We start from the raw sequence: 43,766 nt of genomic DNA, 5'->3' as shown, positions 1-43,766 counted from the left end.
ACCTGCCGCGCCCGGCTGGCCGGCGGCGTCTGGCCCTGGTTCGTGTTCTGGGGCTACCAGCTGTTCATCGTGCTGGCGGCGGTCGGCTACGTCGCCGGCATCACTCAGTCGAAGGAGTACGCCGAGCCTGAGTGGCTGGTCGACCTGTGGCTGACCATCGTCTGGGTCGCTTACCTGCTGGTCTTCCTGGGCACGCTTTGGAAGCGCAAGGAGCCGCATATCTATGTGGCGAACTGGTTCTACCTGGCCTTCATCGTCACCATCGCGCTGCTGCACATCGTCAACAACCTGGCGGTTCCGGTCAGCCCGCTGAACAGCCGCAGCTACTCGCTGTTCGCCGGAGTGCAGGACGCCCTGCTGCAGTGGTGGTACGGCCACAACGCGGTCGGCTTCTTCCTGACCGCCGGCTTCCTGGCGATGATGTACTACTTCGTGCCCAAGCGCGCGGAGCGGCCGGTCTATTCGTACCGCCTGTCCATCGTCCACTTCTGGTCGCTGATCTTCATCTACATCTGGGCGGGCCCGCACCACCTGCACTACACGGCGCTGCCGCAGTGGGCGCAGACGCTGGGCATGACCTTCTCGATCATGCTGTGGATGCCGTCCTGGGGCGGGATGATCAACGGCCTGATGACCCTCTCGGGGGCTTGGGACAAGCTGCGCACCGACCCGGTCATCCGCATGATGGCCGTCGCGATCGCCTTCTACGGCATGGCCACGTTCGAGGGCCCGCTGATGTCGATCCGCGAGGTCAACGCGCTCAGCCACTACACCGACTGGACCATCGGCCACGTCCACTCCGGCGCGCTCGGCTGGGTCGGCTTCATCACCTTCGGCGCCGTCTACTGCATGGTGCCGTGGCTGTGGAAGAAGGACGGCCTCTACTCGCTGAAGCTGGCCGAGTGGCACTTCTGGATCGCGACCCTGGGCATCCTTCTCTACATCTGCGCGATGTGGGTTTCCGGGATCATGGAAGGCCTCATGTGGCGCGAGTACACGCCGCAGGGCTTCCTCGCGAACTCCTTCGTCGAGACCGTCGCCGCCAAGCACATCGAGAACGTCATCCGCACCCTGGGCGGGGCCATGTTCCTCGCCGGCGCGGTGATCATGTCCTACAACCTGTGGCGTACGATCCGCATGCCCAGCTCTGCGCCCAGCGCCCAGAGCCTGAGCGGTCCCGCCCCCGCGCTCGTCGCGGCGCAGTAAGGCGAGGCCGACCATGTGGAAGCATCACACCAAGCTTGAGAAGCACTCCCTGCCGCTGGTCATCGCGATCCTGATCGTGGTGTCCATCGGGGGGATCGTCGAGATCGCGCCGCTGTTCTGGCTCGAAAGCACCGTCGAGGAGGTGGAGGGCGTGCGGCCTTACACCCCTCTCGAACTGGCCGGGCGCGACATCTACATCCGCGAGGGCTGCTACACCTGCCACTCGCAGATGGTCCGTCCGCTGCGCGACGAGGTCGAACGCTACGGCCACTACAGCCTTGCGGCCGAGAGCATGTACGACCACCCGTTCCAGTGGGGTTCCAAGCGGACGGGCCCCGACCTGGCGCGCGTCGGCGGCAAGTACTCCGACGGCTGGCACAAGGACCACCTGGTCGACCCGCGCTCGGTCGTGCCGGAATCCGTCATGCCGCCCTACGCCTTCCTCGCCGAGAAGGCCCTCGATTACCGCGACATCCAGGACAAGATCCGTGCGATGACCAAGGTCGGCGTGCCCTACACCCAGGACATGATCGACAGCGCCAAGGACGACCTGGAGACCCAGGCCGATCCGTTCGCCGCGGCCAGCAAGTTCCAGGCCCGCTACGGCGGCAAGGTCATTCAGCGCGACTTCGACGGCGAACCGGACCGGCTGTCCGAAATGGACGCCCTGATCGCCTACCTGCAGATGCTCGGGACGCTGGTCGACTTCAGCACCTACGAGGCCAAGGCCCCGGAGAACCGTCGATGAGCGACCTGACCTACGAGACGGTGGCGCGCTTCGCCCAGCAAGGCGGCCTGATCTATTTCGGGCTGATCTTCGCCTGCGGCGTCGTCTACGCGCTCTGGCCGCGCAACCGCGAGGCGTTCAAGCGCCTCGCCAGCCTTCCCCTGCAAGATCATGAGGCCCCCGATGTCCAAGCGTGAACCCGACGAGGTCACGGGCGTCGAAACCACGGGACACGAGTGGGACGGCATCCGTGAGCTGGACAACCCGCTGCCGCGCTGGTGGCTCTACATGTTCTGGGCCGGGATCGTCGTGGCGGCCGTTTACTGGGTGCTGATGCCGGCTTGGCCGGGCGTGCGCAGCTACACCCAGGGCGTGCTCGGCCAATCCGACCGCGCCGACGTGGTGGTCGCCCTGAACGACCTGAAGACCCTTCGCGGGGCGCAGGCTGCGCGGCTGAAGACCGCCAGCCTGGAGGAGATCGAGCGTGATCCGGAGCTGCAGGCCTACGCCCAGGCGGTCGGCCAGTCGGTGTTCGGGGACAACTGCGCCACCTGCCACGGGACCGGCGGGGTCGGGGCCAAGGGCTACGCCAACCTGCGCGACGACGTCTGGCTGTGGGGCGGTTCGCTGGAGGACATCCACCACACGATCGAGGTGGGCATCCGTTCCGACCATCCGCAGACGCGCTTCTCGCAGATGCCGGCCTTTGGCCGCGATCAGATGCTGAGCGCCGCCGAGGTGTCGGACCTGACTGAGTACGTGGTCGCGCTGTCGGGCCGGCCGGCGAACGCCGCCGCCGTGCGCCGTGCAGCGCCCGTCTATCAGACGCAGTGCGTCGCCTGTCACGGGCCGACCGGGACGGGCGACCAGAAGCAGGGCGCGCCGAACCTGACCGACCAGGAGTGGCTCTACGGCTCCACGCGCGCCGACATCCACGCCCAGATCTGGAACGGCCGCGGCGGCGTCATGCCGAGCTGGAAGGCCCGCTTCGACCCGGAGACCCTGAAGGCGCTCGCCGTCTACATCCACGCCAACGCCGGAGGCCAGTAGGGCCATGACCGTCGTCATAGACAGGACCCGAGCTTCCGCCCCCAAGCACGAAGCGGGTCCCGTCTCGGCCGCCGCTCGGGCCCGCAAGAGCGCGGATCCGGGCGGCGGTCTCTACAAGCCGCGCGCGCCGATCTATCCGAAGCTGGTCCACGGCCGCTGGCGCGCGATCAAGTGGGCGGTGATGATCGTCACCCTGGCGATCTACTACATCACCCCCTGGATCCGTTGGGACCGGCCGGGCGTGCTGCCCGATCAGGCGGTGCTGGTCGATTTCGCCGGGCGCCGGTTCTACTTCTTCGACATCCAGCTCTGGCCGCAGGAGGTGCACTTCATCACCGGGCTGCTGGTGCTGTCGGCGTTGGCGCTGTTCCTGGTGACGGCGCTGTTCGGCCGGCTGTGGTGCGGCTACGCCTGTCCGCAGACCGTCTGGACCGACCTGTTCATCTATGTCGAGCGGCTGTTCGAGGGCGATCGCAACGCCCGCATGCGCCTGGACGCCGCGCCGTGGTCGCTCGACAAGGCCTGGCGCAAGATCGGCAAGCACGCGGTCTGGCTGGGCATCGCCTTCGCCACCGGCGGCGCGTGGATCTTCTACTTCCATGACGCGCCGAGCCTGCTGCACGACTTCTGGATCGGGCAGGGGCCGGTCACCGGCTACGTGTTCTGCGTCCTGCTGACGTTCACAACCTATGTCTTCGCCGGGACCATGCGCGAGCAGGTCTGCATCTACATGTGCCCCTGGCCGCGCATCCAGGGCGCGATGCTCGACGCTAATTCGCTGCAGGTGACTTATCGCTACGACCGCGGCGAGCCGCGCGGCGCGCACAAGAAGAGCGCCGGCTGGGAAGGCCGCGGCGACTGCGTCGACTGCCACCAGTGCGTCACCGCCTGTCCGATGGGCATCGACATCCGCGACGGCGCGCAGCTCGAGTGCATCAACTGCGGCCTGTGCATCGACGCCTGCGACGAGATCATGCTCAAGGTCGAACGTCCGATCGGCCTGATCGCCTATGACACCGACGCGGCCGTCGAGGCTCGCGCGGCCGGCAAGCCGGCGGTCTATCGCCTGATCCGCTCGCGCACGGTGTTCTACGCCGTGGCCCTGGTGGTCGTCGGCGGATTGATGGCCTGGGGGCTGATGACCCGGCCGACCCTGGACGTCCACGTGCTGCATGACCGTAACCCGGTGTTCGTGCGGCTGCACGACGGCGCGGTGCGCAACGGCTACACGATCAAGATCGCCAACCGGACCTTCCAGGCCCAGACCTACGCCGTCGCCTTCGACGGGGCCAAGGGCGCGATCCTGAAGACCCCGGGCGACCGCGCCAGCCAGGACGTGCTCAAGGTCGAGGTTCCGGCCAACGAGGTGCGCGCCGTGCGCGTGTTCGTGACCCTGCCGCCGGACGCCATCACCGCCGCCAACATGTCCGCCGCCTTTGTCGTCACCGCTCCGGCCGCCGAGGAGCGCACCGAGACCACCTTCCTGTCAGGAGCTGCGAACGCGCCATGACCGCCCGCGCCGTAAAGAAGCCGTTCCGTATCACCGGTTGGCATGTGTTGTTTTCAGTGGTCGCCTTCTTCGGGGTGGTGATCGCAGTCGACAGCCTGTTCCTGGTGCTGGCCTATCGATCGCACCCGGGCCAGGTGTCGGTGACGCCCTACGAGGACGGCCTGGCCTACAACCGCGCCGTCGCCCAGCGCCGCACTCAGGCGGCGATAGGCTGGAGCGCCACCGCCGCGCCGGACGCCGGCGGAGTCGTCGTCGAGATCGCGGACGCAAAGGGCGAGCCGGTCTCCGGCCTGCAGCTCACCGGCCTCCTGCGCCGGCCGGCGACCGAGACCGGCGAGCTGCCGCTGACGTTCGAAGAGGCGGCGCCTGGCCGTTACCGCGCTCCCGCCAAGCCCGCCGCGGGAGCCTGGGATGTCCACGTTCAGAGCCAAGGGCAGGTCTTTCAAGCGGAGCGCCGACTGACATGGCCATGACCGCCGATCGCCAGGACTTCTCCGCGTTTCTACGCCCGGCCGAAGGCGGCGGCCGCTCGCTGGAGCTGTTGGTCAAGGGCGCCCGCTGCGCCGCCTGCATGTCCAAGATCGAGGGCGAGGTCCGCGCCCTGCCGGCCGTGGAGTCGGCGCGGCTGAACCTCACCACTGGCAAGCTGACCGTCGGCTTCGAGGCGGGGGCGGGCGATCCGAGCCTGGTGCTCGAGCGGCTCGACGGGCTCGGCTATCCGGCGACGCTCTACGATCCGGGCAAGGCCGCGGCCGCCCGCGACGCCGAGGGGCGCAAGCTGACCCTGGCGCTCGGCGTCGCGGCCTTCGGGGCCGGCAACGCGATGATGTTCTCGGTGCCGATCTGGGCGGGCCTATTTGGCCAGGAGCTTGGTCCGGCGACCCGCACGCTGATGATGTGGATGAGCGGAGTGATCGGCGCCCCGTGCGCGGTCTATGCCGGCATGCCGTTCTTCGAGTCGGCCTGGCGCTCGCTGCGCTCGGGCCGCGCCAACATGGACGTGCCGATCTCCATCGGGGTGATCCTGACGCTGGTGATCTCGTTCATCGAGACGGTGCTGCGCGGCCGTGACGCCTATTTCGACGCGGCCGTCACCCTGCTGTTCCTGCTGCTGATCGGGCGCTGGCTCGATCATCGGCTGCGCGCCAGCGCGCGCAGCGCGGCCGCCGACCTGCTGGCCATGCAGGCGCCGTCGGCGACCCTGGTCGGGGAAGACGGCGTCGAGCGCCGCATCCCGCTCAGCGAGGTCGCGCCGGGCGACGAACTCATCGTCCGGCCGGGCGAACGGATTCCGGTCGATGCGGTGATCGCCGCCGGGGTCTCCGAGCTCGACAAGTCGATGTTGACCGGCGAGACCCTGCCGGTCCGCGTGGCGGCGGGCGAGAGCTGTCAGGCCGGGGCCATGAACCTCGGCGGGGTTCTGCGCCTGCGCGCCGCCGCCCGCTCCGAAGATTCCGCCGTGGCGGCGATCGCCCGGCTGGTCGAGGCCGGCGCCCAATCCCGTTCGAAGTACGTGCAACTGGCCGACAAGGCCGCGGCGCTCTATGTGCCGATCATTCACTCGGCCGCGGCGCTGACCTTTGTCGGCGTCTGGGCGCTGGGCTTCGGACCGCGCGTAGCGCTGCTGCGCGCGGTCGCGGTGTTGATCATCACCTGTCCCTGCGCCCTGGGGCTGGCCGTTCCGGCGGTGCAGGTCACCGCCTCCGCGCGCCTGTTCCGGCGCGGGATCCTGGTCAAGTCTGGCGCGGCGCTGGAGCGGCTGGCCGAGGTCGACCATGTCGTGCTCGACAAGACCGGCGTGCTGACCGAGGGCCGCCCGCAGCTCATCGATCCGGTTCCGGCCGCCATCGCCATGGCTGCGCCGCTGGCCAAGGCCTCGGCCCATCCGTTGTCGCGGGCGCTGGCCGCCCACGCGGGGCCGACCTTGCTCGCCGACAATGTCGTGGAGACCCCAGGGCAGGGGGTCGAGGGCTATATCGGCGGGCGCCGCGCCCGGCTTGGCCGCGCGGCCTTCGTCGGCGTCGCCGGCGCGCCGAGCAGCGAGACCGAGCTGTGGTTCGGCGTCGAGGGTGAGACGAAGATCCGCTTCGTGTTCGCCGACCAGCTGCGTGCGGACGCTGCGGCCACCGTGGCGGCGCTGAAGGCGCGCGGCCTGACCGTCGAGATTCTCTCCGGAGACACCTTCTCGGCGGTGGCGCGGGCCGCCGACGCGGCCGGGGTCGAGGATTGGCGCGCGTCGCTGACGCCAGCCGACAAGGCCGCGCTGGTCGCCGAACGCACCGCCCAAGGCCGTAAGGTGCTGATGGTCGGCGATGGGCTGAACGACGCGGCGGCCCTGGCCGGGGCGCACGCCGGCATGGCGCCGGGCGCGGCGCTTGACGCCAGCCAGAACGCCGCGGACCTGGTCTTCTCCGGCGAGCGGCTGGGAGCGGTCGTCGAGGCGATCGACGTCTCGCGTTCTGCGCGCAAGCGGGCCCTGGAGAACTTCTCCTTCGCCGCGCTCTACAACCTGGTCGCCGCGCCGGCCGCGATGCTCGGCTTCGTCAATCCGTTCGTCGCCGCCCTGGCGATGTCGGGCTCGTCGCTGGTCGTGACCCTGAACGCCCTGCGCACCGGGGCGGGGAGACGCTGATGGATATCCTGATGTTCCTGGCCCCGGCCTCGGTGGCGCTGGCCCTGGTCGGGCTGGGCGCCTTCTGGTGGACGCTGCGCAGCGGCCAGTACGAAGACCCGGTCGGTGACGCTTCGCGGATTTTGGTTGAGCACGAGCGTCCCGATTGACGGATATCACGGCGCGCTTGGGCTGATCGGGCGAGATACCTGCGACACAACAGGAGCCGCCCGTGACCCTCACTGCGCTCAGAGACCCCCAGGCGCTGGCCGACCTCGTCGCCCGCTTCGACGGCCGCGCCCCACGCTACACCAGTTATCCGACCGCCGTGCAGTTCACCCCGGACGTCGGCGAGGCGACCTACCGCCGCTGGCTGGCCGAGCTGCCCGCGAGCGATCCGGTGTCGCTCTACATGCACATCCCGTTCTGCGCGCGACTGTGCTGGTACTGCGGCTGCAACACCCGCGCGGTGAACCGGCATGAGCCGATCACCGCCTATGTCGGCAAGCTGCTCGATGAGATCCGCCTGCTGGGCCAGGCGCTGCCGGGCAAGCTGCCGGCCAATGCGCTGCACTTCGGCGGCGGCACCCCGAACATGCTGGCGGTCGAGGAGCTCGACGTGCTGTTCGCCGCCCTCGGCGAGGTGTTCGACCTATCATCCGACATCGAGGTGGCGACCGAGATCGATCCGCCGGCCCTGACCCGCGAATGGGTCATGGCCTGCGCCGGCCACGGCCTGCGCCGCGCCAGCCTTGGCGTGCAGAACCTCGATCCGCAGGTGCAAGCCGCCGTCGACCGCAAGGGCACCATCGAGGAGGCGGCCCGCTGTGTCGGCTGGCTGCGCGAGGCTGGGGTCACCTCGATCAACTTCGACCTGATGTACGGCCTGCCGTATCAGACCACCGCCAACACGCTGGCGACCATTGACGCGGTGCTCGGCCTGCGCCCCGAGCGGCTGGCGCTGTTCGGCTATGCCCACGTGCCGTGGATGAAGTCACACCAGCAGCTGATCGCCGAGGAGGCGCTGCCGGGGCCGGCCGAGCGTCTCGACCAGAGCGAGACCGCCGCCGAACGGCTGATTGCTGAGGGCTATGTCCGCATCGGGCTCGACCACTTCGCGCTGCCGACCGACGAACTCGCGGTTGCGTTGGCGGAAGGGCGGCTACGCCGCAACTTCCAGGGTTACACGACCGACGCGGCCAAGACCCTGATCGGGATGGGGGCGTCGGCTATCGGCGCCTTCCCGCAAGGCTTCGTGCAAAACGTGACGAGAGAACTCGACTGGCGCTCGGCGCTGGATCGCGGCGAGCTGCCGATCGCGCGCGGCGTGGCGATCACCGACGAGGACCGGTTCCGCGGCGAGATCATCGAGCGACTGATGTGCGACTTCGCGGTGGACCTGCACGCGGTGCGCGCGCGCCACGGCCGCTCGCTGGCCGACTTGGCGCTGATCCTGGCGCGGCTGGAGCCGTTCCGGCGTGAAGGGCTGCTGCTGGCCGAAGGCGGCCGCGTGGACGTGGTCGGACACGGCCGGTTGGTCATCCGCTCGATCTGCGGGGCGGTGGACGCCTACTTCGACGCCCAGCAGGGCCGGCACGCCAAGGCGTTGTGACGGGAAGAAAAAGGGAAAATTCAGGCGGCGGCGAGGTCTTCCAGGGCCTCGCGATCGCGGACCCGGAAGCGGCGGCAGCTTTCGAACTCGACCACGCCGGAGGACTGGAGCTGGGTGATCATCCGAGACACGGTCTCGATGGTGAGCCCGAGGTAGTCGGCCATGTCCTGGCGGCCCATGGCCAGCTCGACGGCGGTCTCGCCACGGCGCTGGGCCAGGCCGAGCAGGAAGCTGGCCACGCGTTCGCTGGCGCTCTTACGGACCAGCAGGGTCAGGTGCTCGCGGGCGCTTTCGAGGTCGCGCACGGTGGCGTCCCACATCAGGTCCTTGAGCTCTTCCTCGCCGCCGGCGGCGAGCATGGCCTGGCGGCTGGCCGCCAGGATCACGCAGTCGCTGAGCGCTTCGGCGGCCATGCTGTGGCTGCCGGTCGTTTCCAGGCCGAAGACGTCGCCGGGATAATAGAAGTCGCCGATCGGGCGGCGGCCGTCGGCCATGAATCGCGAGGTGCGCACCGTGCCGCTGATCATTCGATAGACGAGATCGGCGCGCTCGCCCTGGCCGTAGATCTCTTCGTCCTTGGCGAAGGACATCGGCACGCCGATCCGGCTGATCAGGTCGTGGTCGTCACGGAGGATCGTTTCGCTGCAAGTCATACCCAACTCCCGATGACCTTTGACTAGGCCGGGGCGGGCGGGCGGAAAATTTCGGATCGTCCCTTACGGGCCGGCCCTTACGTACTCCTACGGAGGTCAGTTCACGCGGCGTGTGCGGCCGGCCCAATAGGGCTCACGCAGCTCGCGACGCAGGATCTTGCCCGAGGCGTTGCGGGGCAGGGCGTCGATGAAGTCGACGCTCTTGGGGGCCTTGAAGCCGGCGATGCGGGTGCGCGCGAAGGCGATGATGTCCTCCGGGTCGGGACTGGTCCCTGGCTTGGGCGCGACGATGGCCTTCACCGACTCGCCCCACTTGTCGTCGGGCACCCCGATCACCGCCACCTCGGCCACGTCCGGGTGGCCGTAGACCGCGCTCTCGACCTCGGCCGGATAGATGTTCTCGGCGCCGGAGATGATCATGTCCTTCACCCGGTCATGGATGAAGAGATAGCCGTCCTCGTCCAGGTAGCCGGCGTCGCCGGTGCGCAGCCAGCCGTCGGCCGCCACGGTCGCCGCGGTCGCGTCCGGCAGCCGCCAGTAGCCAGCCATGTTGGAGACCGAGCGGACCGCCACCTCGCCGACGGTGTTCGGCGGCAGGCTGGCGCCGGTCTCGTCGACGACCTTGATCTCGACCCCCGGCATCGGCAGGCCCGCCGCGCGCATCCGAGCGTTGCCGGCCGGGTCGTGGTCCTCCGGCGGCAGATAGACGATGGTGCCGCAGGTCTCGGTCATGCCGTACTGCTGGACGAAGCCGCAGCCGAACACCTCCATGCACTCGCGCAGCAGGTCCAGCGGGATCGGGCTGGCGCCGTAGAGGATGTACTTGAGGCGCGAGTAGTCGACCTCGCGCGCCCGCGGCTGGCGTACGACGATCTGGAGCGCCGCCGGGACCATGAACATCTTGGAAACGCGGTCGTGCTCGATGTAGTCGAGCACCTTGAACGGGTCGAATTCGCGGGCGACCACGCCCTTGGCCCCGTTCACCAGGCCGACGATGCCCCAGCCGGTGCCGCCGATGTGGCCGACCGGCATAGCGACCAGGCTGATGTCCTCCGGCGCCCACTGGTTCCACGACATCGGCGTTTCCTGGGCCCGGCGGCGGCCGCCCAGGATGTTGAGGTGGCTGAGCATCGCGCCCTTCGGGCGGCCCGTGGTTCCCGAGGTATAGAGCTGCACGGCGACGTCGCGTTCGTCGATCTCGACAGCTGGATCTTTGGCGGGCTGGGCGTCGCGCCAGGCCTCATAGGTAGGCCACTCGCTACCTGGCTCCATCGCCACGACCTTTAGGTCCGGCAGCTCGGCGGCGACCTTGCGGGCTGGTTCGAGCACCTCGGGGCCGACGAACAGCATTCTGGCCTGCGCGTCCCCGGCGATGTAGGCGATCTCCGGCGGGGCCAGGCGCCAGCCGATCGGGGCCATGATCACCCCGATCTTGGCCGCCCCGAACAGCAGCTCGAAATAGTGGTCGCTGTTCTTGCCGAGATAGGCGATGCGGTCGCCCTTCTTCAGGCCTTCAGCGAGCAGGGCCTGGGCGGCCTGATTGCTGGCGGCGTCGAACTGGGCGTAGGTGGTCTGCCGCCCCTCGAAGGTCAGGGCGACGGCGCCCGGCCGCTCGCGGGCATGAAAGCGCGGCGCGTCGGCCAGGGTCGGAATGGCGTTGAAGTCGACGGACGTTTGAGCCACGGGCGGCCTCCCTAAAGTCCGAGCACCAGGCGGGCGATGATGTCCCGCTGGATCTCGTTGGAGCCGCCATAGATCGAGGCGGCGCGATTGTTCAGGTACCGGGGCATGGCGATCAGCACTGCGTCAGGCCCGATGGGCGGTATGTTGGACCCCGCCTCGCGCGCGGCCGGTTGGTCGGGCGCGGCGTAGACGCCTGCGACTTCCAGCAGCAGTTCGTCGATCCGCTGCATGGCCTCGCCGCCCTGGGTCTTGAGCATGGAGGAGGCCGGGCCGGGGTTCTTGCCAGACGACAGTTCGGCCAGGATGCGCTGCTCGGAGACCTCGATGGCCTGGACGGCGATCTCGGTTTCCATGAGCCGGCGGCGGAAGCTCGCCTCGTTCAGGAGGCCGGCGTCGCGAGCTGTCCTGCGCAGCCTCTCCAGCATGACCTTCAGGCCCGGCGCAGAGCCGCCGCCGCGTTCGAACTCGAGCAGGTACTTGGCGACCGTCCAGCCCTGGTTCTCCTCGCCGATGCGCCCAGAAACGGGGACCCGGACGTTCTCGAAGAACACCTCGTTGACCTCGTGCTCGCCGGCCAGGGTGATGACCGGGCGGACCTTGATGCCCGGGGTCTGCATGTCCAGCAGCAGGAAGGTGATCCCGGCCTGCGGCTTGCCCTCGGCCAGAGTCCGCACCAGGCAGAACATGCGGTTGGCCCAGTGCGCGTGGGTGGTCCACAGCTTGGAGCCGTTGAGCACATAGTCGTCGCCGTCGCGCTCGGCGCGCAGTTTCAGGGCGGCCAGGTCCGAGCCGGCGCCAGGCTCGGAGTATCCCTGGCACCAGTAGTCTTCGCCTGAGAGGATCCGCGGCAGGTAATGCGCTTTCTGCGCCTCGGTCCCGTAGCCCATGATCACCGGGCCGACCATGCGCAGTCCCATGGGGGCCAGACTTGGCGCCCCGGCCCGGGCGCACTCGGCGGCGAAGATGTGCCGCTGCATCTCGTTCCAGCCCGGGCCGCCATAGGCCTTGGGCCAGCTCGGCGCGGCCCAGCCCTTGGCGTGCAGGATCTTCTGCCACGGCAGGCTGTGGCGCTTGTCGATGAAGACGCTGGTGGCGCGGCGTCCAGCCTCGCGCAGGTCGGGGGGCAGCGCCTCCTGCAGGAAGGCGCGCACCTCGTCGCGGAAGGCCAGTTCTTCGGCGGTCAGATCCAGGTTCACTTGGCGGGCGTCCTAGAAACGTCCGCGCAAGGTAACGCCGTAAGTCCGCGGCGGCGCAAGGAAAGTCGCGAAGGTGCCGGTCTGCAGCGGCTGGTCGACGACGACCTGGTTGTAGTCCTCGTCGGTCAGGTTCTGGGCCCACAGCTCGGCGGACCAGCGCTCATCCTGGCTGGCCAGCACCAGGCGGGCGTTGACCAGGGTCAGCGGCGGCTGGGATTTCAGCGGGTCGAGGTTGGAGCCGGTGTTGTACTCCGAGGTGTACTTGGCCGAGAGGCTGGCGCGGAATTCGAGGGTCTCGCTGACGGGGCGCTCGTAGTTGACCGTGCCGGCCGCCGACCACAGCGGCGCGTAGGAAAGGCGGGTGTTGGGCAGGCGCGGCGAGATGCCGGCCGGCGGCGCGAAGTCGCCGAACTGGGTTTCGGCGTAGGTGACGCCGCCCGTGAAGCTAAGCCCCTCGACCGGCGGGCGCCACATCAGGTCGACGTCGACGCCGCGCGAGACCACTTCCGGGATCGAGGCCACTAGCCAGCTGATGCCGGTGTAGGTGTTGAGCTGGAAGTCCTCGTAGGTCTGGTAGAACAGCGCGGCGTTGGCGACGAGGCCGTAATCGGCGGTGTTGGACTTTACGCCGAACTCGTAGCTGACCACGGTCTCGGCTGGGAAGCTGGTGTCGGGGTTGATGACCCCCGCCGCCAGGCGCGCGCGGTCGAGGTTGAAGCCGCCGCTCTTGAAGCCTTCGGCGTAGGAGGCGTAGGCCATGACCCCTTCGTTGAAGCGGTAGCTGGCCTTGAGCGTGCCGCTCCAGCGGCCTTCGCTCTGCTCCTGGTTGGTGACCACGGTGTTGAAGGCGGGGTCGGAGTGCGGCGCGCAGATGGCGGCGCGGGCCGTGAGCGGGATCGGGCGCACCAGGGCCGCGGCGCAGGCGTTGGCCGGCGCGGAGTTGGTGTAGTGGCTGCGCACCGTCTTTTCGTCGTCGGAGTAGCGTAGGCCCAGGGTCAGCTCGAGCGCCTCGGTCACCTTCCAGCTGTTGTTGGTGAACAGCGCCCAGCCCTTGGAGCTGTGGTCGTAGCTGTCGCGCGGCCCTGTGCCGGCCGGGAAGTTGGTCCCGAACGGCAGGCCGGTCAGCAGCGAGACGAAGGCGGGGTTGGGGCTGCCGGACGGGGCCGAGAACAGCAGGCCGAAGTAGGGCTCGTACGCCGTGCCGAAGGTGGTCGCGGCGGCGGCCTTGAGGTCCTCGTCGGAGTAGAACGCGCCGATCAGCCAGTTCACCGTCTCGGTCGAGCCGGCCAGGCGAAGTTCTTGCGAGAACGCCTTGATCTGATTGAAGCTCGAGCCGTCGGCGGCCCGATACCAGATGTCGGCCGACGAGAAGTCGATGTCCGATCCGTTCTCCGCCCGCCAGTCGCGGAAGGCGGTGATCGAGGTCAGCACCAGATCCTCGTTGATATCCCAGTTGAGCTCGGCCGAGACGCCCTGGTCGGTGATCTTGGAGCCCATGTCGCGGTTGGCGTTGGCGATCCGCGCGCCCGGGTTCGGCGGCCGCTGGACGCCTTCGTCGGCGGCCAGGGCGTCGACCAGCGCCGCCGTCGGCCCGGCGACGGTGACAAAGTTCACGCAGCAATGCTCGTCGCGGTCGGAATAGTCGGCCAGCAGCTTGATGCTGAGGCTGTCGGTCGGGGTGAACAGCAGCTGTCCGCGGACCGTGTAGTAGTTCTGGTCAGTGTCGTCAGTGCGGGTGCGCGGCCCGGCCCCGACGTGGACGTCGGCGAAGCCGTCGCGCTCGCGCTTGGCCGCGTAGAGGCGGCCGGCCAGCACGTCCTTGACGATCGGGCCGGTGACGCTGCCGGCCACGCCGAGCGCGCCGTGGTCGCCGACAGTCACTTCGCCCGCCGCCTCGAAATCGAAGGACGGGGCCTTGGTCAGCACGTTGATGACGCCCGCCGACGTATTCTTGCCGAATAGGGTGCCCTGCGGACCCTTCAGGATCTCCACGCGCTCCAGCTCGCCGAGGTCGCCGAACGCCACCCCGCTGCGGGCGCGATAGACACCGTCGATGACCGTGCCGACCGAGGATTCCAGACCGGGGTTGTCGCCAATGGTGCCGACGCCGCGGATCCGGGCCGAGGTCTGCGCCTCGCTGGTCGAGGAGGTGACGCTGAGCCCCGGGGCCAGGACCTGCAGGTCCTTGATGTCGCGGACGCCCGCATCCTGAAGTTGCCGTTGCGGAAGGGTGGTGACGACGATCGGCACGTCCTGAAGGTTCTGTTCGCGCTTCTGGGCGGTGACCACCAGCTCGGCGACCGTGCCGGAGTCCTGGGCCATGGCCGGACCGACCGCACAGGCGGCCGCGATGACCGCCCATGAGGCGGTCGTCAGTGCGTGTTTCATCTTCCCTCCCGCTGCCGGCGGCGCCGGCGAACCGTTCTTGCACATCGCCGTCTTGTCGCGGCGAGGCAGGAATGCTTGCAGAAATGGGCGTTGCGGGACAAGCTAACGGATGTGATAGGCGCCGCAGGGGAGGCAGGCCGTCGTGGCGATGAGCGGTGAATCTCACGATGAGTACGAGCTTATCGAGCGCCTCGCGGTCGACGTTCGTGACCGTGGACGCGAGATCGATCTGCCCTACATCGCGGTCAGCGCCGACATCGGAGATCCCGAGCCGATGCGCGATCGGCATGGCCGTCCGTTCGCCGAGACGCTCTTTCAGTGGCTCGATCCAGGGTTGCATTACTGGAAAGACCGCGGCTTCGCGCTGCGTTCGGCCTTCGTGTTCGCCTGCCGCTACACGGCTGAGCCGTTCTACTTCCAGGATGGACGCTTCGGCGCCTGGCGGCCGTCGCGCAGGCTACAGGCGATCGACGTGGTGCAGAGCGCCGACACGGTCGAGATCAGCACGGCGATCATCGCGCCGACCCACCTTCCGGGCGGGGTGATCGGGGCGATCGTCTGGGCCTCGCCGGAGGCCTTCGACGTACGGCCGGTGTTCGAGCAGCGGGCCGCCGAACTGTCGATCCTCTCGCTGCGCTTCATGGCCGCCTATAACGACCGGGGGCTGGACCCCGACGGCCTGGTCCACCTGACCCGTCGCGAGATCCAGTGTCTGAAGTGGGCGGCCAAGGGCAAGACCGACGGCGAGATCGCCGAGATCGTGAAGATCTCGATGCCGACCGTCCGGTTCCACATGCGCAACGCCGCGGACAAGATGGGCGTGGCGGGCCGGCCTCAGGCCGTCCACCGCGCCTCAGTGCTCGGCTATGTCGGCGAACGCCAGCGGGCCGCCAGGAGCTGAGCGGCTACTTCCATTTGGCCCGAAGCCGTTCCCGGAACAGATCGAGCCGTTCGGCCGCCGAACTCAGGGCCTGACTTCCACGACCGAGGACGGCCGCCAGATCGGCGTTGATCTGCTCGCGGCGGGATTCCTTGGTCTCGGGCAGCGGCGGCAGCACGTGGGCGAAGTAGGTGTTGTCGAGCAGCTTGTGCAGTAGGCGTTCGCCGGGGAACGGCTCGCCGTTGTTGATCGCTCGCGCCGCCTTCAGCAGCGTGCGGATGTCGTACTGGGTCGGGCTGAGGTCCGGTACCTGCTTGGGTAGGCCCAGCAGAGTGTAGACCGCGATGCGGGCCGTCCGCACCGAACTTTCCATCGTGAAGATGACGTCGTTGCTGGTCTCGACGAACTGCCCGAGCAGCCCAAGATTGGTGCAGCCGGCCGGGACGACATGCGGCCGGTCGCCCGCCGCGCGCGGCATGAACTGAGCGGTGATGTAAGGCATCAGCGCCAACCGGACCTTGGTAGCCGCGGCGACCGCGTCGAGCTGGCCCTCGATGCCCAGGTGGTGGCAGAGCTCGGCCAGGATCTCGCGGCCGGTGCAGGCCGGCATCGGCTTCTTCACATAGTCGCCGTCCTTGTCCATCAGCAGCGCGTAGACCCAGATCACCAGCACGTCCTTGGGCTGGTCGGGGAAGTGCGGCTGGCGATTGCAGGTGAAGCTGAGCACCCAGCTGGAGTCGGTGAAGGTGATGACCCCGCCCGTGACGGTCTTGCCGGAATAGGGATCGTTGACCGCCAGCTCCTTGAGCTTGTCGACGAACGGCGAGGGCTTGCAGGTCAGCGTCGCCGACTCCCACATCGAGCGGTCGACGTCGCCGTAGAACTTCTCGGGCTTGCCGAAGATCGGCGAGGCTTTGGCGAGATTGCGCCAAAGCGCCCAGTCGCTGCTCTCGCCCGGATCCCTGCGGTCGCGTTGCAGCACCGGGGCGTTGTCCAAGTCGCCATACGCCGTGCCCTCGGTCATCGAGCCAGTGACAGCGAAAACCAGGTCGTTGGGACGAACGGGGATGGAGCTGTCCTTGCCGCCGACCTTGCAGCGGATGGCGGTGACCGTCCGGGTCTCGCCCTCGACCGTCATGTCGAGGTCATAGGCGCGGGTGTCGAACTGCACCTTGACGCCCTTGTCGCGGAGCATCCGGGTCAGCGGCACGACGAAGCCGTCGTACTGATTGTACTTGGGGAAGACGAGGGCGGACATGTCGCCCAGCCCGTCGATCGCGTCGAGGAACCGGTGCATGTAGAGCTTCATCTCGAGAAGGCTTTGCCAGTTCTCGAAGGCGAACATCGATCGCCAGAGGTACCAGAAATTGGTCTCCAGGAAGCTCTCGCTGAAATAGTCCTCGATGGTCACGTCATCGAGGTCTTCCTTGCGCTTGAGCAGCAGGCGGATCAGCTCCCACTGGTGCGCCGTGGTCAGGCCAAGGGTCGAGAAGTCGCGGATCTGGCCGCGCTTGTGCATCAGCCGTGACTTGGAGAAGTTCGGGTCGTTGTCGTTGACCAGCCGGTACTCGTCGAGAACGCTGAACCCCTCGGGCAACTCCAGCGCCGGGACGTCCTGGAACAGGTCCCAGAAGTTGTCGTAGTTCCAGTTCATCTCGCGGCCGCCACGGACGATGTAGCCGGCTTGCGCGTCTCCGGCGCCGTCCAGCGAACCGCCGGTGACGTCGAGGGCGTCGAGGATGGTGATGTCCTCGCCCTTCATGCCGCCGTCCCGGATCATGTAGAACGCTGCCGCCAGGCCGGCGATGCCGCTGCCGATGACGTAGGCCTTGCGGCCCTCCACCGATTTGGGCGGAACCGGCCGGTGGCGCTGATAGGGGCCGACCATGTCGGGCGGGGGCAGGGTGTCCTGCGGTCCTTTGCGCCAGTAGGCGGCTGTGGCGTCTGCCTCGACCTTGAACTTGGAACCCGTGTCGCCGGCGCCTGCGCTCATGACATCCCTCTTTTCAGCAAAGGGACGCTGCTTGCCGCCCCGTGCCTTCGAGAACGCACGAGGCTCCAAATCGGGCTTTAGGGACTTTTCCGGAGTTGTCTGGCGGAAGGGGTGGGATTCGAACCCACGGTAGGCTTTCACCTACGGCGGTTTTCAAGACCGCTGCCTTAAACCACTCGGCCACCCTTCCGGAAGGACGGGCCTATAGCAGGCGTCGCGCTGCGTCTCCACCCATCGTCGATGCTTAATGAAATTCCCGCAGACATTAACCATGGGGCAAGTGTCGCGCGCCGAAGATGGCCGCCAGCGCTGGGGAGCGTAGGTTTGAAGGAGGGGGCGGCCCATGGCTCGCAACCATTCGTACGCGCCAGTTCGCGGCGTCCTAGTCGTGCTCGTGGGAACCGCAGCGCTGGCCGCCTGCGCCACGCCTCAGCCGCGCTACGCCGCCAAGCATCCGGTCGCGGGGCCAACCCCCGGCCAGCTGCCTAATGGGGCGGGCGGCCGATACAAGGTCGGGTCTCCCTATGAAGTCGGCGGCGTCTGGTACGTGCCCAAGGAAGATCCCGCCTATGATCAGGAAGGCACGGCCACCTGGTATGGCCAATCGCATCATCTGAAGACCACCGCCAACGGCGAGGTCTTCGACCGCTACGCGCTGTCGGGCGCCCACACGACGTTGCCGCTGCCGTCGATCGTCGAGGTGACCAATCTGGAAAACAACCGGACCGTCCAGGTTCGCGTCAACGACCGCGGCCCGTTCAAGGGCGGGGCGGTGATCGATGTGTCCCAGGAAGCGGCGCGCCAGCTCGGCTTCGAGCAGCAGGGCACCGCCCGGGTCCGCGTCCGCTATGTCGGCGCAGCTCCGCTCGGCGCGCCGGATTCCGGCCTACGCTATTCGGCCTACACCCCGGCGCCTGCGTCCTCGCAGCTGCCGGCAGGCCCGACGCCCTATGCTGGGCTGAACCCCGGTCCGGTCCAGACGCCGGTGGCCTCGCAACCGTTGGCGCCGCTGGCGCCGCTGGCGCCGGTGGCGTCCGCGCCGCTGACCCCAGCGCCGGTCGCAGCGGCCGCGGGCGGCGGGCTGATCTATCGGGTCCAGGCCGGGGCGTTCTCCGATCCGGCCAACGCCCAGCGCGTGGTCAGCCAGCTCGGCTCGGCGGTCGTCGCCAAGGTCGAGCCGTTCCAGCGTGCCGACGGCATGACCCTCTATCGGGTGATGGTCGACGGCACAGCCGACGAGGCCGCGGCCTTTGACCTGCGAGACCGCGTTGCGGCCTACGGTTTCACTGAAGCGCGCGTGGTCCGCCCCGGCGCCTGAGGCCCGTTCCTGAGGCAAGTCCGTCCGGCGGCGGGTCAATGCTGGACAAACGGGCCGAACCGGCCATTTTGGCCGGCGTGACGCGTGGGCGGTTCATCACTTTCGAAGGCGGCGAGGGCGCGGGCAAGTCGACGCAGGTCCGGCGCCTGGTCGCGCGCCTGCAGGCCGCCGGCCATGACGTTGTGGCCACGCGTGAACCGGGCGGCTCGCCCGGGGCCGAGGCGATCCGCAACCTTGTCCTGAAAGGCGATGCCGACCGCTGGAGCCCGGCCACTGAGACCCTGCTGATGTATGGGGCGCGGCGCGACCATATCGAACGGACCATCCTGCCGGCGCTGGCGCGTGGGGCGTGGGTGGTCTGCGATCGCTTCGCCGATTCCACGCGCGCCTATCAGGGCGGCGCCGGCGGCGTTGATCCGGACTTTATCACCGCGCTGGAGACCTTTGTCCTGGCTGACGTGCGCCCTGACCTGACCTTGGTGTTCGACCTGCCGGTGGAAGTCGGGCTGGCCCGCGCCGAGGCCTTCGCCAAGGCCGACGGGCATGCCGAGACGCGCTTTGAATCCAAGGGCGTGGCGTTCCACGAGCGGCTGCGGACGGCGTTCTGCGCCATCGCGGCGGCCGAACCCGACCGATGCGCGCTGATCGACGCCGCCCAGGGCATGGACGAGGTCGAGGCTCAGGTGTGGCGGGCGGTCGAGAGCCGGCTGGTTCATGGCTGACGCCGCGCCGCATCCGCGCCAGGTCTTCGATCTGAAGGGCCATGAAGCGGCCGAGACGGCTTTCGAGGAGGCGCGCGGCCGTGGCCGTCTGCACCATGCCTGGCTGCTGACCGGGACCGAGGGCGTGGGCAAGGCGACCTTCGCCTTTCGCGCCGCCCGCCGCTTGCTGGGCGCGCCGCCGAACCCCGCCTACGGCGTGCTTGGCGCGTCACCGGACCATCCGGTCAGCCGCCAGATCATCGCTCGCTCGCATCCGGACCTCATGGTTCTGGAGCGGGTCGGCGAAGACGGAAAGCCGCGCAAGCTGATCCCCGTCGACGAAGCCCGCAAGCTGAGCGACTTCTTCGCCAAGTCGCCGGCGTCGGCGCCGCACCGCGTGGCGATCATCGACGCGGCCGACGACCTCAACGTCAACGCGGCGAACGCCGTCTTGAAGACGCTGGAGGAGCCGCCAGCGCGCGGGGTGATCCTGCTGGTCTCGCACGCGCCGGGCGGGCTGTTGCCGACGATCAAGTCCCGCTGCCGGCGGCTGGGCTTCCAGCCGCTGCCGGAGACCGAGGTCACGGCCTTCGTCGAAGCGCGGACGACGGCCAATCCCGAAGAGGCCATTCGACTGGCGCGGATGTCCAAGGGCGCGCCCGGCAAGGCGCTGGCCCTGGCCTTGGCCGGGGCTGTGGCGGTCGATGACGCGGCCAAGGAGATTCTCCAGTCGCTGCCGGAGGTCGACGAGGCCCTGGCGCTGTCCCTGGCCGACCGTTTCCGCGGCGCGGAGGGGGCGGCGCAGTTCAATCTGTTGCTGGAGCGGCTCGCCGAGCGCGTGCATGGCCATGCCGTGCGGCTGGCCGCTGAGGGCTATGGCGGGCTTGATCGCTGGGCCCGAGCATGGGAGACGCTGCAGCGCCTCCCGCGGGAGGTCGAGGCCGTCAATCTCGACCGTGCGGACGCGTTCTTCACGGCCCTCACTGAACTGCGCGCCGCCGCGCGCGCCTGAAATCTCCGAATGCTGATCGACAGCCACGTAAACCTGCACGCACACCAGTTCGACGAAGACCGCGACGAGGTGATCGCGCGCGCCCGCGCCGCCGGGATCGAGCTGATGGTCAACATCAGCGACAAGGTCTCCGGCTTCGCCGCCGTGCGCGCCCTGGCCGACCATCCCGACATCTGGTGCACGGTCGGCACCCACCCGCATGAGGCCAAGGAGAACCCCGACCTCGCGGCCGCCGACCTCGTCGCCATCGCCGCCGATCCGCGCGTGGTCGGCATCGGCGAGACCGGGCTCGACTTCCACTATGATCTGAGCCCCCGCGACATCCAGGCCAATGTGTTCCGCCAGCATGTCGCCGCCGCACGCGAGACGGGCCTGCCGCTTGTGGTCCACACCCGCGAGGCCGACCAGCTGATGGGCGACATCCTCGAGGAGGAATACGCCGCCGGGCCGTTCAAGATGCTGATGCACTGCTACACCTCCGGCGCCGAACTGGCGGCGCGGGCGGCGGCGCTGGGCGCCTGGTTCTCGGTGTCGGGCATCGCCACGTTCAAGGCCGCCGAGGACGTTCGCGCCATCGTCCGCGAAATGCCGGCCGACCGCATCATCGTCGAAACCGACTGCCCCTATCTGGCGCCGGTGCCGCACCGTGGACGCCGCAACGAGCCGGCCTTCCTGCCGGACGTTCTGAACAAACTGGCGCAGATCCGCGGGTGGTCGAAGCACGACGCCGAGAAGCGGACTGAGGACGCGTTCTTCGCGCTGTTCGACCGGATCCCACGGCCATGAGCGGTCGGCTGGAGTTCACGATCCTCGGCTCCGGGTCGTCCGGCGGCGTGCCGCGGGCCGACGGCGACTGGGGCGCGTGCGACCCGGCGGAGCCGAAGAACCGCCGCCGCCGCTGCTCGCTGCTGGTGCGGCGGCTGGGGCAGGGGGCCGAGAACGACACCACCCTGATCGTCGACACCTCGCCCGATCTGGTCTGGCAGACGTCGGAGGCGGGAGCCAAGCGGCTGGATGCGGTGCTGCTGACCCATGATCATGCCGACCAGACCCACGGCATCGACGACATCCGCGCCTTCTTCATCCGTCAACGGGCGCGCATCGCCTGCTACATGGACGCGCCGACGGCGGCGAGCATGCAGCGTCGGTTCGGCTACGTCTTTCAGGGCGAGAACGGCTATCCGGCGATCGGCGACATCACCCCGCTCGCGCCCCACGGCCAGGCCTGGGCGGTCGACGGCCCCTCGGGCATGATCCCGGTGACGACCTTCGATCAAGACCATGGTGGTGTTAGGTCTATCGGATATCGCTTTGGAAATGTGGCCTATTCCAGCGATGTGGTCGGGCTGGACGAGGCGGCGTTCGCAGCCCTGGCCGGCCTCGACGTCTGGATCCTCGACGCGCTGCGTTGGCGGCCGCACCCGACCCACGCGCATGTCGACCTGGCGCTCGAATGGATCGCGCGGGTGCGCCCGCGGCGGGCGATCCTGACCAACATGCACATCGATCTCGACTACGCCGAGCTTGCAGCCCGGCTGCCGGAAGGGGTCGAACCGGCCTTCGACGGACTGCGTTTCGAACATGAATTGAGCGGCGATTTTACATGATTTCCTCGCCGCTTAAGCTTGGCTTCTTGGCGTCACGGAACGGCACCAGCATGCGCGCGATCGTGAACGCGGCGCGCGCCGGCGAGCTGTCGGCCGAACCGCGCCTGATGGTCAGCAACAACCGCAAGGCCGCGGCCCTTGAGTTTGCGGCCGAGCGCGGCGTGCCGAGCCTGGTCATCCCGACCCAATCGGATCCGGAGGCCGCCGATCGGGCGCTCTGCTCGGCGTTGGAGGACGCCGGGGTCGAGCTGGTGGTCCTGTCGGGCTACTTGCGACGCCTCGGACCGCGCACCCTTGGCCGCTATCGCAACCGGATCATCAACATCCATCCCGGCCTGCTGCCCGCGTTCGGCGGCGAGGGGATGTACGGCCGCCGGGTGCATGAAGCGGTCGTCGCCGCCGGCGTGGCCGAAAGCGGCGCGACCATCCACGCCGTCGACGAGATCTACGACCATGGGCCGGTGATTGAGCGCCGCACCGTGCCGGTGCTCCCGGGCGACACCGCCGAAGCGTTGGAGGCGCGGGTGGCGGCGATGGAGCCGGGCTTCTTCATCGAGACACTGGCCCGCATCGCCGCTGGCGAACTGCGCTTGCCCGACTAGCGCAGCGTCTTGACGATTTTCACGCGGCTGAAGTCCTCGGCTGCACGCCGCTCGAAGCCGAACGACTTGGCCGTGGTCAGCATCGCGGTGTTCTCCCGCGCCACGTCGCCCCAGACCTCGGCCAATCCCTCGGCCGCGGCGTAGTCTAGGATCTCGCCGAGCAGGAGCCGGCCCAGGCCCTTGTGCTGCTGGTCGGTGCGAACCATCAGCGCGAACTCGGCCGTCTCGCCCTGGGGATCGCCGGCCAGGCGCGAGACGCCGATGATTTTCTCGCCGTCGTCGACCACCAGCGCCATTTCGCGGTCGTAGTCGATCTGGGACAGGCGCTCGGGCCAGCCGGGAGGCAGGGTGCGGAAGCCGGAACGGAAGCGCAGGCGCACGTCCTCGGCGCTGCTGGCCTCGACCATGGCGGCGATCGCCGGACCATCCTGAGGACGGATCGCCCGCAGCGTCACGGTCTGGCCGCCCACCTCGATCTGGCGTTGCAGGCGGTCGGGATAGGGGAGGATCGCCATTCGCCCCCGGGCCTCGTCGGGCGCACGCAACCGAATCCGCGCCGCCAGGGCCAGGGCGCCGGACGCGTCCGCGAGCAGGGGATTGATGTCGAGCTCGGCGATCTCTGGCTCGCCGGCGGCGATCTGCGAGACCCGGACGATGACGTCGGCGATCGCGTCGAGGTCGGCGGCCGTATGGTCCCCGAACCCCTGCAGCAGGCGCGAAACGCGGGTGCGGCCGATCATGTCGCGGGCCAGGACGTCGTCGAGCGGCGGCAGGCCGATGACGTGGTCGGCGGTCACCTCGACGCTGATCCCGCCGGCGCCGAACATCACGATCGGTCCAAACAGGCTGTCCTGGGCGACGCCGACCAGGAGTTCGCGCGCCTCCGGCCGATGGATTAGCGGCTCGACCACCAGGCCTTCGATTCGCGCCTGGGGTCGCGCCTTGGCGACCCGCGCCATCATGGCCTGGGCCTCGATCTGGGTCTCCAGCGCGCCCTCGAGACCGAGCACAACGCCGCCGAGCTCGGACTTGTGGCTGACGTCCGGCGACAGGATCTTCAGCGCCACAGGGCCGCCGATCTCCTCGGCGATGCGGCCGGCTTCCTCCGGGGTCGCCGCGTCGCGGCCCTCCAGCGCCGGGACGCCGTAGGCCTTGAGCACTTCGCGCGCCTCGGGGTCGGTGAGGGTGAGGCGCCCGTCGGCGCGGGCCTTGGCGATCACCGCGCGTGCCTGCTCGCCGTTCGGCGCGGCCATGGCGCCAGGCGTGCGGATCAAGGCTTCCTGGTTCTTGCGGTGATCGACCATATGCATGAAGGCGCGGACCGCCTCGTCGGGGGTTTCGTGCGCGGGCACGCCCGCCGCCGCCAGTCGTCGGCGGCCCTCGGCGACCGCGGTCTGGCCCATCCAGGCGCTGAGCACCGGGCGATGGTAGCGCTTGGCCTTCAGCACCTCGACCACGGCGTCGGCGGCCGCGGTGCTGTCCTCCACCGCCGTGGGGCAGTTCATGACCAGCACGGCGTCGGCGTTGCGGTCTTCCAGCATGATCTCCAGCGCCCGGGCGTAGACCGGGGCGTGGGTGTCGCCGAGGATGTCGACCGGGTTGGCGCCGGACCAGTACTTCGGCGCGGTGGCGGCCAGTTTCTCCATGGTCTCTGGCGAGAGTTCGGCCAGGCGGCCGTCCTGCGCCTCAAGGGCGTCGGCGGCCATCACCCCGGCGCCGCCGCCGTTGGTGAGGATGGCCAGTCGGTCGCCATAGACCCGCATCCCGGCGCCCAGGGTCGACACCGCGTCGAACAGTTCGCGCAGGCCGCCGACCCGCAACATGCCGGCGCGGCGAAAGGCGGCTTCGTAGACCAGGTCGGAGCCGGCTAGGGCCCCGGTGTGTGTGAAGGCGGCCTCGGCGCCGGCCTTGCTGCGGCCGGCCTTGACCACGACCACCGGTTTGGCGCGCGAGGCGATCCGGCCGGCGGTCATGAACTTGCGCGCGTCGGTGATGCTCTCGACATAGAGCAGCACCCCATGGGTGTCGTAATCGAGCGCCAGGTAGTCGAGCAGGTCGCCAAAATCGATGTCGGCGGCGTCGCCGATGGTCAGCACGTGCGAGAACCCGACCCCGCGGGCATGCGCCCAGTCGATCGCCGCGGCTGCGACCGCCCCCGATTGCGACACCAGGGCCAGGCCGCCGGCCGCCGGGGCGAGGTGGGCGAAGCTGGCGTTGATCCCCTGGCGCGGCGACATGAAGCCCAGGCAGTTGGGGCCGAGGATCCGCATCAGCGTCGGCTTGGCGGCGTCGAGCATCTGCTGGCGCAGCGTCGCATCGACCCCGGCGCTGACCACGATGGCGGCCCGGCAGCCGGCCTGGGCCAGTTCGGCCACAATCCCCGGGACCGACGGCGCCGGCGTGGCGATCACCGCTAGATCCGGAACCAGCGGAAGCTCGGACACGCTGCGATAGGCGATGGACGAGCGGATCGCCCGCGCGCTCAGCGAAACCGGCAGCACCGGCCCCGAAAAGCCGCTCTCCAACAGGTTGCGCGACAGCACCTGGCCGACCGAGCCGGGCGCATTGCTGGCCCCGACCACTGCGATCGCGTTGGGGTGGAACAGCGCATCGAGGTTTCGCGTCGTCATGCCCGGCCTCCGTCTGCGCAATCGGCCAGGGGAATCTGACCGTCGTCAACACACCGCGCGTTGGCCCGTCGATCAAGTCGGCTTGCGCGCGGGCTCCCTCGAACGGGGGAGGTTGGCGCACCGACGAGCCGTTAGTCGTCGCGCTCGACCTGCCGGGCCAAGAACCGCCTGGCCAAGCTCGAGGAGCGCGGCGCGCGCTATTCAGCCTCTATCGGCATGCCGGCGGGGCAGGGGCCCGGCGGACAGGGTCAGCGGAGCACGCCGCAAGCCAGCCGGGCGCCGCCCCCGCCCAACGGATCAGGGGTGTCGGAGTAGGTGTCGGCGCCGACATGGACGATCACGGCATGGCCCTTCAGGGCGGCGACGTCGGTGATCCGGGGTGCAGTAAGCGTGGCTACGGCGCGGCCCTCGACGCTCGCCTCGATCCGCGGGAGGTCGGCCAGATGGCCGTCGCCGTGCGGCCCACGGTGCGCCGCAGTGCGCGCCGGATCCCAGTGCGGGCCGGCCGCGCCGGCCGGGGTCATGACGCCGGCGGCGTTCGGCGCATCGGCGCACGAGCCGGCCTCGTGGACATGAAAGCCGTGGGGGCCCGGCGGCAGGTCGTGCAGGTCGATCGTGAACAGGGCGCCCTTGGGCGACGGGGTGACCTTGATCACGCCCGCAGGACCGGGCGTCTGCACGGCGCTGGTGTAGACCATGTCGGCGGTCAGGACGGGTTCCGCAGCCTGGGCGGAGCCGGCGATGGTCAGCAGGGCGGCGATCGGACCGATCCTCAGCATATGAAGTTCCTTTGTTGATGCCCCGGCCTTCTGCCTGCGCGGGAGACGCTGCGCCTCCCTCGTACGGAGGAGGTCCCGCGTTTCTGTGTGGGCTACCGAGGCGTGGAAACCTCGAAAGATCGTCCGCCATGTCCTCGACCGGCCTTTGTCCTGGCGCCGCGCGCTGCGGTCCTGACCGCCGACCCGGCTCAGACGAGCGACGGCTGACTTGCGGGCGATTTCTGTCGTTGTCAGCTGGCGCTCGCCGCCGGCCGAGCGATCCGTGACGAAAATCGCGATCCCAGCCTGATCAAGGGCCTGATCGACGGCCGTCCGCTCAAAGCTCCGATCCGCGGCGACGCGGTCCCCGAACATGATGTGCATGTGTCTCTCTCCAGTTGTCGGAGAGAACGGCTAGGCTTCGGGCGTCCGGCAGCCGTGGCGACAGGCGTGAAATCAGCGTGAAATCGGCGGCCGAGGGTTGGCGAGCCCTGAGCCGCCGCTGACGGGGCCCAGTCAATTATTTCTGATAATATTTCTTAGGCGAAGAATGGTGAGGCCAATTACCAGGCTTCCAAGCCTGCCGCTCGAAAGATGCCCACCGCCTCCGCCACCGCAATGGCGGTTGGCGGCTGCGTCTCTCCCAGAGCGTATTCAAGCCCTAGCCGCTCCCATTTGTAGCGACCCATCTGGTGGAACGGCAGGATCTCCACGCGCTCCACGATTCCGAGCGACGCGGCGTACTCAGCCAGCCTGGCCATCTCCTCAGGCACATCGGTTAGGCCTGGCACCAGGACGTACCGGAGCCACATCTTATGTTTCATGTCCGCCAGTCGGCGTCCGAATTGGAGAACCCGCGAGTTGTCTTCGACGCCGGTCACACGCTTGTGCTGGGATGGCGAGAAGCCCTTCATGTCGAGGATGACGAGATCGATGTCGCCTAACTCCTGGTCCGAGAGCCTTTCGGAATAGAAGCCATTGGTTTCGATCGCCGTATGGACGCCGAGCGCCTTGGCCGCCTGGAGCAACCTGACGGCGAACCGGGTCTGCATCAGCGGCTCTCCGCCCGAGAGCGTGAAGCCGCCTTTCATCACCTTGAGGCCCTCGGCGTACTTGCGCAGCTCATCGACGGCCACGTCGAGGGGCACGGCCATGCCATTCGCAAGGGTCCAGGTGTCCGGATTGTGGCAAAAGCGACAGCGGAACATGCAGGACGTCGTCCACGCCACCAGCCGGATCCCTGGGCCGTCCACCGCCGATCCGGTCGTAAACGAGTGGAGGAAGCCGACGTCCCCCGTCGCCAGGGCCTGGCGGACGTCCAATTCGGCCAGGCCGGCGCTCTGGTCCAGACGCAGCTCATAGGGGGACTTGCCTTCCAGCGCGCCCCCTGCCCCGCCCGTGCCGCCCATCGCTCAGGCTCCGTGAAACGTGCGGTTGATGACATCCATCTGCTGGTCTCGCGTCAGGCGGATGAAGTTCACCGCGTAGCCGGAGACCCGGATGGTCAGGCTCGGATAGTTCTCCGGGTGCTCCATGGCGTCCAACAGCGTCTCACGGTTCAGCACGTTGACGTTCATGTGGTAGCCGGTGGACCCGAAGAAGGCGTCGAGGATCGAGGTCAGGTTGGTGATCCGGTCATCCTCGGTGTTGCCCAAGCCGCTGGGCACCAGGGTCGAGGTCAGGGAAATTCCGTCTGCGGCGTCGCGATAAGGGATCTTGGCGACGGACGCGGCCGAGGCGTGGATCCCGTGGCTATCGCGGCCATGCATCGGATTGGCGCCCGGGGCGAAGGGTTCGCCCTTTCGACGTCCGTCGGGCGTGTTGCCGGTGGCCTTGCCGTAGACGACGTTGGACGTGATCGTCAGCACCGACTGCGTGTGCTGGGCGTTGCGATAGGTCGGGTACTTGCGCAGCTTGCGCATGAAGGTCGAGACCAGCCAGGACGCAAACTGGTCGACGCGATTGTCATTGTTGCCGAAGGTCGGAAACTCACCCTCGGTTTCGTAGTCGACGATCAGGCCGGTCTCGTCGCGGACGACTTTCACCTTGGCGAACCGCATCGCCGACAGGCTGTCGGCGACGACCGACAGGCCGGCGATTCCGAACGCCATGGTCCGCAGCGGCGCATAGTCGTGCAGCGCCATCTCGATACGCTCATAGGCGTACTTGTCGTGCATGTAGTGGATGACGTTCATGGCGCTGACGTAGACGCCGGCCAGCCAATCCATCATCTGCTCGTACTTCCCGAGGACGTCGTCGAACTCGAGGTAATCGCCGCTTACCGCTGGAAACGCCGGGGCGATCTGCTCGCCTGAGACTTCGTCGCGCCCGCCGTTGATCGCGTAGAGCAGGCACTTGGCGAGGTTGGCGCGCGCGCCGAAGAACTGCATCTGCTTGCCCATCGCCATCGGCGAGACGCAGCAGGCGATGGCGCCATCATCCCCCCACGCCCGGCGCATGGTCTCGTCGCTCTCGAACTGCAACGAGCTGGTGTCGATCGCGACCTTGGCGGCGAAGCGCCGGAACGGCTCGGGCAGACGCGGCGAGTACCAGATGGTCAGGTTCGGTTCCGGCGCCGGGCCGAGATTGTAGAGCGTCTGCAGGAAGCGGAAGCTGGACTTGGTCACCAGGGGGCGGCCGTCATCCCCCACGCCGCCGATCGACTCGGTGACCCAGGTCGGGTCTCCGGCAAAGAGGTCGTCGTATTCCGGCGTGCGCAGGAAGCGGACGATCCGCAGCTTGATCACGAAGTCGTCGACGATCTCCTGAGCCTGCTCCTCAGTCAGGACGCCGTTGATCAGGTCGCGTTCAAAGTAGATGTCGAGGAAGGTGGAGGTCCGGCCTAGCGACATGGCCGCGCCGTTCTGCTCCTTCACCCCGGCCAGATAGCCGAAATAGAGCCATTGGACGGCCTCCTTGGCGGACTTCGCCGGCCCCGAGATGTCGAAGCCATACTTGGCGGCCATCTCCTTGAGTTCGCCCAGCGCACGAATTTGCTCGGCCAGCTCCTCACGGTCACGAATGATCTCGTCGGTGGACCAGGCGTCGTCGAGCGCAGCCTTCTCCTCCTTCTTTCGGGCGATCAGCCGGTCGACGCCATAGAGCGTCACGCGGCGATAGTCGCCGATGATCCGGCCGCGGCCGTAGGCGTCCGGCAGGCCGGTCAGGATATGGGAACTACGGCAACGGCGGATGTCGGAGGTGTAGGCGTCGAACACCGCATCGTTGTGCGTCTTGCGATGCTTGGTGAAAGTTTCGACCACGGCTGGATCGGGCTCGTACCCATAGGTCTGCAGCGCGGTCAGGACGAGCCGGAAGCCCCCGTTCGGCATGATCGCGCGCTTCAGTGGGGCGTCGGTCTGCAGCCCGACGATGATCTCGTTTTCCCGGTCGATGTACCCGGGGTCGTGGGCGGTGATCGAACTGGGGATCTGCGAGATGTCGAGAACGCTCTTCGCGCGCTCCTCGACAAACAACGCCTCGAGCTTGGCCCAGATCGCCTGGGTCCGCGGCGTCGGCCCGGCCAGAAAGCGATCGTCGCCGTAGTATGGGTCGACGTTCTGCTGAATGAAGTCGCGGACGTCGACCTCCCTGTCCCAGAGGGAGCGGCGAAATCCTGCCCAAGCGGCGTCTTCGGCAGGTGACGTGCGCGGCTCTAGAGTTTGCGTGAGCATCCTGTCCTCCATGGGCTATCTCGTGCTCGGACTGGCCTGGGCGGTCTGCGCGGCGCGGCCTGTCTCGCGCAGACAGAGGGTCAGCAGTATCGCCAGCGCGACCCCATAGATCAGAGGCTGGAAGGCCGCCTGGTAGTGGACCAGCTCCCGCTCCCCGCCCGCGCTGACGCGGGTCAGCAAGCCGCTGAACACGGGCCCCAGCAGAGCGGAGAAGGAGAAGTTGATGAAATTCACGACGCCGGTCGCCGTACCGCTGTGCTCGGGGCGGTTGGCCTCCTTGATCACGGTGTATGGCAGCATGGCGACGCCGGATGCGATGCCGGCCACGAGGCCAAGGCTGTAGGGCGGCAAGAGGTCTGGCGGACCATAGAGGATCAGCAGCAGGCAGAGCAGAAGCCCGGACGCCCCGAAGATGATCACCGGCTTGCGGCGCCCCAGCCGGTCCGAAACCATCCCGAACAACGGGCAACCGATGATCCAGCCGAACGGAACCGACGCCGAGCGCATGACCGCCAGGCCGTAGGGCATGTCGTGAGCTTCCTGGAGAAACCGTACGCCCCAGAGCATGTCGAAGATGGTGGTCGGAATGAAGATCAGGCCCGCGATCAGGCCGCAGAGGATGGATTGCGGATTGCGGAACACCACGCCGATCGCCACGACCGCTTCGCGCAGCGCCGCCGTCGTGCCGCCCTTGGCAGGGGCTCTGGGCGGCGGGCGCGGCAAGGAGACCAACAGCAATCCGGCGATCACGATGCCGGCCACGCCCATGAACAGCCAGAACTGGTTCCAAGGCAGGCCGCCGCCAATGGCCGGCCCGACGAGGAACTGCCCGGCCGAGCCGCCGGCCATGCCGAACATCTGGGTCACGCCGATCAGGGTCGCGGCCATCGACGCTGGGAAGTTGGTGGTGGCCAGGTAGGCCGCGCCGATCAGCGCGAAGACGCCTCCCGCCCCCTGCAGGAAGCGCCCGATGCTGGCCAGCGTTGGATCACCGGTGGCGAACAGAAGGGCCCCGACGCCGATGACGGCCGCTCCCATTGGGACAGCCCGGCGCGGACCGAGCTGGTCCATCGCCACGCCGGCCACCAGGCTGAACGGCGCATAGCCAAAATAGAAAAGTCCCAGCAACGAGGTCAGGCCAACGGCGGTGACGCCGAAGGCTTCGGTGAGTTGCGGCATCATCACCGCCGGCGCGGACCGCAGTACGTACTGATAGAAGTAGTAGATCGAGGTGATCAGCCAGGCGATCGTGACGGCTCGAAGAGCGCCCCTACCCTTCTGGTCCGGGACCTCGTTCACCTCCCGGGCCTCAGCAGAGGGCAGCCGAGACCGCGAGACCGCCTTGTGGGGTCTCGGCGTACCTGGAGCCCATCTCCTTGAGAGCGAGCGCCACGGCTGTGATCGCGACGGCCAATGTGGTTTGCATCGTGAACGCCTGAGGATCAGATCCTATGGCCGACATCGAAAGATATAATACGGTTGAAAACGCAGAGCCACCCAGAACACTACTCGTGTCCATCAGGATTCCCCTTGCTATCGACTTGGCCATTCGCATGTTATCATCAGCACTAACGGCTATATCACCTTGACCGTTGAGCTAAAATCAGGTGCAATACCAATATCCCCTTAGCGGATATGCGAGGGGGGTGTGGCAAGGCCCAACACGCTCATCGTGTGGCGGGCGACCATCCGCTCCTCGTCCGTTGGGACGACCCACACAGATGTGACCGAAGCGTCGGTGCTGATCAGCCCCGTTCCAGCGGCGTTCCGTCCGGCGTCAAGCTCCACGCCCAGCCAGCGACAGCCCTCGGCGACTTGCGCTCGGACATCGGCGTCGTTCTCGCCAATTCCACCGGTGAAGATAAGCCCGTCGATCCCGCCCAGGGCCGCGGCCAGCGATCCCACCTCCCGCACGAGGCGATAGCAAAAGAGCGCGATGGCCTCCGCGGCCTCCGGCGCCTTGGACGCCTTCAGCGCTTGCATATCGGAGGAGACGCCCGACACCCCCAAGAGCCCTGAGCGTCGGTAGACCAGATCCTCGATCTGCCGGGCGTCCATACCGCGAACGTCCATCAGCCAGATCAGCACGCCGGGATCCAGGTTCCCGCTGCGGGTGCCCATCATCAACCCGTCGACTGCAGTGAAGCCCATCGTGCTGGCGATGCTGCGGCCCTCGCGGACGGCGCAGGCGCTGGCCCCGTTGCCAAGGTGCGCAATCACCACCCGCCCGCCGGCAAGCTCCGGCGCCAGATCGCCAAGCCGGGAGGCGACGTATTCGTAGGACAAGCCGTGGAAACCGTATCGACGGACTCCAGCCTCGGTGATCTCCCGGGGCAGACCGAACAGCTGCGCCAGGTGCGGCTGACCGCGATGAAAGGCGGTGTCGAAGCAGGCGACCTGGGGAATGTGCGGCGCTGCTGCGGCGATCGCCTCGATGGGCGCAAGGTTGTGCGGCTGATGCAGCGGCGCGAGCGACGACAGTTCGGTGAGGTCTGAGATCACCTGCGCGTCCACTCTCACCGGCGCAGCATACTTCACCCCACCGTGGACGACGCGATGGCCCACTCCTGACACAGGACGCCCGTCGATCAGCGCGATCGCTGCCGCCAACAGGCGCTCGGTGGCCACGCCATGATCCACGCCTTCAGCGGGCCAGGTCTCTTCAACAACGGCCGCCCCCGCGGCGTCGGCGATCCTCAGTCGCGGCGAGACGCCGATTTGCTCGACGCGGCCACGGAAGCGCAGCTCTTCGCCCTCATAGAGGGCGAACTTGATGCTCGATGAGCCGGCGTTGAGGACTGCCACGTATCCGGTCATGGCCCGCCTCAAACAATCGCCGCCGCCGCGTCCGCACGCCGCGAGGCCGCCACCAGGAGCGCAACTGCGCACGAGGCCAGGCGCGTCAGCAGCGCATCGGCGCGGCTGGTCAGGATGATCGGCACTCGCGCGCCCATGACGATTCCGGCGGCGTCTGCGCCTGCCAGGAAGGACAGGCTCTTGGCCAGCATGTTCCCGGCCTCAAGATCGGGGACGACCAGGACGTTCGCCCGCCCCGCCACGGGCGAGACAATCCCCTTCACCGCCGCCGCCTCAGGGCTGATGGCGTTGTCGAGCGCCAAGGGGCCGTCCAGGACCGCCCCCGTGATCTGGCCCCGATCGGCCATCTTGCAGAGCGCCGCCGCTTCGATCGTCGAGGGCACCTTCGGATTGACCGTCTCCATGGCGCTCAGGATCGCCACGCGGACGTCAGTCACGCCCATGGCGCGGGCTAAGTCGATGGCGTTCTGGACCACGTCGATCTTGTCCTCGAGCGTCGGCGCGATGAGCACCGCCGCGTCGGTAATGATCAGCGGATGCGGGTGGCCGGGCACGTCCATGATGAAAGAGTGGCTGATGCGCCGCCCGGTCCGCAGTCCGGTGTCTCGGGCGACGACGGCGCCCATCACCTCGTCCGTGTGCAGGCTGCCTTTCATCAGGGCTTCGGCGCGCCCTGCCCTCACCAACTCCACCGCTTTGGCCGCGGAATCATGACTGTGGGCGGCGTCGACGATCTCGAAGGGCGAGATGTCGAGGCCCGCGCGCGCCGCCGCTTCCCTGATCCGATTTTGGGGCCCGACCAGGATCGGAGAAATCAGCGCCAGTTTGGCCGCCTCCACCGCGCTTTCGAGCGAGGCCTGGTCGCAGGGATGCGCGATGGCCGTCGTCGCGGACGGCAGGGCTTGCGCCTTCTTCACCAGGAGCTGGAATTTCTCGTGACCAGCCGGATCGAACCCAGCGAGATCGGACATGGCGACTCCTCCCGGGGAGCTTGGCGTCCAGGGACGCCAGCACGGCGATCCGGCTATTTCGCTGCGGCCTGCAACTCGCCTACCTTGTCGAGGTGGGCCTGAACCGAGACAGCCGCCTTTGCCGCCACTGGCTTGACCTCAGAATTTTCGCCGTCGCGGGCATAGTCCTGCAGGAGGGATAGTTCCGCCTTCTGCGCGGCCCGCTGCTGTTGAAGGTAGAGTTTGTCGAAGTCCTCAGGGCGGGCGGCGTTCAGGGCGTCGATCATGCTTTTGCCGCGTGGGCCAAGCGCAGTCGGGATCTTCTCGTTCGAAGCCTTGAAGAGCTGCACCATCTGTTGAGTCATTGCGGGGTGGTCAGTGACCATCGTCTTCGCGAATGCCTTCACCGCGGGAGACTGGGCCTTCGTTTCGGCGATTTTGCCGGCTTCGACCTCGTACATATTCGTCAAAGTCACGCCCCAGAGGAGCGTTGCCGTGCTTGGCGTGCCCGGGGTGGCGGGGGCCGTCACGATCAGCGGTTCGATGGGGGTGATCTCCTCGACGCTGACCGGGGCCGTAGCTTCCGCAACGGCGGGTGTCGACGGGGTCGTCGTGGCCGTGGGGGCCACCGGAACGGCTGCGTCCTGAGCGGACTCCTTTTTCTGGCAGGCGCTCAGCGCAAGCGCAGAAACGGCAGCGGCCGCGAGAAATGTCGCACGCTTCATAGTCGCGTCTCCCTCAGGACTAAGCCCGTGAAGAGTCGCAGCAAGGTCGGCCTAGCGGTAGCAGGGTAAACCCGAAGGCGCGGTGGAGTTTGTTTCTAGGCCCCTGGTGTTTCCTCCGGGCGGTGCGCACCGCGTTCTGGTGAACCCGACAAGCGTTCGCCTGGGCGAGATGACCAAGTCGTCACCTAATTTTTTGGATCAGTCGACGAAATCGGGCTTGTCAGGATTCACGAGACGGCATTAACTGACCAAATAGTCACCGAATGGCGCGACATGAGCACGATCAAGATTGACGACATCGCCTTCGTCCGTTTCCGGGCCCCTGATCTGACCCAGATGCGGGCCTTTCTTGAGGATTTCGGGTTGGCGACGGCCGAGCACGGCGGGCGCTTGTACGCCCGCGGTAGCGGCGACAGTCCGTTTTTGCACGTGACGGAGCTTGGGGATCCGGGCTTCGCCGGGCTGGGACTGCGGGCGGCGTCGATCGAGGATCTGCAGGACCTGGCCGCCGCTGAGGGCGCGCGGGTGGAGCCGCTCGACGCGCCCGGCGGCGGCCATGTGGTTCGGCTGACCGACCCCGATGGTCGCCTGGTCGAGGTGGTGGCCGGGCAGGCGCCCGCCTCTGCGCTCCCCCTCCCCGAACGCGAGGCCTGGAACACCGCCGCGGCCCGCAGTCGCCTGCGCCAGACCAAGCGCGTGGCGGGGGGACCAGCGCATGTCGTGCGCCTGGGCCATTGCGTGCTGAACGTGTCGGACTTCCGCGCCGTGGAGCGTTGGTACAAGGAGCGCTTCGGCTTCATCACCTCCGACGAGATCGCGCTGACGCCGGAATTCTCGGTCGGGGCCTTCCTACGCTGCGACCGCGGCGCGGCGCCGACCGATCACCACACGCTGTTCCTGATCCAGGCGCCCTCGGGCCCGGGCTTCAACCACGCCGCCTTCGAGGTCGCCGACTTCGACGACCTGATGGCTGGCCACCAGCAGCTGAAGGACGCTGGCCGCCACGCCGAGTGGGGCGTCGGCCGCCACATCCTGGGCAGCCAGATCTTCGACTACTGGCGCGACCCCTGGGGGCACACGCTCGAGCACTGGACGGACGGCGACCTTTTCACCGCCGACGACGGCTCAAACGTCGCCGGCCTCACCGACCTGATGGGGGTCCAGTGGGGCCCGGCCGCGCCGCCCACCATGGGCTGAGCGGCAGATTTTACGGAGAACCTTGCATGAAGCTCGCGACCTTCCAGGCCGGCGGGGCGCCGGAACTCGGCGTTGTCGCCGGCGACCGCATCATGCCGCTTAACCGCGCGGCGCCTGGCCTGCCGGCCGACATGATCGGCCTGATCGCGGCCTGGCCGCAGGTGGAGCGGGAGGTCCGCGCCATCGAGGCGGCGGCGGCCGGCGCCGTGCCCCTGGACCAGGTCCGCCTGCTGGCCCCGATCCGGCGCCCGGGCAAGATCATGGCCATCGGCCTGAACTACGCCGACCACATCGCCGAGAGCAATCTGGGCACGCCCGAGCATCAGGTCTGGTTCTCCAAGGCCCCGACGGCAGCCAACGGCCCCTTCGATCCGATCGACGTGCCGAAGGTCTCCCAAGCGCTCGACTACGAGGCCGAGATGGTGGCGGTGATCGGCGCCGGCGGCCGCCACATCGCCAAGGCGAACGCAGCTCAGGCAGTGTTCGGCTACTGCGTCGGCAACGACGCCACTGAGCGCGCCTGGCAGCACCGCACCCCGCAATGGGTGATCGGCAAGTCCTTCGACACCCACGCTCCGTTCGGCCCGTGGATCACCACGGCCGACGAGGTCGCCGATCCGCATGCGCTCGGCATCCGCTGCCAGGTCAACGGCGAGACGCGGCAGAACTCCAACACCCAGCATCTGGTGTTCAATGTCTGGGATCAGATCGAACACCTGTCGCAGGCCATGACCCTGGAGCCCGGCGACCTGATCTTCACCGGCACGCCCGGCGGCATCGGCGCAGCGATGAAGCCGATGCAGTTCCTCAAGGCCGGCGACGTGGTGCGCATCGAGATCGACCAGCTTGGCGCCATCGAGAACCCCTGTGCGCCGGAGCCCGACCGTGGCTGACGAGGGCTTCGACTGCGATGTCCTGGTGGTCGGGCTGGGGCCGGTCGGGGCGATGCTTGCGCTGCTGCTGGCCCGCAGCGGCGTCAGCGCCATCGCCCTGGACAAGGACACGGCCGTCTACCCGCTGCCCCGCGCCGCGCACTTCGATCACGAGATCATGCGGCTGTTCCAGCAGGTCGGGATCGCCGAGGAGGTCGGGCGCAACGCCCAGGCGGCGCCGGCCTACGAGTTTCGGGCGGCCGACGGTCAGGTGCTGATGCGGATCGACCTGCCGCAACTGGCCCCGTGCGGCTGGGCGGCCGGCTACATGTTCCACCAGCCGGCGGTCGAGAACGCGCTGCGCGAGCGGCTGGAGGCTGATCCGTTGGCCCAGATGCGCCTGGCCCATCGCTTCGTACGTTTGGAGCAGTACGCCGACGGCGTGACGGCGACGTTCGCCGGGCCCGACGGCGAGACGCAGATCCGCGCCCGCTACCTGGTCGGCTGCGACGGCGCCTCCAGCGCGGTGCGCGAGGCGATCGGCGGGGCGCTCGACGATTATCGCTTCGACGAACCCTGGCTGGTGATCGACGCGGTCGTCGAGCCGGGCGCGCGGCTGCCCGACGTGAACCTGCAGATCTGCGATCCGGCCCGCCCGACCACCTGCGTGCTGATGGGGCCGGGCCGGCACCGCTGGGAATTCATGCTGCTGCCGGGCGAAACCGCCGAGCAGGTGCTGGACGACGGCTTCATCACGCCGTTGATCGAGGCCTGGGACTGCGGGCCGGTGCGCCTCGAGCGCAAGGCCGTCTATCGCTTCCACGGCCTAGTCGCCAAGGACTGGCGCGCAGGGCGCGTGCTGCTGGCCGGCGACTCCGCCCACCAGATGCCGCCCTTCGCCGGTCAGGGCATGTGTTCGGGGCTGCGCGATGCGGCCAACCTCGCCTGGAAGCTTCGCGTCGTGCTGCGCGGCGAGGCGGACGACGCCCTGCTCGACACCTATCAGGCCGAACGCGAACCGCACGTGCGGACCTATATCGAGTTGGCCATCGGCATGGGCCGGGTGGTCTGCACCCAAGACCCGGAACTGGCGGCCCAGCGGGACGCGGGGATGCTGGCCCAGCGCGCTGCGGGCGTCGCTCCCCTGCCCCCGGCCGCGCCCGCGGCGCTGGCCAGCGCCGCGGTCATGACCGGCGCGTCAGGCGCTGGCGCGCTGTTCCCGCAGCCGGTTTGCGCCCAGGCCGGCAGGCTGGACGACGCTATCGGCGAGGGGCCGTGGCTGATCGCCCGCGAGCCTTGTCCGGAGGCGGCCGACTTCGCTATCGCGCTTTCGGATCCCCGCCTTGCGCCGTTCGCCCAGGACATCGACGCCTGGCTGGACCGTCACGGCGCCTCGGCCGTACTGGTCAGGCCTGATCGCTATGTTTTCGGGGCCGGCGAGCCGGCCGCGTTGGCGGCCGCGTATCGTCGCGCGCTGCGTCCCGTCTAGGAGTCTTCATGCTACGTCTGCACCACGCGCCCATGGCCTGCTCGCTCGCCAGCCGCTTCGCCCTGGCTGAGGCCGGCCTGACCCACGAGGTCGCCGTCGTCCGCACCGCCCGCGGCGAAAACCGCGCCGAGGCCTACCTGCAGATCAATCCGCGCGGCAAGGTTCCGGCCCTGCAGACCGACGACGGCGTGATCACCGAGTCGACCGCGATCTTGCCGTTCATCGCTGACCTGGCCCCGCAGGCCGGGCTGCTGCCGCCGGCGGGGTCCTTTGCGCGGGCTCAAGCCCAGGCGTGGCTCTCGTTCCTGTCGAGCACGGTGCATGCGGCCTATACCGGCGCCTTGCGGGCCGAGGCGTTCGAGGGCTGCGATCCTACGGCTGTCCGGGCCGTGCATGTGGCGCGGGTCGGGGCGGCGCTGCAGGAGGTCGACGCACATCTGGCCGAGCAGGATTATCTGCTGGGCGACTTCAGCCTTTGCGACCTCTATCTGCTGGTGTTTCTGCTGTGGCGCGGAGCCCCGGCGGTGGCCGGCAAGCTGCCGCCGCTGCCGAACCTCGATGCGTTTCAGCAAAGGATGCTGGCCCGCCCGGCGCTCGCCGCCATACTCGGCGAGGAGATGAAGCTGATGGCGGAGGGCTAGGGGCGGTGAGCGGCAAGCGGATCGAGCGGGCGCAGCAGACGCGGGCGGCGCTGGTGGCGGCCGGACGGCGGCTGTTCTGCGAGCATCCGGTGGACGCGGTGGCGATCGACGACATCGTCCAGGCTGCCGAGGTCTCCAAAGGCAGCTTCTACAACCACTTCCCCGACCGCGACGCGCTGGTCCGCGAGATCACCGCCGAGATCCGCGCCGAGGTCGAGCGCGCGGTGACCCGCGCCAACGCCGGGGTCGCCGATCCCGCCAAGCGCATGGCCCGAGCGGTTTGCGTCTACCTGCGCTATGCGGTTGATGATCCAGAGCGGGCGGGGGTGCTGGTGCGCATGCACAGCGGGCACACCTCGATCTCCACGCCGCTGAACAAGGGGCTGGTCGACGACATCGCCGACGGCCTGGCCCAGGGTCGCTTCGCGGTGGCGACGACGGAATCTGGCGTGCTGTTCGTGCTCGGCATTGCCCAGCTGGCGCTGATCCGCGTGACCCAGGAGCCGACGGCGCCGTTCGCCGTCAGCCTGGCCCAGCAGATGGGCACGCTGCTGCTGCGCGGCCTGGGCGTGCCCGGCGCGGAACCCGAAGCCATAGCCGCGCAGGCCGCCGACGAAATCGTTCGCCAGGGCGCGTTCCAGGACGCGCCGCCAGCCAAGGGAGCGGCCCATTGAGCCCGCGTCCGATCTCGCCCTTCGCGGGCATGGACATCCGCACCCTGGTCGACAACCAGGCGCGCATGCAGGCCGGCCGGCCCTGGCTGAGCTGGGAGCCCTTCGAGGGCGAGCCTCGTAGCTGGACCTACGACGCTTTCGCCGAGGCCCTGCGCCGGTTCGCGGCCGGTTTGCAGGCGCGCGGCGTGCGGCCTGACGACCGGGTGCTGGTCCATCTCGACAACTGCCCGGAGTCGGTGATCGCCTGGCTGGGCTGCGCCTATGCCGGCGCGGTTGCGGTGACCACCAACGCCAAGTCCAGCGCCGACGAGATCGCTTACTTCGCCGAGCACAGCGGCGCGGTCGGCGCGATCACTCAGCCGCGGTTCGCCGCCCTGGTCGCCGGGGCGGCGCCGGGGCTTGGCTGGCGCGTCGTCACCGAGACCGACAACGGCGCCCCGGCCGAGGCCCCTTCGGGCTTCGAACCCTTCGCGGCGATCGACGCCGACCCGGGCTCACTCAGCGAGCGGCCGCATGATCCCTGGGCGGATTTCGCCATCCAGTACACCTCGGGGACCACGGCGCGGCCGAAGGCGGTGCTCTGGACCCACGGCAATGCTCTGTGGGGCGCCAAGTCCTGCGCGCAGAACGAGGACCTGAGGCCGGACGACGTCCACCTAACCCACCTGCCGCTCTTCCACACCAACGCCCAGGCTTATTCGGTGCTGGCCTCGTTGTGGGCCGGAGCCCATGTGGTGCTGATGCCGCGGTTCTCGGCCTCGCGGTTCTGGCCGGCGTCGCTGAAGCACGGGGCGACCTGGACGTCTGTGGTGCCGTTCTGCGTCAAGGCGCTGGCGGCCCAGCCGTTGCCGCCGTCGCACAGCTACCGGTTCTGGGGCAATGCGATCTGCGAGCCGGCCTGGGACAAGCATTTCGGGGTCAAGACCATCGGCTGGTGGGGCATGACCGAGACCATCGCCCACGGCACGGTCGGCTCGGCCCGGCAACCGGACGCGCCGATGTCGATGGGCCGGCCTGCCCCCGGCTACGACATTCACGTCCTGGACGATGACGGACAGCCCGTGGCGCCCGGCGAGACCGGCGACCTGTTCGTCGGCGGTCAGCGCGGCTTGTCGCTATTCAAGGAGTACGCCGGCGATCCCGCGGCGACCGCGGCGGCCTTCCGCGAGGATGGCTTGTTCATCACCGGCGACCGCGTGCGGCTGGGGCTGGACGGCTTCCTCTACTTCGCCGACCGCTCGAAGGACATGCTGAAGGTCGGCGGCGAGAACGTCGCGGCCTCAGAGATCGAGCGCGTGATCGCCGCCGTCCCCGGCGTCGCAGAGGTCGCCGTCGTCGCCAAGCGCCATCCGATGCTCGACGAGGCGCCGGTGGCGTTCGTGATCCCCGCCGCCGGGGCGGAACCTGGGCTTGAGGCCCGGATCCTCGCCGCCTGCGCCCAGGCGCTCGCCAGCTTCAAGCAGCCGCACGAGATCCGGCTGGTGGAGAGCCTGCCGCGATCGACGCTGGAGAAGGTCGCCAAGGCCGAGTTGCGGGCGCTGCTCGTCGACAGCTGAAAAGGCCTGGTGGGTTGACCACGGCCCCCGTCCGGGTCCAAGCCCCGGCGAACGCGACGTAATCGGAGCAGGCCCGTGGACTTCTCGAAACTGCAGGCGACGAGCAAGATCACTGACCAGTGGTCCTACCCCCAGGCTCAGGCGAACCGCTCGGGCCTGCTGGCGGTGTCGCCCGGGCACAAGCTCTATTGGGAAGAGTACGGGAACCCGGACGGCGAGCCGGTGATGTTCCTGCATGGCGGCCCGGGCGGCGCGTGCGCCCCTGTGATGTCGCGGTTCTTCAATCCGGATCGCTATCGGGTGATCCTGTTCGATCAGCGCGGCTGCGGGAAGAGCGTGCCGACTGTCGCCTCGGCCGGGCCGAAGATCGCGCTGTCCGACAATACGACCGACCATCTGGTCGACGACATCAACGCCCTGCGCACGGCGCTGGCGATCGACGGCAAGATGCACGTGTTCGGCGGCAGCTGGGGCAGCACCCTGGCGCTGGTCTACGCCATCCGCCATCCGCAGAACGTCGCCTCGCTGGTCCTGCGCGGCATCTTCCTCGGCACCCGCGAGGACCTGCTCTACATGTACCAGGGCAATGCGGCGGTGTTCGCCGAGACGCCGTTCGCGCTGACCGAGCCGGGCGCCTACGTGACCTATCCCGAGGAATGGAAGGCCTTTGTCGAGGTCATCCCACCCGCCGACCGCGGCGACATCATGGGCGCCTACAAGGCTATCTTCGACATGATCCCGCAGTCTGAGGCCGAGCGCGAGCGGCAGCTGCAGGCCGCCGTGGCCTGGTCGGTCTGGGAAGGCACGATCTCGAACATGATCCCCGACAACGCCGACTCCGGAAAGTTCGGCGAGCCGGACTTCGCGCTCAGCTTCGCGCAGATCGAGGCGCACTTCTTCGCCAATGACCTGTTCCTCGAGCCCGACTACATCGTGCGCCACGCCGCGGCGCTGGCCGGCGTCCCGATCCACATCGTCCACGGCCGGTTCGACCAGGTCTGTCCCCTGCCCCAGGCCTCGCGCCTGGCCGCGACCCTCACCGAGCTCGGCGCGCCGCCAGCGACCTTCATCATGACCAACGCCGGTCACAGCGCCATGGAGCGCCAGACCGCCATGGCGCTGACCGCGATCATGGACGGCCTGCCGCGGCTCTAGCCCTCGATGATCGCGCGGATGCGGGTGGCCAGCTTCTCCATCGGGAACGGCTTGCTCAGCACGTGCATGCCGCGCTCCAGCCGGCCGTTGGAGATCGCCGCGTTCTCGGTGTAGCCGGTGATGAACATCACCTTCAGCTCCGGTCGTCGCAGACGCGCGGCGTCGGCCATCTGCTTGCCGTTCATGCCGCCGGGCAGGCCGACATCGGTGATCAGCAGGTCGATGACCACGTCCGATTCCAGCAACTTCAGCCCGGTCGCCGCGTCAGCCGCCTCGATGGCCTGGTAACCGAGCTCGGCCAGAGTGTCGCTGACCAGCATGCGGATGGTCGGCTCGTCGTCGACGATCAGCACCGTCTCGCCGCGCCCGGCCGGCGGGCTTGCCGCCCGGCCGATCGGCTGCTCGGCCAGCGCATCGCCCTGATGGCGCGGCAGGTAGATACGGACGGATGTCCCTTCCCCGACCTCGGAATAGATGCGGATTTGTCCGCCGGACTGCTTGGCGAAGCCGTAGATCATCGACAGGCCGAGCCCGGTGCCCTTCCCGGCCGGCTTGGTGGTGAAGAACGGTTCGCACACCCGTGTCAGCAGCTCGGGGCTGATGCCGCGCCCGGTGTCGCTGACGGCGACCGTCACGTACTCCCCCGGAGGCATGTCGCGATCGGCGCCCGCCGCCTCGTCGATCAGGGCGTTAAGCGTCTCGATGATCAGCCGGCCGCCCTCGCCCATCGCGTCCCGGCCGTTGATGCAGAGGTTGAGGATCGCGTTCTCGAGCTGGTTGGGGTCGCAGTAGCAGGGCCAGAGCTCGGCGCTGAGCTCGGTCTGCACGACGACGCCTGGTCCGACCGTGCGGCGAACCAGCTCCTCCATGCCCGCCACCAGCTTGTTGGCGTCGACCGCCTTCGGCTGCAGGGGCTGGCGCCGCGAGAAGGCCAGCAACCGGTGGGTCAGCGCCGCGGCCCGCGCGGTCGCGCCCTGCGCGGCGGTGATGTAGCGCTCCAGCTCGTTGATCCGGCCCTGGTCCAGCCGCCGCCGCATCAGGTCGAGACTGCCGGTCACGCCGGTCAGCAGGTTGTTGAAGTCGTGGGCCAAGCCGCCAGTCAACTGGCCGACCGCCTCCATCTTCTGGGCCTGGAACAGCGCCTGGCGCGAGCGTTCCAGCTCCAGCTGGGCTTCGCGTAGCTCGGTCATGTCGCGGGTGATCTTGGCGAAGCCGATCAGTTCGCCGTCGGCGCGCACCGGGTCGATGACCACCATGGCCCAAAAGCGCGTGCCGTCCTTGCGCAGGCGCCAGCCTTCGGCGGCGAAGCGCCCCTCGGCCCCGGCGACCCGCAGGGCGTTCTGCGGCGCGCCCGCGGCGCGATCCTCCGGCGTGTAGAAGCGGGCGAAATTGTCGCCGATGATCTCGGCGGCGGCATAGCCCTTGATCTTCTCGGCGCCGGCGTTCCAGCTGACCACCCGGCCGTCCAGATCAAGCATATAGATCGCATAGTCGACGACTGACTGGATCAGCCGCTCGTAGACCCGCTCGTCCACGGCCCGCGGCGTCTCGACTGAATGCCCCACCTGTTCCCCCTACGCCCGAACGCCGCAACTCCGGCGCTCGCCCTTTGATAGGGCTAATGACCGCCGTCGCATCGGGTTCCCCCACGTGAATCTAGGCGCCGGCGCCGCTCCGGCGCTAGCTTCCCGACCAATCAACGTCATGCAAGGGAGGACGCCGTGGCTCAGTCGCCAAAGGCCTGCATCATCGGCGCCGGCTGCTCGGGCTTCACGACCGCCAAGCGGCTGAAGGATCACGGCATTCCCTACGACTGCTTCGAGCTGTCGGACGACATCGGCGGCAACTGGTACTACCGCAATCCGAACGGGCTCTCGGC

At 68.4% G+C, this 43,766-nt stretch carries 38 protein-coding genes and 1 tRNA gene (1 of these 39 cut by a window edge); 24 read left to right on the top strand and 15 right to left on the bottom strand.

The window, feature by feature from the left end; genetic code table 11:
* The 9 genes from ccoN to hemN form a co-directional block, all read left to right on the top strand.
* A partial coding sequence (gene ccoN / locus C0481_RS07675) for a cytochrome-c oxidase, cbb3-type subunit I (protein WP_293402301.1) occupies nt 1–1,206 on the top strand: 1,206 nt, incomplete at its 5' end.
* 13 nt (nt 1,207–1,219) lie between these two features.
* Entirely contained in the window at nt 1,220–1,954 is a 735-nt protein-coding gene (ccoO, locus tag C0481_RS07670) for a cytochrome-c oxidase, cbb3-type subunit II (protein ID WP_293402299.1), read from the top strand.
* On the top strand, nt 1,951–2,130 hold the full coding sequence (locus C0481_RS07665; protein ID WP_293402297.1) for a cbb3-type cytochrome c oxidase subunit 3: 180 nt from the start codon (nt 1,951–1,953) through the stop codon (nt 2,128–2,130). The genes ccoO and C0481_RS07665 overlap by 4 nt, the downstream gene beginning before the upstream one ends.
* Complete coding sequence (ccoP, locus tag C0481_RS07660) at nt 2,117–2,983, top strand: cytochrome-c oxidase, cbb3-type subunit III (RefSeq protein WP_293402294.1); 867 nt, start codon at nt 2,117–2,119, stop codon at nt 2,981–2,983. The genes C0481_RS07665 and ccoP overlap by 14 nt, the downstream gene beginning before the upstream one ends.
* Nucleotides 2,984–2,987: 4 nt before the next feature.
* The gene (gene ccoG, locus C0481_RS07655) at nt 2,988–4,493 is read left to right on the top strand and encodes a cytochrome c oxidase accessory protein CcoG (RefSeq protein WP_293402292.1); all 1,506 of its coding nucleotides are present in this window, start codon (nt 2,988–2,990) and stop codon (nt 4,491–4,493) included.
* Entirely contained in the window at nt 4,490–4,966 is a 477-nt protein-coding gene (locus tag C0481_RS07650; protein WP_293402290.1) for a FixH family protein, read from the top strand. Before ccoG ends, C0481_RS07650 begins: the two co-directional genes overlap by 4 nt.
* Complete coding sequence (locus tag C0481_RS07645; RefSeq protein WP_293402288.1) at nt 4,957–7,125, top strand: heavy metal translocating P-type ATPase; 2,169 nt, start codon at nt 4,957–4,959, stop codon at nt 7,123–7,125. Before C0481_RS07650 ends, C0481_RS07645 begins: the two co-directional genes overlap by 10 nt.
* Nucleotides 7,125–7,274: a cbb3-type cytochrome oxidase assembly protein CcoS gene (gene ccoS, locus C0481_RS07640; RefSeq protein ID WP_293402286.1), complete on the top strand. Its 150-nt coding sequence runs from the start codon at nt 7,125–7,127 to the stop codon at nt 7,272–7,274. The genes C0481_RS07645 and ccoS overlap by 1 nt, the downstream gene beginning before the upstream one ends.
* 62 nt (nt 7,275–7,336) lie before the next feature.
* Nucleotides 7,337–8,716 (top strand): oxygen-independent coproporphyrinogen III oxidase, encoded by a 1,380-nt coding sequence (gene hemN, locus C0481_RS07635; RefSeq protein ID WP_293402284.1) that lies wholly within the window; start codon nt 7,337–7,339, stop codon nt 8,714–8,716.
* A 20-nt stretch (nt 8,717–8,736) separates the two neighbouring features.
* Here the strand turns inward: hemN and C0481_RS07630 are convergent, their stop codons facing one another.
* From C0481_RS07630 to C0481_RS07615, 4 genes are all read right to left on the bottom strand, one after another.
* Entirely contained in the window at nt 8,737–9,369 is a 633-nt protein-coding gene (locus C0481_RS07630) for a helix-turn-helix domain-containing protein (RefSeq protein ID WP_293402282.1), read from the bottom strand.
* A 96-nt stretch (nt 9,370–9,465) separates the two neighbouring features.
* Complete coding sequence (locus tag C0481_RS07625) at nt 9,466–11,052, bottom strand: fatty acid--CoA ligase (protein ID WP_293402280.1); 1,587 nt, start codon at nt 11,050–11,052, stop codon at nt 9,466–9,468.
* A gap of 11 nt (nt 11,053–11,063) precedes the next feature.
* Entirely contained in the window at nt 11,064–12,248 is a 1,185-nt protein-coding gene (locus C0481_RS07620) for an acyl-CoA dehydrogenase family protein (RefSeq protein WP_293402278.1), read from the bottom strand.
* 12 nt (nt 12,249–12,260) lie between these two features.
* Nucleotides 12,261–14,636 (bottom strand): TonB-dependent receptor, encoded by a 2,376-nt coding sequence (locus tag C0481_RS07615; protein WP_293402276.1) that lies wholly within the window; start codon nt 14,634–14,636, stop codon nt 12,261–12,263.
* A gap of 148 nt (nt 14,637–14,784) precedes the next feature.
* Here C0481_RS07615 and C0481_RS07610 point away from each other — a divergent pair, with 148 nt between their 5' ends.
* Nucleotides 14,785–15,537 (top strand): helix-turn-helix transcriptional regulator, encoded by a 753-nt coding sequence (locus C0481_RS07610; protein ID WP_293402274.1) that lies wholly within the window; start codon nt 14,785–14,787, stop codon nt 15,535–15,537.
* A gap of 4 nt (nt 15,538–15,541) precedes the next feature.
* Here C0481_RS07610 and C0481_RS07605 read toward each other — a convergent pair whose 3' ends face one another.
* Nucleotides 15,542–17,509: an oleate hydratase gene (locus tag C0481_RS07605; RefSeq protein ID WP_293402272.1), complete on the bottom strand. Its 1,968-nt coding sequence runs from the start codon at nt 17,507–17,509 to the stop codon at nt 15,542–15,544.
* Between the two features lie 100 nt (nt 17,510–17,609).
* A tRNA-Ser gene (locus tag C0481_RS07600) sits at nt 17,610–17,699 on the bottom strand.
* Between the two features lie 153 nt (nt 17,700–17,852).
* On the opposite strand from C0481_RS07600, the gene C0481_RS07595 reads away from it, so the two are divergent.
* The 6 genes from C0481_RS07595 to C0481_RS07570 all read left to right on the top strand — a co-directional run bounded on the left by C0481_RS07595 (nt 17,853) and on the right by C0481_RS07570 (nt 22,749).
* Entirely contained in the window at nt 17,853–18,827 is a 975-nt protein-coding gene (locus C0481_RS07595; RefSeq protein ID WP_293402270.1) for a septal ring lytic transglycosylase RlpA family protein, read from the top strand.
* Nucleotides 18,828–18,904: 77 nt separating this feature from the next.
* On the top strand, nt 18,905–19,549 hold the full coding sequence (gene tmk / locus C0481_RS07590) for a dTMP kinase (protein ID WP_293402319.1): 645 nt from the start codon (nt 18,905–18,907) through the stop codon (nt 19,547–19,549).
* Entirely contained in the window at nt 19,542–20,540 is a 999-nt protein-coding gene (locus C0481_RS07585) for a DNA polymerase III subunit delta' (RefSeq protein ID WP_293402268.1), read from the top strand. Before tmk ends, C0481_RS07585 begins: the two co-directional genes overlap by 8 nt.
* A gap of 9 nt (nt 20,541–20,549) precedes the next feature.
* Nucleotides 20,550–21,326, top strand: coding sequence for a TatD family hydrolase (locus C0481_RS07580; protein ID WP_293402266.1), 777 nt, complete (start codon nt 20,550–20,552; stop codon nt 21,324–21,326).
* Nucleotides 21,323–22,147, top strand: coding sequence for an MBL fold metallo-hydrolase (locus C0481_RS07575; RefSeq protein ID WP_293402264.1), 825 nt, complete (start codon nt 21,323–21,325; stop codon nt 22,145–22,147). The genes C0481_RS07580 and C0481_RS07575 overlap by 4 nt, the downstream gene beginning before the upstream one ends.
* Nucleotides 22,144–22,749 carry a phosphoribosylglycinamide formyltransferase gene (locus tag C0481_RS07570; RefSeq protein ID WP_293402262.1) on the top strand — a complete coding sequence of 202 codons (606 nt, stop codon included), beginning with the start codon at nt 22,144–22,146 and terminating at the stop codon, nt 22,747–22,749. Before C0481_RS07575 ends, C0481_RS07570 begins: the two co-directional genes overlap by 4 nt.
* Here the strand turns inward: C0481_RS07570 and C0481_RS07565 are convergent.
* From C0481_RS07565 to C0481_RS07530, 8 genes are all read right to left on the bottom strand, one after another.
* Nucleotides 22,746–25,379: a bifunctional acetate--CoA ligase family protein/GNAT family N-acetyltransferase gene (locus C0481_RS07565; RefSeq protein WP_293402260.1), complete on the bottom strand. Its 2,634-nt coding sequence runs from the start codon at nt 25,377–25,379 to the stop codon at nt 22,746–22,748. The genes C0481_RS07570 and C0481_RS07565 overlap by 4 nt on opposite strands.
* Nucleotides 25,380–25,627: 248 nt before the next feature.
* Nucleotides 25,628–26,158 carry a superoxide dismutase family protein gene (locus tag C0481_RS07560; protein WP_293402258.1) on the bottom strand — a complete coding sequence of 177 codons (531 nt, stop codon included), beginning with the start codon at nt 26,156–26,158 and terminating at the stop codon, nt 25,628–25,630.
* Nucleotides 26,159–26,700: 542 nt separating this feature from the next.
* Nucleotides 26,701–27,546 carry a pyruvate formate-lyase-activating protein gene (gene pflA, locus C0481_RS07555; RefSeq protein ID WP_293402256.1) on the bottom strand — a complete coding sequence of 282 codons (846 nt, stop codon included), beginning with the start codon at nt 27,544–27,546 and terminating at the stop codon, nt 26,701–26,703.
* A gap of 3 nt (nt 27,547–27,549) precedes the next feature.
* Nucleotides 27,550–29,811 carry a formate C-acetyltransferase gene (gene pflB / locus C0481_RS07550; RefSeq protein ID WP_293402254.1) on the bottom strand — a complete coding sequence of 754 codons (2,262 nt, stop codon included), beginning with the start codon at nt 29,809–29,811 and terminating at the stop codon, nt 27,550–27,552.
* 15 nt (nt 29,812–29,826) lie between these two features.
* Nucleotides 29,827–31,110 carry an MFS transporter gene (locus C0481_RS07545; RefSeq protein WP_293402252.1) on the bottom strand — a complete coding sequence of 428 codons (1,284 nt, stop codon included), beginning with the start codon at nt 31,108–31,110 and terminating at the stop codon, nt 29,827–29,829.
* A 327-nt stretch (nt 31,111–31,437) separates the two neighbouring features.
* Complete coding sequence (locus C0481_RS07540) at nt 31,438–32,628, bottom strand: acetate/propionate family kinase (RefSeq protein ID WP_293402250.1); 1,191 nt, start codon at nt 32,626–32,628, stop codon at nt 31,438–31,440.
* Between the two features lie 8 nt (nt 32,629–32,636).
* A complete protein-coding gene (locus tag C0481_RS07535) occupies nt 32,637–33,599 on the bottom strand; it encodes a phosphate acetyltransferase (RefSeq protein WP_293402248.1) in 963 nt (320 codons plus the stop codon).
* A 53-nt stretch (nt 33,600–33,652) separates the two neighbouring features.
* The gene (locus C0481_RS07530) at nt 33,653–34,303 is read right to left on the bottom strand and encodes a DUF4142 domain-containing protein (RefSeq protein ID WP_293402246.1); all 651 of its coding nucleotides are present in this window, start codon (nt 34,301–34,303) and stop codon (nt 33,653–33,655) included.
* A 273-nt stretch (nt 34,304–34,576) separates the two neighbouring features.
* Between C0481_RS07530 and C0481_RS07525 the strand changes: the two genes are divergently transcribed.
* From C0481_RS07525 to pip, 7 genes are all read left to right on the top strand, one after another.
* Nucleotides 34,577–35,500: a VOC family protein gene (locus tag C0481_RS07525; RefSeq protein ID WP_293402244.1), complete on the top strand. Its 924-nt coding sequence runs from the start codon at nt 34,577–34,579 to the stop codon at nt 35,498–35,500.
* A 26-nt stretch (nt 35,501–35,526) separates the two neighbouring features.
* A complete protein-coding gene (locus C0481_RS07520; protein WP_293402242.1) occupies nt 35,527–36,393 on the top strand; it encodes a fumarylacetoacetate hydrolase family protein in 867 nt (288 codons plus the stop codon).
* On the top strand, nt 36,386–37,861 hold the full coding sequence (locus C0481_RS07515; protein ID WP_293402240.1) for a bifunctional 3-(3-hydroxy-phenyl)propionate/3-hydroxycinnamic acid hydroxylase: 1,476 nt from the start codon (nt 36,386–36,388) through the stop codon (nt 37,859–37,861). Before C0481_RS07520 ends, C0481_RS07515 begins: the two co-directional genes overlap by 8 nt.
* Nucleotides 37,862–37,869: 8 nt before the next feature.
* Complete coding sequence (locus C0481_RS07510; RefSeq protein WP_293402238.1) at nt 37,870–38,502, top strand: glutathione S-transferase N-terminal domain-containing protein; 633 nt, start codon at nt 37,870–37,872, stop codon at nt 38,500–38,502.
* A 5-nt stretch (nt 38,503–38,507) separates the two neighbouring features.
* Nucleotides 38,508–39,176 (top strand): TetR/AcrR family transcriptional regulator, encoded by a 669-nt coding sequence (locus C0481_RS07505; RefSeq protein WP_293402236.1) that lies wholly within the window; start codon nt 38,508–38,510, stop codon nt 39,174–39,176.
* Complete coding sequence (locus C0481_RS07500; RefSeq protein ID WP_293402234.1) at nt 39,173–40,732, top strand: AMP-binding protein; 1,560 nt, start codon at nt 39,173–39,175, stop codon at nt 40,730–40,732. Before C0481_RS07505 ends, C0481_RS07500 begins: the two co-directional genes overlap by 4 nt.
* 75 nt (nt 40,733–40,807) lie before the next feature.
* Nucleotides 40,808–41,887 (top strand): prolyl aminopeptidase, encoded by a 1,080-nt coding sequence (pip, locus tag C0481_RS07495; RefSeq protein ID WP_293402232.1) that lies wholly within the window; start codon nt 40,808–40,810, stop codon nt 41,885–41,887.
* Here the strand turns inward: pip and C0481_RS07490 are convergent.
* Nucleotides 41,884–43,452 carry a PAS domain-containing sensor histidine kinase gene (locus C0481_RS07490; protein ID WP_293402230.1) on the bottom strand — a complete coding sequence of 523 codons (1,569 nt, stop codon included), beginning with the start codon at nt 43,450–43,452 and terminating at the stop codon, nt 41,884–41,886. The genes pip and C0481_RS07490 overlap by 4 nt on opposite strands.
* A 156-nt stretch (nt 43,453–43,608) precedes the next feature.
* Here C0481_RS07490 and C0481_RS07485 point away from each other — a divergent pair, with 156 nt between their 5' ends.
* On the top strand, nt 43,609–43,766 hold the 5' portion of the coding sequence (locus C0481_RS07485) for an NAD(P)-binding domain-containing protein (protein WP_293402228.1). 1,204 nt of this gene lie beyond the right edge of the window; the window shows 158 of its 1,362 coding nt (coding positions 1–158); the start codon lies at nt 43,609–43,611; its stop codon lies off the right edge, out of view.

This window comes from Phenylobacterium sp., from assembly GCF_013822795.1.
Classification (GTDB): Bacteria; Pseudomonadota; Alphaproteobacteria; order Caulobacterales; family Caulobacteraceae; genus Phenylobacterium.
The sequence above is the reverse complement of the archived record's forward strand: the minus strand, read 5'-3'. Positions and strand labels throughout refer to the sequence as shown.

Bases quoted from the DNA above. Each gene is read 5' to 3' on its own strand.
- C0481_RS07535 (WP_293402248.1), bottom strand. From the start codon at position 33,599: ATGTCCGATCTCGCTGGGTTCGATCCGGCTGGTCACGAGAAATTCCAG.
- C0481_RS07650 (WP_293402290.1), top strand. From the start codon at position 4,490: ATGACCGCCCGCGCCGTAAAGAAGCCGTTCCGTATCACCGGTTGGCAT.
- ccoP (WP_293402294.1), top strand. From the start codon at position 2,117: ATGTCCAAGCGTGAACCCGACGAGGTCACGGGCGTCGAAACCACGGGA.
- C0481_RS07525 (WP_293402244.1), top strand. From the start codon at position 34,577: ATGAGCACGATCAAGATTGACGACATCGCCTTCGTCCGTTTCCGGGCC.
- C0481_RS07520 (WP_293402242.1), top strand. From the start codon at position 35,527: ATGAAGCTCGCGACCTTCCAGGCCGGCGGGGCGCCGGAACTCGGCGTT.
- C0481_RS07530 (WP_293402246.1), bottom strand. From the start codon at position 34,303: ATGAAGCGTGCGACATTTCTCGCGGCCGCTGCCGTTTCTGCGCTTGCG.
- C0481_RS07645 (WP_293402288.1), top strand. From the start codon at position 4,957: ATGGCCATGACCGCCGATCGCCAGGACTTCTCCGCGTTTCTACGCCCG.
- C0481_RS07575 (WP_293402264.1), top strand. From the start codon at position 21,323: ATGAGCGGTCGGCTGGAGTTCACGATCCTCGGCTCCGGGTCGTCCGGC.
- C0481_RS07605 (WP_293402272.1), bottom strand. From the start codon at position 17,509: ATGAGCGCAGGCGCCGGCGACACGGGTTCCAAGTTCAAGGTCGAGGCA.
- C0481_RS07570 (WP_293402262.1), top strand. From the start codon at position 22,144: ATGATTTCCTCGCCGCTTAAGCTTGGCTTCTTGGCGTCACGGAACGGC.
- C0481_RS07630 (WP_293402282.1), bottom strand. From the start codon at position 9,369: ATGACTTGCAGCGAAACGATCCTCCGTGACGACCACGACCTGATCAGC.
- C0481_RS07665 (WP_293402297.1), top strand. From the start codon at position 1,951: ATGAGCGACCTGACCTACGAGACGGTGGCGCGCTTCGCCCAGCAAGGC.
- C0481_RS07510 (WP_293402238.1), top strand. From the start codon at position 37,870: ATGCTACGTCTGCACCACGCGCCCATGGCCTGCTCGCTCGCCAGCCGC.
- C0481_RS07540 (WP_293402250.1), bottom strand. From the start codon at position 32,628: ATGACCGGATACGTGGCAGTCCTCAACGCCGGCTCATCGAGCATCAAG.
- C0481_RS07565 (WP_293402260.1), bottom strand. From the start codon at position 25,379: ATGACGACGCGAAACCTCGATGCGCTGTTCCACCCCAACGCGATCGCA.
- C0481_RS07610 (WP_293402274.1), top strand. From the start codon at position 14,785: ATGAGCGGTGAATCTCACGATGAGTACGAGCTTATCGAGCGCCTCGCG.
- ccoS (WP_293402286.1), top strand. From the start codon at position 7,125: ATGGATATCCTGATGTTCCTGGCCCCGGCCTCGGTGGCGCTGGCCCTG.
- pflA (WP_293402256.1), bottom strand. From the start codon at position 27,546: ATGGGCGGCACGGGCGGGGCAGGGGGCGCGCTGGAAGGCAAGTCCCCC.
- ccoG (WP_293402292.1), top strand. From the start codon at position 2,988: ATGACCGTCGTCATAGACAGGACCCGAGCTTCCGCCCCCAAGCACGAA.
- ccoO (WP_293402299.1), top strand. From the start codon at position 1,220: ATGTGGAAGCATCACACCAAGCTTGAGAAGCACTCCCTGCCGCTGGTC.
- C0481_RS07615 (WP_293402276.1), bottom strand. From the start codon at position 14,636: ATGAAACACGCACTGACGACCGCCTCATGGGCGGTCATCGCGGCCGCC.
- C0481_RS07560 (WP_293402258.1), bottom strand. From the start codon at position 26,158: ATGCTGAGGATCGGTCCGATCGCCGCCCTGCTGACCATCGCCGGCTCC.
- C0481_RS07585 (WP_293402268.1), top strand. From the start codon at position 19,542: ATGGCTGACGCCGCGCCGCATCCGCGCCAGGTCTTCGATCTGAAGGGC.
- C0481_RS07595 (WP_293402270.1), top strand. From the start codon at position 17,853: ATGGCTCGCAACCATTCGTACGCGCCAGTTCGCGGCGTCCTAGTCGTG.
- pflB (WP_293402254.1), bottom strand. From the start codon at position 29,811: ATGCTCACGCAAACTCTAGAGCCGCGCACGTCACCTGCCGAAGACGCC.
- C0481_RS07580 (WP_293402266.1), top strand. From the start codon at position 20,550: ATGCTGATCGACAGCCACGTAAACCTGCACGCACACCAGTTCGACGAA.